At 67.5% G+C, this 54,782-nt stretch carries 57 protein-coding genes (2 of these 57 cut by a window edge); 26 read left to right on the top strand and 31 right to left on the bottom strand.

The genetic code is table 11. The features are described 5' to 3' along the window. Positions 1-1,297: the 5' portion of an ATP-binding protein gene (locus AC5FRV_RS02775; protein WP_493559592.1), read on the bottom strand. Its footprint begins 731 nt before the window's first position; only the first 1,297 of its 2,028 coding nucleotides appear in the window; it begins with the start codon at positions 1,295-1,297; the stop codon falls past the left edge of the window. 183 nt (positions 1,298-1,480) lie between these two features. Here AC5FRV_RS02775 and AC5FRV_RS02780 point away from each other — a divergent pair, with 183 nt between their 5' ends. Beyond that, positions 1,481-2,098 (top strand): class I SAM-dependent methyltransferase, encoded by a 618-nt coding sequence (locus tag AC5FRV_RS02780; RefSeq protein ID WP_493559593.1) that lies wholly within the window; start codon positions 1,481-1,483, stop codon positions 2,096-2,098. 40 nt (positions 2,099-2,138) lie between these two features. Here AC5FRV_RS02780 and AC5FRV_RS02785 read toward each other — a convergent pair whose 3' ends face one another. Further along, on the bottom strand, positions 2,139-3,482 hold the full coding sequence (locus tag AC5FRV_RS02785) for an RNase J family beta-CASP ribonuclease (RefSeq protein ID WP_493559594.1): 1,344 nt from the start codon (positions 3,480-3,482) through the stop codon (positions 2,139-2,141). A gap of 288 nt (positions 3,483-3,770) precedes the next feature. On the opposite strand from AC5FRV_RS02785, the gene AC5FRV_RS02790 reads away from it, so the two are divergent. The 3 genes from AC5FRV_RS02790 to AC5FRV_RS02800 all read left to right on the top strand — a co-directional run bounded on the left by AC5FRV_RS02790 (position 3,771) and on the right by AC5FRV_RS02800 (position 9,510). Continuing rightward, the gene (locus AC5FRV_RS02790) at positions 3,771-4,541 is read left to right on the top strand and encodes an SDR family NAD(P)-dependent oxidoreductase (protein WP_493559595.1); all 771 of its coding nucleotides are present in this window, start codon (positions 3,771-3,773) and stop codon (positions 4,539-4,541) included. 204 nt (positions 4,542-4,745) lie between these two features. Further along, the gene (locus AC5FRV_RS02795) at positions 4,746-6,668 is read left to right on the top strand and encodes a beta-CASP ribonuclease aCPSF1 (protein WP_493559596.1); all 1,923 of its coding nucleotides are present in this window, start codon (positions 4,746-4,748) and stop codon (positions 6,666-6,668) included. Between the two features lie 124 nt (positions 6,669-6,792). Next, positions 6,793-9,510 carry an oligosaccharyl transferase, archaeosortase A system-associated gene (locus tag AC5FRV_RS02800; protein WP_493559597.1) on the top strand — a complete coding sequence of 906 codons (2,718 nt, stop codon included), beginning with the start codon at positions 6,793-6,795 and terminating at the stop codon, positions 9,508-9,510. Between the two features lie 30 nt (positions 9,511-9,540). Here the strand turns inward: AC5FRV_RS02800 and AC5FRV_RS02805 are convergent, their stop codons facing one another. Both AC5FRV_RS02805 and AC5FRV_RS02810 read right to left on the bottom strand, forming a co-directional pair. Beyond that, positions 9,541-10,050 carry a DUF7122 family protein gene (locus AC5FRV_RS02805; protein WP_493559598.1) on the bottom strand — a complete coding sequence of 170 codons (510 nt, stop codon included), beginning with the start codon at positions 10,048-10,050 and terminating at the stop codon, positions 9,541-9,543. Next, entirely contained in the window at positions 10,047-11,015 is a 969-nt protein-coding gene (locus AC5FRV_RS02810) for an RsmB/NOP family class I SAM-dependent RNA methyltransferase (RefSeq protein ID WP_493559599.1), read from the bottom strand. Before AC5FRV_RS02810 ends, AC5FRV_RS02805 begins: the two co-directional genes overlap by 4 nt. A gap of 129 nt (positions 11,016-11,144) precedes the next feature. Here AC5FRV_RS02810 and AC5FRV_RS02815 point away from each other — a divergent pair, with 129 nt between their 5' ends. From AC5FRV_RS02815 to AC5FRV_RS02845, 7 genes are all read left to right on the top strand, one after another. Further along, positions 11,145-11,882, top strand: a complete 738-nt coding sequence (locus AC5FRV_RS02815; protein WP_493559600.1) for a proteasome assembly chaperone family protein — start codon at positions 11,145-11,147, stop codon at positions 11,880-11,882. 310 nt (positions 11,883-12,192) lie between these two features. Beyond that, complete coding sequence (locus tag AC5FRV_RS02820) at positions 12,193-12,789, top strand: hypothetical protein (protein ID WP_493559601.1); 597 nt, start codon at positions 12,193-12,195, stop codon at positions 12,787-12,789. A gap of 2 nt (positions 12,790-12,791) precedes the next feature. Then, a complete protein-coding gene (locus AC5FRV_RS02825; protein WP_493559602.1) occupies positions 12,792-13,319 on the top strand; it encodes a hypothetical protein in 528 nt (175 codons plus the stop codon). Between the two features lie 98 nt (positions 13,320-13,417). Continuing rightward, entirely contained in the window at positions 13,418-13,570 is a 153-nt protein-coding gene (locus AC5FRV_RS02830) for a hypothetical protein (RefSeq protein ID WP_493559603.1), read from the top strand. Positions 13,571-13,923: 353 nt separating this feature from the next. Continuing rightward, the gene (sppA, locus tag AC5FRV_RS02835; protein ID WP_493559604.1) at positions 13,924-14,922 is read left to right on the top strand and encodes a signal peptide peptidase SppA; all 999 of its coding nucleotides are present in this window, start codon (positions 13,924-13,926) and stop codon (positions 14,920-14,922) included. 113 nt (positions 14,923-15,035) lie between these two features. Continuing rightward, a complete protein-coding gene (locus AC5FRV_RS02840; RefSeq protein WP_493559605.1) occupies positions 15,036-16,166 on the top strand; it encodes a DUF373 family protein in 1,131 nt (376 codons plus the stop codon). Positions 16,167-16,269: 103 nt separating this feature from the next. Then, entirely contained in the window at positions 16,270-16,986 is a 717-nt protein-coding gene (locus AC5FRV_RS02845) for a diphthine--ammonia ligase (RefSeq protein WP_493559606.1), read from the top strand. 98 nt (positions 16,987-17,084) lie between these two features. On the opposite strand, the gene AC5FRV_RS02850 is transcribed toward AC5FRV_RS02845, so the two are convergent. The 5 genes from AC5FRV_RS02850 to AC5FRV_RS02870 form a co-directional block, all read right to left on the bottom strand. Beyond that, entirely contained in the window at positions 17,085-18,053 is a 969-nt protein-coding gene (locus tag AC5FRV_RS02850) for a nucleotidyltransferase family protein (RefSeq protein ID WP_493559607.1), read from the bottom strand. 102 nt (positions 18,054-18,155) lie between these two features. Beyond that, entirely contained in the window at positions 18,156-18,866 is a 711-nt protein-coding gene (locus tag AC5FRV_RS02855) for an SDR family NAD(P)-dependent oxidoreductase (RefSeq protein WP_493559608.1), read from the bottom strand. A gap of 87 nt (positions 18,867-18,953) precedes the next feature. After that, positions 18,954-19,343: a methylmalonyl-CoA epimerase gene (gene mce / locus AC5FRV_RS02860; protein WP_493559609.1), complete on the bottom strand. Its 390-nt coding sequence runs from the start codon at positions 19,341-19,343 to the stop codon at positions 18,954-18,956. Beyond that, complete coding sequence (locus AC5FRV_RS02865) at positions 19,340-21,022, bottom strand: acyl-CoA mutase large subunit family protein (RefSeq protein WP_493559610.1); 1,683 nt, start codon at positions 21,020-21,022, stop codon at positions 19,340-19,342. Before AC5FRV_RS02865 ends, mce begins: the two co-directional genes overlap by 4 nt. A 162-nt stretch (positions 21,023-21,184) precedes the next feature. Next, positions 21,185-21,916: an HFX_2341 family transcriptional regulator domain-containing protein gene (locus AC5FRV_RS02870; protein WP_493559611.1), complete on the bottom strand. Its 732-nt coding sequence runs from the start codon at positions 21,914-21,916 to the stop codon at positions 21,185-21,187. A gap of 130 nt (positions 21,917-22,046) precedes the next feature. Here AC5FRV_RS02870 and AC5FRV_RS02875 point away from each other — a divergent pair, with 130 nt between their 5' ends. Next, positions 22,047-22,670: an NUDIX hydrolase gene (locus AC5FRV_RS02875; RefSeq protein WP_493559612.1), complete on the top strand. Its 624-nt coding sequence runs from the start codon at positions 22,047-22,049 to the stop codon at positions 22,668-22,670. An 87-nt stretch (positions 22,671-22,757) separates the two neighbouring features. Next, the gene (locus tag AC5FRV_RS02880; protein WP_493559613.1) at positions 22,758-23,270 is read left to right on the top strand and encodes a GNAT family N-acetyltransferase; all 513 of its coding nucleotides are present in this window, start codon (positions 22,758-22,760) and stop codon (positions 23,268-23,270) included. A 13-nt stretch (positions 23,271-23,283) separates the two neighbouring features. Here the strand turns inward: AC5FRV_RS02880 and AC5FRV_RS02885 are convergent, their stop codons facing one another. After that, positions 23,284-24,336, bottom strand: coding sequence for a S66 family peptidase (locus AC5FRV_RS02885; RefSeq protein ID WP_493559614.1), 1,053 nt, complete (start codon positions 24,334-24,336; stop codon positions 23,284-23,286). Positions 24,337-24,471: 135 nt separating this feature from the next. Then, positions 24,472-25,059, bottom strand: a complete 588-nt coding sequence (locus AC5FRV_RS02890) for a GNAT family N-acetyltransferase (RefSeq protein WP_493559615.1) — start codon at positions 25,057-25,059, stop codon at positions 24,472-24,474. A 152-nt stretch (positions 25,060-25,211) separates the two neighbouring features. On the opposite strand from AC5FRV_RS02890, the gene AC5FRV_RS02895 reads away from it, so the two are divergent. Then, the gene (locus tag AC5FRV_RS02895; protein WP_493559616.1) at positions 25,212-27,263 is read left to right on the top strand and encodes an AMP-binding protein; all 2,052 of its coding nucleotides are present in this window, start codon (positions 25,212-25,214) and stop codon (positions 27,261-27,263) included. A gap of 8 nt (positions 27,264-27,271) precedes the next feature. On the opposite strand, the gene AC5FRV_RS02900 is transcribed toward AC5FRV_RS02895, so the two are convergent. Then, positions 27,272-27,679 carry a universal stress protein gene (locus tag AC5FRV_RS02900; RefSeq protein ID WP_493559617.1) on the bottom strand — a complete coding sequence of 136 codons (408 nt, stop codon included), beginning with the start codon at positions 27,677-27,679 and terminating at the stop codon, positions 27,272-27,274. A 108-nt stretch (positions 27,680-27,787) separates the two neighbouring features. Beyond that, positions 27,788-28,966, bottom strand: a complete 1,179-nt coding sequence (locus AC5FRV_RS02905) for a redox-regulated ATPase YchF (protein WP_493559618.1) — start codon at positions 28,964-28,966, stop codon at positions 27,788-27,790. 111 nt (positions 28,967-29,077) lie between these two features. On the opposite strand from AC5FRV_RS02905, the gene AC5FRV_RS02910 reads away from it, so the two are divergent. Both AC5FRV_RS02910 and AC5FRV_RS02915 read left to right on the top strand, forming a co-directional pair. Next, positions 29,078-30,673, top strand: coding sequence for a DUF7847 domain-containing protein (locus tag AC5FRV_RS02910; protein ID WP_493559619.1), 1,596 nt, complete (start codon positions 29,078-29,080; stop codon positions 30,671-30,673). 160 nt (positions 30,674-30,833) lie between these two features. Continuing rightward, positions 30,834-32,081 (top strand): hypothetical protein, encoded by a 1,248-nt coding sequence (locus AC5FRV_RS02915; RefSeq protein ID WP_493559620.1) that lies wholly within the window; start codon positions 30,834-30,836, stop codon positions 32,079-32,081. A gap of 3 nt (positions 32,082-32,084) precedes the next feature. Here AC5FRV_RS02915 and AC5FRV_RS02920 read toward each other — a convergent pair whose 3' ends face one another. After that, positions 32,085-33,104 (bottom strand): polymer-forming cytoskeletal protein, encoded by a 1,020-nt coding sequence (locus AC5FRV_RS02920; RefSeq protein ID WP_493559621.1) that lies wholly within the window; start codon positions 33,102-33,104, stop codon positions 32,085-32,087. A gap of 135 nt (positions 33,105-33,239) precedes the next feature. Between AC5FRV_RS02920 and AC5FRV_RS02925 the strand changes: the two genes are divergently transcribed. The 4 genes from AC5FRV_RS02925 to AC5FRV_RS02940 all read left to right on the top strand — a co-directional run bounded on the left by AC5FRV_RS02925 (position 33,240) and on the right by AC5FRV_RS02940 (position 35,584). Continuing rightward, positions 33,240-33,509 carry a hypothetical protein gene (locus AC5FRV_RS02925; RefSeq protein WP_493559622.1) on the top strand — a complete coding sequence of 90 codons (270 nt, stop codon included), beginning with the start codon at positions 33,240-33,242 and terminating at the stop codon, positions 33,507-33,509. Between the two features lie 52 nt (positions 33,510-33,561). Then, positions 33,562-33,759, top strand: coding sequence for a DUF5800 family protein (locus AC5FRV_RS02930; protein ID WP_493559623.1), 198 nt, complete (start codon positions 33,562-33,564; stop codon positions 33,757-33,759). Positions 33,760-33,921: 162 nt separating this feature from the next. Next, positions 33,922-35,088: a thiolase domain-containing protein gene (locus tag AC5FRV_RS02935; protein ID WP_493559624.1), complete on the top strand. Its 1,167-nt coding sequence runs from the start codon at positions 33,922-33,924 to the stop codon at positions 35,086-35,088. Between the two features lie 115 nt (positions 35,089-35,203). Further along, the gene (locus AC5FRV_RS02940) at positions 35,204-35,584 is read left to right on the top strand and encodes a Zn-ribbon domain-containing OB-fold protein (protein ID WP_493559625.1); all 381 of its coding nucleotides are present in this window, start codon (positions 35,204-35,206) and stop codon (positions 35,582-35,584) included. A 42-nt stretch (positions 35,585-35,626) separates the two neighbouring features. Here the strand turns inward: AC5FRV_RS02940 and AC5FRV_RS02945 are convergent, their stop codons facing one another. Next, entirely contained in the window at positions 35,627-36,163 is a 537-nt protein-coding gene (locus AC5FRV_RS02945; RefSeq protein ID WP_493559626.1) for a hypothetical protein, read from the bottom strand. Between the two features lie 32 nt (positions 36,164-36,195). On the opposite strand from AC5FRV_RS02945, the gene AC5FRV_RS02950 reads away from it, so the two are divergent. Beyond that, entirely contained in the window at positions 36,196-36,336 is a 141-nt protein-coding gene (locus tag AC5FRV_RS02950; RefSeq protein WP_493559627.1) for a hypothetical protein, read from the top strand. Between the two features lie 83 nt (positions 36,337-36,419). Here AC5FRV_RS02950 and AC5FRV_RS02955 read toward each other — a convergent pair whose 3' ends face one another. The 8 genes from AC5FRV_RS02955 to AC5FRV_RS02990 all read right to left on the bottom strand — a co-directional run bounded on the left by AC5FRV_RS02955 (position 36,420) and on the right by AC5FRV_RS02990 (position 43,763). Beyond that, positions 36,420-37,010: a halocyanin domain-containing protein gene (locus AC5FRV_RS02955; protein WP_493559628.1), complete on the bottom strand. Its 591-nt coding sequence runs from the start codon at positions 37,008-37,010 to the stop codon at positions 36,420-36,422. A gap of 103 nt (positions 37,011-37,113) precedes the next feature. Next, positions 37,114-37,929, bottom strand: coding sequence for an ABC transporter permease (locus tag AC5FRV_RS02960; protein WP_493559629.1), 816 nt, complete (start codon positions 37,927-37,929; stop codon positions 37,114-37,116). Then, positions 37,926-38,669: an ABC transporter ATP-binding protein gene (locus AC5FRV_RS02965; RefSeq protein WP_493559630.1), complete on the bottom strand. Its 744-nt coding sequence runs from the start codon at positions 38,667-38,669 to the stop codon at positions 37,926-37,928. Before AC5FRV_RS02965 ends, AC5FRV_RS02960 begins: the two co-directional genes overlap by 4 nt. After that, complete coding sequence (locus AC5FRV_RS02970) at positions 38,666-40,555, bottom strand: NosD domain-containing protein (protein ID WP_493559631.1); 1,890 nt, start codon at positions 40,553-40,555, stop codon at positions 38,666-38,668. The genes AC5FRV_RS02965 and AC5FRV_RS02970 overlap by 4 nt, the downstream gene beginning before the upstream one ends. 1 nt (position 40,556) lies before the next feature. Further along, on the bottom strand, positions 40,557-41,087 hold the full coding sequence (locus AC5FRV_RS02975; RefSeq protein ID WP_493559632.1) for a nitrous oxide reductase accessory protein NosL: 531 nt from the start codon (positions 41,085-41,087) through the stop codon (positions 40,557-40,559). Positions 41,088-41,284: 197 nt separating this feature from the next. Continuing rightward, complete coding sequence (locus AC5FRV_RS02980; RefSeq protein WP_493559633.1) at positions 41,285-42,232, bottom strand: alpha/beta fold hydrolase; 948 nt, start codon at positions 42,230-42,232, stop codon at positions 41,285-41,287. Positions 42,233-42,312: 80 nt separating this feature from the next. After that, the gene (gene meaB, locus AC5FRV_RS02985; protein ID WP_493559634.1) at positions 42,313-43,308 is read right to left on the bottom strand and encodes a methylmalonyl Co-A mutase-associated GTPase MeaB; all 996 of its coding nucleotides are present in this window, start codon (positions 43,306-43,308) and stop codon (positions 42,313-42,315) included. Between the two features lie 29 nt (positions 43,309-43,337). Then, positions 43,338-43,763 carry a cobalamin B12-binding domain-containing protein gene (locus tag AC5FRV_RS02990; protein ID WP_493559635.1) on the bottom strand — a complete coding sequence of 142 codons (426 nt, stop codon included), beginning with the start codon at positions 43,761-43,763 and terminating at the stop codon, positions 43,338-43,340. A 135-nt stretch (positions 43,764-43,898) separates the two neighbouring features. Between AC5FRV_RS02990 and AC5FRV_RS02995 the strand changes: the two genes are divergently transcribed. Beyond that, positions 43,899-44,531 carry a DUF420 domain-containing protein gene (locus AC5FRV_RS02995; RefSeq protein WP_493559636.1) on the top strand — a complete coding sequence of 211 codons (633 nt, stop codon included), beginning with the start codon at positions 43,899-43,901 and terminating at the stop codon, positions 44,529-44,531. A gap of 31 nt (positions 44,532-44,562) precedes the next feature. On the opposite strand, the gene AC5FRV_RS03000 is transcribed toward AC5FRV_RS02995, so the two are convergent. Continuing rightward, the gene (locus tag AC5FRV_RS03000) at positions 44,563-45,195 is read right to left on the bottom strand and encodes a rubrerythrin family protein (RefSeq protein ID WP_493559637.1); all 633 of its coding nucleotides are present in this window, start codon (positions 45,193-45,195) and stop codon (positions 44,563-44,565) included. Between the two features lie 86 nt (positions 45,196-45,281). Here AC5FRV_RS03000 and AC5FRV_RS03005 point away from each other — a divergent pair, with 86 nt between their 5' ends. Further along, entirely contained in the window at positions 45,282-46,454 is a 1,173-nt protein-coding gene (locus tag AC5FRV_RS03005; protein ID WP_493559638.1) for an MBL fold metallo-hydrolase, read from the top strand. Positions 46,455-46,501: 47 nt separating this feature from the next. Here the strand turns inward: AC5FRV_RS03005 and AC5FRV_RS03010 are convergent, their stop codons facing one another. From AC5FRV_RS03010 to AC5FRV_RS03020, 3 genes are all read right to left on the bottom strand, one after another. Continuing rightward, complete coding sequence (locus AC5FRV_RS03010) at positions 46,502-47,260, bottom strand: ABC transporter permease (protein WP_493559639.1); 759 nt, start codon at positions 47,258-47,260, stop codon at positions 46,502-46,504. Next, positions 47,257-48,201, bottom strand: a complete 945-nt coding sequence (locus tag AC5FRV_RS03015; RefSeq protein WP_493559640.1) for an ABC transporter ATP-binding protein — start codon at positions 48,199-48,201, stop codon at positions 47,257-47,259. The genes AC5FRV_RS03010 and AC5FRV_RS03015 overlap by 4 nt, the downstream gene beginning before the upstream one ends. Positions 48,202-48,301: 100 nt before the next feature. Next, complete coding sequence (locus AC5FRV_RS03020) at positions 48,302-48,532, bottom strand: SelT/SelW/SelH family protein (protein WP_493559641.1); 231 nt, start codon at positions 48,530-48,532, stop codon at positions 48,302-48,304. Positions 48,533-48,608: 76 nt separating this feature from the next. On the opposite strand from AC5FRV_RS03020, the gene AC5FRV_RS03025 reads away from it, so the two are divergent. Next, positions 48,609-49,337 carry a sensor domain-containing protein gene (locus tag AC5FRV_RS03025; protein WP_493559642.1) on the top strand — a complete coding sequence of 243 codons (729 nt, stop codon included), beginning with the start codon at positions 48,609-48,611 and terminating at the stop codon, positions 49,335-49,337. Between the two features lie 33 nt (positions 49,338-49,370). On the opposite strand, the gene AC5FRV_RS03030 is transcribed toward AC5FRV_RS03025, so the two are convergent. Together AC5FRV_RS03030 and AC5FRV_RS03035 are read right to left on the bottom strand one after the other, a co-directional pair. Beyond that, positions 49,371-50,078, bottom strand: coding sequence for a DUF7546 family protein (locus AC5FRV_RS03030; protein WP_493559643.1), 708 nt, complete (start codon positions 50,076-50,078; stop codon positions 49,371-49,373). Continuing rightward, positions 50,075-51,475, bottom strand: coding sequence for a heme o synthase (locus AC5FRV_RS03035; RefSeq protein WP_493559644.1), 1,401 nt, complete (start codon positions 51,473-51,475; stop codon positions 50,075-50,077). The genes AC5FRV_RS03030 and AC5FRV_RS03035 overlap by 4 nt, the downstream gene beginning before the upstream one ends. 221 nt (positions 51,476-51,696) lie before the next feature. Here AC5FRV_RS03035 and coxB point away from each other — a divergent pair, with 221 nt between their 5' ends. After that, the gene (coxB, locus tag AC5FRV_RS03040; RefSeq protein WP_493559645.1) at positions 51,697-52,425 is read left to right on the top strand and encodes a cytochrome c oxidase subunit II; all 729 of its coding nucleotides are present in this window, start codon (positions 51,697-51,699) and stop codon (positions 52,423-52,425) included. Between the two features lie 43 nt (positions 52,426-52,468). Continuing rightward, positions 52,469-52,900: a MaoC family dehydratase gene (locus AC5FRV_RS03045; RefSeq protein ID WP_493559646.1), complete on the top strand. Its 432-nt coding sequence runs from the start codon at positions 52,469-52,471 to the stop codon at positions 52,898-52,900. 175 nt (positions 52,901-53,075) lie between these two features. Here AC5FRV_RS03045 and AC5FRV_RS03050 read toward each other — a convergent pair whose 3' ends face one another. Then, positions 53,076-53,807 carry a spore germination YkwD domain-containing protein gene (locus AC5FRV_RS03050; RefSeq protein ID WP_493559647.1) on the bottom strand — a complete coding sequence of 244 codons (732 nt, stop codon included), beginning with the start codon at positions 53,805-53,807 and terminating at the stop codon, positions 53,076-53,078. Between the two features lie 44 nt (positions 53,808-53,851). Then, positions 53,852-54,782, bottom strand: partial view of an ATP-binding cassette domain-containing protein gene (locus tag AC5FRV_RS03055; RefSeq protein ID WP_493559648.1) — the 3' portion only. It continues 308 nt past the right edge of the window; the window shows 931 of its 1,239 coding nt (coding positions 309-1,239); its start codon lies off the right edge, out of view; the stop codon is at positions 53,852-53,854.

Genomic DNA, 54,782 nt, shown 5'->3' on the forward strand with positions numbered 1-54,782 from the left:
TCGTGTATCCTTTCTCGAGTACCTTCTGGCGTTTCGCTGCGGATATTCCGGGGCCGTCGTCCTCGACGTAGAACCCCCGGTCGAGCGTTCCGACACGGACGGTAACGCCGGGGCCGCCGTGGTCGATGGCGTTCTTGAGCAGGTTCTCGACCAGTGGCCGGAGCGTCTCCGTGCCGGTTACGACTTCGGTCCCCTCGGGGACGTCGACCTCGAGGGTCGCGTCGCCGGTCTCGTTGACGCGCCAGACGCTCTCGACGACGTCGACCAGATCCACCGACTCGACGCCGACCTCGAGGACGTCGAGGACTTCCTCGGAGAGCGTCCCGTCCGAGCGGTCCCCCTTCGACAGCGCGCTGAGGTCGTCGATTATCTCCTTGATCCGTTCGTTGGCGCGTTCGATCCTGTCGAGGGCCTTTTCGTCTCCATCCCTGGCCAGTTCGAGCGCACCGAGGGACACCTGCAACGGCGTCCGGAGGTCGTGGGAGACGTAGCTGGCGAACTCGTCGAATCGACGGCGCTGTTTCTCCAGTTTCCGCTCGGCCTGTATCCGGCCCGTGGTCTCTATCGCGAACCCGACCAGTCCCTGTACGTCCCCATCGCTGTCTCGCCAGGGGATCTTGGTCGACTCCGACCAGTACTCGCCGCCCTGCTGGCTGAAGTTCTCGCGTTTGCCCCTGATGGGCTCGCCCGTCTCCACGACTGCCAGGTCGTCCTCGGTCGCCGCTGCGGCGACCGCCGGGTTGTGGTCGAACACCTCGACGTCCGTCTTCCCGCGGACGTCGTCCGGGTCCGGCGTGTACGGGACGTCCGCCATCCGGACGTATCGCCCCTGGTCGTCCTTGGCGAACATCGAGAGGCCTCCCTCGTCCAGGAGCGTCCTGAACATGGCGCTGTCTGCGGCGGCCTGCCGTCGCTCCTCGTAGGTCTCCATCGCGCCGTCGACGGCGTCCCGGAGGGCGGCGTCGTCAACGGAGCGCGGAAGGAATCGCCGCCCGGTACGAGCCACAGCGGTCGCCACTGCCGGGTCGTCGTCGACGTACGCGAGTACCGGCAGGTGCTCGCTGACGCCGCTGACCGCGTCGTCGAGGTCGAGGAACGCCGCTTCGTCTCCGTCGAGCGCGACGACGCAGCCGACGTCCTCCCGGGCCGTGAGGGTCGTCCTCGCCTCGTCGACGTCCGCTGCGTCGAGGACGGCCGTGGCGGCCCCGCCACGGACCGCTGAACGGATCTGCTCCCGATCAGTGTCCGTCCCGCCGACTGCGAGCACGGCGGTCGGCTTCGCGAGAAGAGAGTTCATTACGAGTGTTACAGACCCCATGCTATACAGGTAAATAAGAACTGGGGATCTGGCCGTTACAGGGAGTTTACAGGTCGGTACGTACGCTTTCGGGGTATCCAGCGAGTCTCCCCGACGACCGATCCCGGCCCACCCGCGTCGAATTCCGCGGAGTATAAACTCCCCAGGTCCCTGTCGGCGTGTATGCAGCCGGACGACGTCCGCGAGGACTGGGCCGAACGGTCGGGAAAGTTCTCACCGGCGTACTACGCCGAAATCGGACCGAACGAGGTGAGCGAGACGCTCGCCGACGTCCTCGGCCACTACGTCGACGACGCCGCCGCCATCCTCGAGGTCGGCTGTGGCTCCGGTCGCCACCTCGCACACCTGCGCGACCACGGGTTCGAGAACCTCTCCGGGGTCGACATCAACGAGGACTCCTTCGACGTGATGGCCGACCACTACCCGGGCCTGGCCGAGACCGGTACGTTCCACACCGGCGCGCTCGAAGACCTCTTGCCCGAGTTCGACGACGACGCCTTCGACGTCGTCTACACGGTCGAGACGCTTCAGCACGTCCACCCCGACGACGCCTGGGTGTTCGACGAGTTCGCCCGCCTCACGACGGACCTGCTGATCACCGCAGAGAACGAGGGGAACAGCCCGAATCGTGGCCGCGACGACGCCGACGTGAGTTACGTGAACGACGAGTTTCCGCTGTTCCACCGGAACTGGAAGGACGTCTTCTCCGGGCGCGGCTTCGCCCAGCTCATTCGCGAGCCGACTTCACGGGACACGATTCGCGTGTTCCGCGTGGTCTGACCGGCAGCGGGCTGCCGGCTGACAGTTTTCACCGCCGAAATCAGACGATCTGGATGGTGTTGCCGTTCTGGGTCACGTGAAGGTCGCGACCGAGTTCGTAGCCCTGGCTGCTGGCCAGGTCGACGTAGCCCGAGAACCCTTTCATGTCCTGGTGGGCCGGGATGACGTGCTGGGGCTGGAGCGCGTCGAGCATCTCGTAGTGGCCCTCCTGGCGCAGGTGGCCCGAAACGTGGACGTCGTCGTAGATGCGGGCGCCCTGCATGCGGAGCAGGGTTTCGGACTGGTAGCGCTGGCCCTCGTTGGTGGGCTCCGGGATGACGCCAGCCGAGAAGACGACCTTGTCGCCCTCGTCGAGTTCGTACGTCGTCTCGCCCCGGCCCATCCGGGTGAGCATCGCGCGCGGTTCGCCCTGGTGGCCCGTGACGACGGGGAGGAAGTTCTCCTTCCCCTCGCTCATGATGCGCTCGAAAGCCCGGTCGACGGACTTCCGGTGGCCGTACATCCCGACGTCGTCGGGCAGGTCGACGGCGCCGATGCGGTCCGCCGTGCCGGAGTACTGCTCCATCGAGCGGCCCAGCAGGACCGGTTCGCGCCCGATCTCGTCGGCGAACTCGACGAGCGAGGAGACCCGCGCGATGTGCGAGGAGAAGGTAGTTGCGACGATACCGCCGTCGTAGTCCTCCAAGCTCCGCATCACGTCGTGGAGTTGCTCCCGGGCGACGGCCTCGGAGGGCGTACGACCCTTCCTGTTCGCGTTCGTACAGTCCTCGATGTAACACAGCACGCCCTCGTCCTCGCGACCGATCTCGCGGAAGCGCTTCATGTCGATGGGGTCGCCGATGACCGGCGTGTGGTCCATCCGCTTGTCCAGGCCGTAGACGATAGCGCCTTCGGGCGTGTGGAGGACCGGGTTGATCGCGTCGATGATCGAGTGCGTGACGTTGACGAACTCCAGCTCGCAGCGTTCGCCGATCGACATCGTCTCGCCCGCTTCCATCTCGACGAGGTCGTTCTGGACCTGGAACTTGTTCTCGTCGTCGATCTCTTCTTCGACGAGTGCGAGCGTGAACGGCGTCGCGACGATGGGCGCGTCGTAACGGTGGGCGAGTTTGGAGATGGCGCCGATGTGGTCGAGGTGGCCGTGGGTCGGTACGATGGCCTTCACCGTCCCGTCGAGTTCGGACATGACACGGTCGTCCGGGATGGCGCCCATGTCGATCAGGTCGAGGGAGTGCATCCCCTCGACGCGGAGGTTGTCGTGAATCAGTACCTTCGAGAGATTGAGCCCCATGTCGAAGACGACGATGTCGTCTCCGGCACGGACTGCCGTCATCTGGCGGCCAACTTCCTCGTAGCCGCCGATAGTTGCGATTTCTATTTCCATAGCTAGGTCCGATCAGGGCGATCCCAGAACTCGATGAGGAATCCGCCGGAAGCCGGAGAGCAGGGACGAAGTGAATCGAGCGGCGTCGGCGTTCGCGACGACGACGTCGCCGATTCACCCCTGCCCGGGGACAGCACGTGTTTCGGTTAGCGAAGAGTCGGGCGCGCTGACGTAAATACCCAGTGGAACGTGCCGTTCGGTCACGCGAGGTTTGGGACGTCCGTCCCGGCCTCGACACATCGCCAGAGGCATTACGACGTGTTCCGAGAATCCGAGCGAACGATTTCCATGACAGACACGAACTCCTGCGAAGTGACGGTCGAGGGGAAGAACGCGGTAGTCATCGGCGGGACGCGCGGCATCGGCCGCGCCATCGCGCTCGCGTTCGCGCGGGACGGCGCCGACGTCGTCTCGACGAGCCGTTCGGAAGACGCCGTCGCCGAAGCCGCCGCGGAACTGCGTGACCTCGGCGCGGAGACGACGGAAGTCACCTGCGACGTCCGGGACCGCGAGTCCATCGAGACCCTCCAGCGGGAGGCCGAGGACGCGCTCGGCGAGATCGATATCCTCGTCAACTCCGCCGGCGTCGTCGCGCAGGCGTCGATCACCGAGATGACCGACGAGCAGTGGGAGACGGACATCGACGTCTGCCTCTCCGGCGTGTTCCGGGCGACCCAGATCTTCGCCCGGGAGATGTCCGACGGGAGTATCATCAACATCTCCTCGATGTCGGCCGACCAGGCCCGAGAGGAGCGCGTCGCCTACTGCGCCGCCAAGAGCGGCGTCAACGGCATCACCCGCGCGACGGCCGCCGACCTGGCCCCCGACATCCGCGTCAACGCCATCGCGCCGGGGTTCATCAAGACGGAGATGGCCGGCCCGAAGCTCGACGACGGCTCGGAGTTCCGCGAGCACGTCGACGAGCGGACGCCGATGGAACGCGTCGCGACGCCCGACGAGGTCAGCGGGCTGGCGGTCTACCTCGCCAGCGACGCCGCTTCGTTCACGACCGGCGAAGTCGTCACCGTCGACGGCGGCTTCAACCCGAGTTCTGTTTGAGTGGTTCCAGCCCACCCAGTGAGCCCGTCCGGCGTCCGACACCGGCGCCGTCCAGTGTCCGCCCGCGACCGGAATCGGCGTCCGCCGCGTTCGAGAGGAAAGGTTCATAACCGCCCTCACGTTGAGTCTATGTAACGTGCCCGAGAGCTATCGGGTTTTTCGACGGTTCTCGCGAGATCGACCGACCATGCCAATACACGACCGATGACGACAGCAGACGAAGCACTCGACGACATCCACGAACAGGTAGAGGCGGAGACGCCGGACGACATCGCCATCTCGCGCGTCCAGTTCGAGGGGGCGGAGCTGGTGATATACACGCCCGACGTCAAGGCCTTCGCGGCACGGGACCGATTGGTCCCCAACCTCGCCCAGACGTTCCAGAAGCGGATCACCGTCCGCCCGACGCCGGACGCGCTGGTCCCCCAGGAGAAGGCGAAACCGGAGATCCGGGAGATAATCCCCGACGACGCCGGCGTCCAGTCCATTGACTTCGACTCCGACACCGGGGAAGTGCTCATCGAGGCCGAGAAGCCGGGACTGGTCATCGGCCGCCGGGGCAACACCCTCGACGAGATCCGGACGGCGGTCGGCTGGACCCCCGAGGTCGTCCGGACGCCGCCCATCGAGTCCTCCACCGTCTCGAACGTCCGTAACTTCCTCAAGCAGGAGCGCCAGGATCGACGGGAGATTCTGGAGCGGGTCGGCCGTCAGATCCACCGCCCCACCACGAGCGACGAGGGCTGGGTCCGGATCACGACGCTGGGCTGTTGCCGTGAGGTCGGTCGCGCCGCGTTCATCCTCTCGACGCCCGAGACGCGCATCCTCATCGACTGCGGCGACAAACCCGGCGCCGAGGGCGAGGTGCCCTACCTCCAGGCGCCCGAGGCGCTCGCCGCCGGCCCGCAGTCCATCGACGCGGTCGTGCTCACTCACGCCCACCTCGACCACTCCGCGCTGCTGCCCATCCTCTTCAAGTACGGCTACGACGGTCCCATCTACACGACCGAACCGACACGGGACCTGATGGGCCTACTTCAGCTCGACTATCTCGACGTCGCCTCGAAGGAGGGCCGGACCCCGCCCTACGAGAGCCAGATGGTCCGGGAGACGCTCAAACACACCATCCCGGTCGAGTACGGCAACGTCACCGACATCGCGCCGGACGTGAAGCTGACGATGCACAACGCCGGCCACATTCTCGGTTCTGCGGTCTGTCACTTCCACGTCGGCGAGGGCCACTACAACGTCGCCTTCTCCGGCGACATCCACTACGAGGACACCCGCCTCCTCGACGGCGCGGTCAACGACTTCCCGCGCGTCGAGACGCTCGTCCTCGAGTCCACCTACGGCGGGCGCAACGACTACCAGACCGACCAGGAGGACTCCGAGCGGAACCTCGAAGCGGTCATCAACGAGGTCCACGAGCAGGACGGCAAGGTCCTTATCCCCGCCTTCGCCGTCGGTCGGTCACAGGAACTCATGCTCGTACTCGAAGAGGCGATGCGCGAGGGTCGCATCCCGACCATGCCCGTCTACCTCGACGGGATGATCCGCGAGGCGACGGCCATCCACGCGGCCTACCCGGAACACCTCCGTGAGCGCCTGCGCGACCGGATCCTCTACGAGGACGACAACCCGTTCCTCGCCGACCAGTTCCAGCAGGTCGACGGCGGCGACGAGATGCGCCGCGACGTCGTCGACGGCGAGCCCGCTATCATCCTGACGACGTCGGGGATGATCACCGGCGGCCCCATCATGTCCTGGCTCCGCCTCCTCGGCGGCGACCCGAACAGCACGCTGACGTTCGTCGGCTACCAGGCCGAGGGGACGCTCGGTCGCCAGATTCAGCAGGGGCGCGACGAGATCTCGATGAACGACACGGCCGGCAACGGTGCCGAGCGCGTCGCCCTGAACATGGGCGTCGAGACGGTCGACGGCTTCTCCGGCCACGCCGACCGCGCGGGCCTGGAGAACTTCGTGGAGACGATGAACCCCCGTCCCGAGCGGATCCTCTGTGTCCACGGCGACGAGTCCTCGACCGACCAGCTCTCCTCCGCGCTCTACCAGAAGTTCAACATGCGCACCGTCGCCCCCAAGAACCTCGAGACGTTCCGGCTGGCCTGACCGTCGCAGAACCGACGGCGACCGCGCAGGGTCCCGACGCTCGATCGGACGGTTCCGGACCGGTACCGGCCGGCCGACAGGGAGTTCGGTATCTTTATCCACCTGACAGTCAGACGGCAAGACGATGGTCGACCGCGACGTAGACGCCCTCCTCCACCGGTACGGTCCGCAGATCGCCCTCCTGTTCGTCGTGGGGTTCATGTTCTGGGTGCGGATGATTCCCGCAGACCGGGTCATCACCGACTCCGCGGTGTTCTTCTCGGGCAACGACGCCTGGTATCACGCGCGGATGACCCACTACGCCGTCCAGTACTTCCCGAACACCACGCCCTTCGACCCGTGGTCGAACTTCCCCTACGGGACCGGACGCCACTCCGGGTTCGGGGGACTGTACGACCAGATCGTCGCATTGGCCGCGCTGGTCGTCGGACTCGGCGACCCGAGCGACCACCAGATCGACGTCGTCCTCGCCGTCGCCCCGCCGGTGTTCGGCGCGCTCACCGCCGTGCCGACGTACCTCGTCGCGAGGCGCCTGACCGACCGCTGGGGCGGCGTCGTCGCGACGGTGGTACTGGCGCTCTCGAGCGGCGGCATCCTCTTTCGGACGTACGCCGGCGCCTCGGACCACCAGTCGGCGGAACCGCTGTTCGGCACGCTCGCCGTGGTCGGGCTCGTCGTCGCGCTCGCGGCGGCCTTCGGCGAGAGCCCGATGTTCGAAGACGTGACGGACCGAAACTGGACGTTCCTGCGGACGCCGGTCCTGGCCGGGGCGGTCGGCGGTCTCGGCGTCGCCGCGTACCTCGCGACGTGGCCGCCCGGGGTGATGCTGCTGTTCACCTTCGGCGTCTTCGTCGTCCTCCAGATATCGCGTGACCACTACGCCGGACGCGCCACCGACCACGTCGCGTTCGCCGCGGTCGTGCCGATGACCGTCGCCGGCCTCCTGACGCTGCTGTACGCCCGGTCGTTCGCCCTCGAAGCGACGGCGTTCTCGCTGCTGCAACCGCTCGTGGCCTTCGGCGTCGCGGGGGGCACGCTGATACTGTTCGGGCTCTCCCGATACGCCGAGCGGGAGGGCTACGACCGCTCACGGTATCCGCCCGCGGTCGCCGCCCTGATCGCACTCTCCTTCGTCCTCATGTGGCTCGTCTATCCGCGCGGGATCGAGATGTTCGGTCGCCTTGTCGAGCGGGTGTACTCGTTCGGGCTGCTCACGTCGACGTCCGCGGGGACGGTCGCCGAGATACAGCCGGCGACCGTCGGCGACGCCATCTCCGCCTTCGGCCCGATGCTCGCGCTCGCAGTGGCAGGGTTCCTCGTCCTGGCACTGCGCGTGTACCGGGAGAACCGGCCGGTCGAACTCCTCGTGGTCCTCTGGAGCCTCTCGATGGTCGCGGCCTACTTCACGATGTCCCGCTACGGCTACTACTTCGCGGTGAACGTGGCCATCCTGGCAGCCTACGGCGTCTGGTGGCTCACGACCCGAGTGCTCTCGCTCGACGCCGACCTCAGTGCGCCGGGGGACGTCGACGCCTACCAGGTAGTCGGCGTGGCGATGATCCTCCTGCTCGTCTTCCCGGGGAACGTCGTCGCGACGGGGGACAGACAGCCGGTGTGGGACCAGGCCGAACACCTCGGCGGCACCGACCAGTCGTGGTACGAGGCCGCGACCTGGCTGGGGGACAACAGCCCGGAACCGCCGCTCGGCTACTACGAGCGGTACGAGCGACCGGCCGACGGCGACTTCGACTACCCGCAGGGCGCCTACGGCGTGATGTCCTGGTGGGACTACGGCCACTGGATCACCGTCATGGGCCAACGCATCCCGTACGCGAACCCGTTCCAGGAGGGGCCCGTCCCCGCGTCGGCGTTCTTCCAGGCGACCGACGAGACGCGGGCGAACCTCATCCTCGACGCGCTCCCGGCGCTCTCCGAGGACCCGAACCGCGTCGCCGAGCTATCGACGGCCGAACTCCGCGACGTCGTCGGTAACCAGTCCGCGGCGACGGGCGAGGACGGCAAGTACGTCGTCGTCGACGACGAGATGGCCGGCGAGAAGTTCCCGCCTATCACGCGGTGGACGGGGCCAGGCGCGAGCGCCTACTTCCAGCGCCAACAGTTCCGGATCCAGGGCCAGAACGCGACCCTGCCGACGACGAACGCTCGCTACGACGACACCATGCTCGCGGAGCTGTACTACGACGACGCCCGCGGCCTCTCCCACTACCGCCTCGTCCACGAGGTCGACCGGTACGCCGTCGTGGGCGGCTCCATCCGGGGCAACAGCGTCAGCAGCGCCCTGACGCACGTACCCCTCACCGGTGACTGGGACCGGGTCGCCTCGCTGGAGGCTGCGCTCCGACAGGCCGACTCGCGTTCGCAGGCTGTCTCGGTCTCCCGCGGCTGGTACGTGTACGACGCCGCCGTGGAGTCCCGCGTGAAGGTGTACGAACGCGTCGAGGGCGCGAGGCTCACCGGAACGGTTCCGGACGCCGAGAACGGGACGGCAGTGGCCGCCGCGGTCCAGTTGCGGACCGAGGCCGGCCGGAACTTCACCTACGTCCAGCGGACCACCACGGGGCCTGACGGGTCGTTCGAGATGACGGTGCCCTACGCCACGACCGACGGCGTCCCGCCGACCGAGGGCGGCACGAATTCCAGCGTCGAGGCCGCCGGGCAGTACACCGTCCGCGTCGGCACCGAGTCCGGAGCGACGGTCCGGGACGTGGCTGTCCCCGAGACGGCCATCTACGACGGCGATACCGTCCAGGTCGACATACCCGCCGCGTCGGACGGGGAGAACTCGGCAACGAACGAGTCGGCCGAGGCGGTGACGGACTGAGTCGCTCCTCGCCGCCGTCTCAGCGGGTGCCTATAGCTCCCGCTGGCGCCCCTTCGGAACCTGTGATCTGAGTTCGCCGTAGAGGTAGAGACCGACGCCCATCGGTTCGGACTCGCCGACCAGGTCGTGGGTGACGACGAGGTACCCCCAGTCGCCGTCCCAGTCTGTTATCTCCTGGTCCTCACCGGCGACGAACGTCGCCGCCTGTTCGTCGTCGAGGTGGATGACGCGCTGGTCGGCGTGCCCGCCGAACCGCTGGACTGCGTCCGTCGTCGGCTTCCAGTGTTCCTGGCGCGTCCGGAGGAACGTCATCCCCAGCCCCTCGATATCGACGGGCGACGGCGCGTCCCCGCGGAAGATCCAGATCTTGCCGGCCCCGCGCTCCCAGAACGTGTGGTCGGCGAAGACGGACCGGGGAACGCCGTAGCGGTCCTCCCAGAAGACCAGAATCTCTTCGCGGGTGACCTGTTCGGAGTCGTCGTCGGGCCGTTCTGCGTCCGTCGCGGGCACTCGATCGAATCGGGTACTTTCGCGGCTCATCCCTCCACCTCCAGTTTCGCACAGAAGAACCCGCCCGTATCGTTGAGGTGGGGGTAGATGCGCTTTGCCTTCTCGACGCTGGGGTCGAACTCGCGGGGGCCGTCGTCGGACTCGTCTGACCCAGCGCCGTCAGCACCGCCGGCGCCGTCCTCGCCGCCGGGCCACTCGGTGATTCCCGGCACGGAATCGAGCGGTAGCTCGAAGTCGACGAGGCGGCAGTCCTCCGCGTCGAGCACGTAGTCCAGCACGGCCTCGTTCTCCTCCGGTGCGAAGGTACACGTCGAGTAGACGACGGTGCCGCCCGCGCGGGTGGCCTGCACGGCCCGCCGGAGGACGCCCTTCTGCACACCAGAGATCCCCTTGACGTGATCGTATTCCCAGTCGTCCAGCGCGTCGGGGTTCTTGCGGATGGTCCCCTCGCAAGAACAGGGGACGTCGACGAGCGCGCGGTCGTACTCCGCTCCGTCGAACGGCTTGAGCGAGTGGTTGCGCGCGTCCTCGTGGGTGACGGCGACGTTCGTGACGCCGAGGCGCTCGGCGTTCGACCGGAGCGCCGAGAGCCGGCCGAGGTTCGAGTCCGTCGCGACGACGACGCCCTCGTCGTCCATCAGTGCGGCGAGTTGCGAGGTCTTGCTCCCCGGCGCGGCGCAGGCGTCCCAGACGCGCTCGCCCGGTTCGGGTGCCAGGACCTCCGCCGGGACGGCGGAGACCTCCTCCTGGCCGTAGATCCAGCCGTGGAAGTACGGCCAGTTGGTCCCCGGCTGGTCGTCGGGGAGTTTCAGCAGTCCGGGGTACCAGTCGACGGGGTCGTACGCGACGTCCTCGGCGTCGAGCGCGGCGCGGGCCCGTTCGACCGTCGTCTTGATCGTGTTGACGCGGACGGCGGAGGGGAGCGGGCGCTCACACGCCGCGGTGAACGCCTCGAAGTCGTCGACGATGGACTCGTAGCGGTCCAGGACTTCCATTGGCGTTCACTCTCACCGGGACTCGCTTGTGGGTTTCGAACTTCCCGCTGGCTGGTTCCCGCGACGTGCGTGCGCGTGCGACCGAATGGTCCCCGAAGATTAACCCCGCCAGACGCCAAAACCACCGCCATGGCACACGTAACGGTCCACCGAGACGACGTCGCGCTCGACGAGCCGATGCTGGTCGAGGGGCTACCGGGGATCGGCCTCGTCGGCAAGATCGCCGCGGACCACCTGGTATCGGCCTTCGAGATGACGCACTACGCGTCGATCCACTGCGATGGACTCCCGCGCGTCGCCGTCTATCAGAAAGGTGAGACTGGCGTTCGGTCACCGGTCCGGATCTACGCCGACGAGGAGCGGGACCTGCTCGTCCTCAGCAGCGACGTCCCCGTCTCCCCGAAGAGCGCCGAACACTTCGTCGACTGCGTCACGGACTGGTTCCAGGACCACGACGTGACGCCCATCTACCTGACCGGCCTGCCCGCCGAGAAGGGCGACGTCCCCGAACTCGACGGAATCGCGACGGGCGGTGCGGCGGACCTGCTGGCCGAGGCGGGCATCGAGGCGCCCAGCCAGGATGGCGCGGTGACGGGACCGACCGGCGCGCTCATCTACGAGGCGGAGCGACGCGACCTCGACGCGGTGGGCCTGATCGTCGAGTCGAACAGGCAGTTCCCCGACCCCGAGGCGGCGCGGATCGTCCTCCTGAACGGAATCGAACCGCTCACCGGCGTCGAGGTCGAGACCGACAGCCTGGTCGAACAGGCCGAGGAGATCAGCGAGGCCAAGTCACAGCTCGCCCAGCAGATGCAACAGGCCAGCGAGGAGAGCACGAGCGCCGAGCCACTCGGGATGTATCAGTAACTGGCGTCTCCGCGCCGGGTATCGCAGAGAGCGGTCTCGGATTGCCGGTGGCGGGAATCCTGGCTGGTCCCGAACGAACGGTGTCTGGGGCGCGCTCGGATCCGCGAGTTGTCGCGCTTCCCACCGGCATGACTCCCTGTACCGGATTCTCACACTGATTGGACTGCGCTCCGAGATTTTACACCGGTAGCAGACGTGAGATGTGTTCTACATTCGTACTCGCAGCACCGTCGACTGGTTTCAGACAATTATCACCATATAATGTCTTTGAATTGATGAATATTAAGGTGCTATTGGATAATTACGCAGTATGGATCAGGAAACCGATCCACGGCCACGAGGCAAAGACACGTCGAACCGACCGACGGACGACGGATCCACCCCGACCCGCCGTCGGGTGCTCCAGGGCGTCGGTACGAGCGGTCTGGTCGGGCTGGGGCTGGTCGGCGGGTCCGGCGTCGCCACTGCCAGCGAGTCGGCCGACGAGTCGCAGGTTGAATTCACCGCTGAACCGTTGTCACCGCGCGAGAAGGGCCAACTGAGGGGTGAAGTGCTGTCCTCCAGTGCGTTCAAAACTATCCGTCGATCGACTCGTGAGCGGGGTTTCAGGCCGGACCTGGGTGATGTCACTGGGATGCGAGTGACGAACGAGGGAACGGGATCTGAGTGGCTCGCACTCAAAGTGCCCTGCGACTACGAGGGGGAAGCGGACGACGACCGGATCCGCGGCGCGGTCCTGTTCGGTCATCGGACCGACGACGAGATCCTGGCACGGTGTATCTCACAGTGTGAAGGCGACCCGATATTCGTCGACGAATGCACCACTGCAGTCGGTGACAACTCCGCCGCCAGGGCGGACGATGGCGTGTTCGTCTACAGAATTCCCACGACGGGGGGAGGTGACTGACGATGCCGGAACTCGACGCACCCGGGTACGAGTACCTGATGACCATCGACGTCAACGACCTCTGTAACGACGTTTACGGTGACGACAACCAGGTCACCGAGTGGCTCGAGGATCACGGTGCTCCGACGGGAGGGCCTGGCGTGTTGTGCGCCGGCGTCGCCATTGTCGGAGGTGCGGCCAGTTGGATTGGCGGACCGGTCACCGTCGTCGGCGGTGCGAGCATAGCCGGTACGATCTGTCTCGCCGGGACCGCGACCTGTACGATCGAGGGGATATTCTCGGAGATGACTACCTGCAACGCCGTCGAACTCGAAGTGTACGGACGAGAGGAGTACACCACGAACTCCGACCTGAACGTCCTGATCGTCCCCACGTGCGAGGGGTACCTCGACGTCGACTTCGACGACGCGGTCGACGCGCTTCAGGACGCTGGCGGGAGCGCGGTCGATACTGCGGACGACATCGCCGACGACCTCGCCGACGCCGGCGGTGACGTCATCGACGAGGGGACCGACCTGATCGGCTTCTAGGCGCACCGTTCGTCGATATGCCCCTTCTCCTCGTCCTTTTGAGCCACAGACTCACGACCAAAACGTTTGTCTATCGTCATGTCGAGCAATCGGACACGATGGTCGTCACCAAATTCGAATTCGTACTGATCTCGGTCTTCCTGTTCACGGCGATTATGGGGTTCGTCGACGCACCGTACCTGTCTCCGGCGGACGGCGTCCTGATACTCGTTCTGGGCATCGTGTTGCTCGTCGCGAACCGCCTGGTTTGAGAGTAGCCATCGCTTATCCAGCGACTCTCGCTGGTTCGCAGCGCCGATGACACGGTGAGCGGCGCTTCCCATACAGCGCCGGTGACGGAGACCGACGCGAGTCGGTGCGAGTCCGTCGCCACACCAGTTAAGCCCTCCGCGCCGCGTACTGGGCACGTGACCCGTGTACGAATCCCCGGACAGAGACGAACGGAAACGGAATCGCCGTCGCTCCGGTTCGCGTACGTAGCGTGTGACCTCACCGACGGGGCCGACGGAACGCCCGTGCGTGGACGTGCGAGCGCGCCCGCGTCACCACGTCGCTGGTCTCATCGGACCGTCTGCGAGAGTGCCATCGCGCCGAGGGCGACCCAATGAGCGACACGCAACGGCGAGTGGCACAGCTCGTGATCGTCGCGCTGGCCGCCCTGCTCGCCGCCATCGTCGGCTGGATCGTGTTCGTCGTCGTCCCCCAGAACCTGGCGCAACTGCTCGGCGTCCTCCTCCTGATCGGGCTCGTCGTGGTCGCGGTCCGCGTGGGCGGCAATATCGCGAACTCCATCTTCCCCTCGCACAACGCGGCCGAGGTCGCCGTCGAGGGACCGATCACCCGCGACGGCGGTGGGAGTCTGACCAGCCCGCCGGTCGGGGCCGTCGCCGACGAAATCGTCGACCAGATCGAACGCGCCGAGGATGACGACGGCGTCCAGGCGCTCCTCCTGAAGCTCAACACGCCCGGCGGCGAGATCGTTCCGAGCGAGGACATCCGGATCGCCGCCGAGCGCTTCGACGGTCCGACTATCGCCTACGCCACGGACGTCTGCGCCAGCGGCGGCTACGACATCGCCGCGGGCTGTGACGAACTCTGGGCCCGCGAGGGGAGCATCGTCGGTTCCATCGGCGTCATCGGCTCGCGGGTCAACGCAGCCGACCTGGCCGACCGCCTCGGCCTCTCCTACGAGCGCCTGGCCGCCGGGGAGTACAAGGACGCCGGGACGCCGCTGAAGGAGTTCGAACCCGACGAACGGGCCTACCTCCAGGGGCTCATCGACGACTACTACGACCAGTTCGTCGAGACCGTCGCCGAGGGTCGTGAACTCGACGAGGAGACGATTCGCGACACCGAGGCGCGCGTCTACCTCGGCGACCAGGCTGCCGAACTGGGGCTCGTGGACGAGCTCGGGACGCGCGAGGACGTCGAGGCCCACGTCGAGGAACTGATCGACGAGCCAGTGGCCGTCGAAGAGTTCGAACCCAGCCGGGGCGTCATGCGGCGGCTCCGCGGCGGCGCCCAGTCGGTCGCGTTCGCGCTGGGCGCTGGCGTCGCGAGCGTCTTCAGCGGCGACGTCGACGGGCTGTCGTTCCGCCAGTAGTCGCTGTCGTTCGCCGGTAGTCGCCGTCGGTCACCCCGCAGTGCCCGTCCAGTGAGTGCGAACCCGGACCACGGTAGTGGGGATTTTTATTCTCTGATACACTCTCACTCACCGTGACAACGCTGGTGGTCTGTATCGACCGGGGCGGGGAGTTTCCCGCCGACGCCTCCCTGCCAATCGACGGTCAGGGTGCCGTCGAATCCCTCGTCACCGAGGTCGGCGTCGACGACCCGGAAGACAGTCGCGTCAACACGATGCTCGAGGGACTTCGCGTGGCCCGCGACCTCGAAGCCGACGGCGACGACCCGGTGGTCGCGGTGCTCGGCGACCGCGGCGACGGCGTCAGTGCCGACCGGAGCGTCGCTCGCCAGGCCGACGAACTCATCGAGCAGTACGAGCCGGATTCGGCCGTCGTCGTCGTCGACAGTGCCGAGGACGAGCGACTCGTCCCCATCATCGAGAGCCGCCTCCGCGTCGACGCGGTCGACCGCGTCGTCGTCCGCCAGGCCCGGGACCTCGAATCGACGTACTACCTGCTCAAGCAGTTCCTCGCCGACGAGGAGCTCCGGAAGACGGTGCTGGTCCCCCTCGGCGTCGCCCTCATCGCGTTCCCCCTCCTGCTGCTCATCGGTGACAACCCCGCCTTCGCCATCGGCGCCATCACGGCCGCCGTCGGTGGGTTCCTCATCTACAAGGGGCTCGGTATCGACGAGTACCTCTCGCGACTTCCCGGGGAGATACAGGAGGCCCTGTACTCCGGCCAGGTGTCGCTGGTCACCTACGTCGTCGCGGTGGGCCTCACCCTCGTCGGCGCATTCGTCGGCTTCCTCGCAATCTCGGACGTCGACCACGCGAACACGTTCCTCCTCGTCAACCACTTCGTGTTCAGCGCCGTCCCGTGGCTCACCGCGGCAGCCCTCGCCGCTTCGACGGGCCGTCTGCTCGACGAACTCATCCAGCGCGAGGGGGTCCGCTCGGCCTTCGTCAACCTGCCGTTCGCGGCCGTCGCCGTCGGCCTCCTCGCACGCGGTTTCTCGGCCTACTTCCTCGAACGAGGCCGCGTCTTCGATTCGTTCCGCGTCGGCCGCATCGACTACGCGATGGTGAACATCGAACCCTTCGCGCTCGAACCGGGGACCCGCCTCGCGCTGTTCATCCTGGCGAGCATCCTCATCAGCCTCGTCGGTGTCCGCTTCTCGACGTACTTCAACCAGACGAGCATCGAAGAGGAACTGGTCGACTGAACGCCGGGAGACTCCCGCTGGTCGTCTCCCGAACCCTGCGCTCACCAATTCCGGGTGGACCCGAATCCACATCGATTTATCCATCGAAGCGGAAGCACTGCTCATGACCGGCGCGTGGGTGAGCCTGTTCTCCGGCGGCAAGGACTCCTCGTGGGCGCTGTACCGCGCCCTCGAACGTGACCTCCCCGTCGAGCGACTCGTCACCGTCCATCCAGAGGGCGATTCGTACATGTACCACGTCCCGGCGACGGATCTCGCGTCGCTGGCGGCCGAGAGCATCGGAATCCCGCTTCTCGACGTGAAGCCGGCCGACTTCGGGGCGGACGACGTCCCCGACTCCAGCGCGCAGGGCGACAGCGAACTCGAACCCCTGGAGGCGGCGCTCGAAGATCTGGACGACGAACTGGACGGCGGCGTCGCCGGCCTCACCGCCGGCGCCGTCGAGAGCGAGTACCAGACCTCCCGCATCGAGGGGATGGCCGAGCGCCTCGACGCCGAACTGTTCGCCCCGCTCTGGCAGCGCGACCCCAGAGCACTCGCCGACGAGATGCTCGACGCCGGCTTCGAAATAAAGATAATTCAGGTCGCCGCCCACGGACTCGACGAGTCGTGGCTGGGGCGCACGCTCGACGCCGACGCGCTTGACGTACTCGAAGCCCTCAACGACGAGTACGGGGTTCACATCCTCGGCGAGGGCGGGGAGTTCGAGACGCTGGTGACCGACGGGCCCCACATGGACCGGCCGATCCGGCTGGAGTACGAGACGGAGTGGGAGGGAACTCGTGGCTCTGTGAAGATTACGGACGCCTGGCTGGACTAACTATCGCTCATAGCCGCGCTTGCTCGGTACGTCGCTAACGCTAGCGAGCTTTTGTTGGAACTGTTCGAAACTGACTGATCAACGGGGAGAACTACTCCCTACGCCCCGTTCGTTATCTGCGTGTGTGCCCCGATGAGTGCACCCGAGAGGTCCAGACTCTCGACGCGCGTCTCGCGGTCGATGATGGACTCCCGGATGTCGCAGTCGCGAATGGTCGTCTCGGGGAAGATGACCGCGCGGTCCAGGTTCGAGTTGACGACTTCGGCGCCGTCCAGGACGTGGACGTTGTCGCCGAGCGTGGTGTCCTCGATGGACGCCGAGTCGGCGACGAAGTTGTCGCCCTGGAGCTGCCAGGAGACGGCCTCGAGGTAGCTGTCGGGCGTGCCGATGTCGAACCAGGCCTCGTCGAAGGTGAAGGCGTTGACCTCGCCGTCGTCGACGAGCCACTGGATGAACCAGCCGGGTTCGTCCGGGTTGTTGCCGCCCTGGAGGTACTCGTCGAACCGGACTTCCTCGGCGGGGAAGGCGTAGCAGGCGATGGAGACCAGCGTGCTGTTGGGCTCGTCGGGCTTCTCCTGGAAGTCGACGACCTCGTCGCCGTCGAGTTCGACCAGCCCGTATGACTTGGCTTTCTCGCGGGAGCCGACGTCGTAGGCGGCCAGCGTGGTCGCCCCTTTCTCCTCGAAGAAGTCGAGGAAGTCGGCGACGTCGAAGCTGATCAGGTTGTCGCCGGCGATGACGAGGAGGTCCTCGTCCTCGATGCCCTCGCGCTCGACGAGCTGGGCGAGCGCGCCGACGACGCCGAACTTCTCGTCTTCTTCTGTCGTGTCCTCGACGCTGATGGTCGGTTTCTCGAACGCCGACTCGGCGAGGTGGGCCTCGAAGTCCTCGGCGAACCGCTCGTTCGTGCTCAGGTACACCTCGTCGATACGTTCGTCCGCTTCCAGCTCCCCGAGGATCCGGTCGATGACGGTCGATTCGCCGACCGGGAGCAACATCTTCGGTCGGTTCTTCGTGACGGGCCACAGCCGCGTCGCGTACCCCCCGGCGAGGACCACAGCTTCCATACCTACACGGACTAACGTCGGATGTAAGTCCTTTTCCGTTGCAGGTGCGGGTTTCCGGTGCTCGCGGGCGGTCAGCCCAGATTGCGAGCGACCGTTCAGTGGCTAAAACTCCTCGACGTGTGGCCGCAGGTCCAGTTCCAGCGTCCACGCCGAGCGGTCCTGCTCGACGAGGTGCCAGTACTCGTTCGCGATTTCGTCCGGGTCGAGGAAGGCCTCCTCGGGCCGGTCGTCCGCCCGCTCCGCGGCGTCTGGTGTTAGGATCTGGCCGTCGACGATGACGTGCGCGACGTGAATCCCGTCGGGGCCCAGTTCACGAGCCATGGACTCGGCCATGCCCCGGACGGCGAACTTCGCCGCCGAAAAGCCGATGGCGCCGTCCTTTCCGCGGACCGACGAGGTAGCCCCGGTGAAGACGACTGTCCCGCCGTCGCCGGCGAGCATGTCCTCGACGGCCGCCTGGGAGCAGTGCAGCGCGCCTCGCGGGCCGACGTCGAGCGCCGTCTCGAACTCGGCGTCGCCGACCGCCCGGAGTCCTTTCCAGGGCGCGGCGCTGGCGTTGTAGACGAGCACGTCGACGGAACCGAACGCCTCCCTGACGCGGTCGAAGCCGGCCGCTATCTGGTTCGGGTCTGCGAGATCGTTCGGTACCGCGATGCCGTCGCCTGCGGTCTCGCCGAGTTCGTCCGCGAGCTCCTCGATGTACTCCGATGAACGGGCGAACAGCCCGACCTCGCACCCTTCCGCCGCGAACGTTCGCGCGACAGACTCGCCGAGTCCCGGACCGGCGCCGGCGACGACAGCAGTTCGTGACATAGCGCCATCTCAGAACTCCGTCCCGAAAAACCTGCGCAGTCGGTCGTGTCGTTCGGGGCCGTCACGGCAGCGGCGGCACAGACGGCGTCAGTGCTCGACGTACTCGACGAGGACGCCGCCGGTCGCCGAGGGATGGAGGAAGGCGACGTCGTGGCCCCACGCGCCCTGGCGCGGTTCCTCGTCGATGAGGGCGACGTCCGCCTCGCGAGCGACGTCGAGCGCCGCTTCGATATCGTCTGTCTCCAGGGCGACGTGGTGGATACCGGGCCCGTTCCGTTCGAGGTACGACGAAATCGGGCCGTCGGCGTCCGCGACCGGTTCCAGCAATTCGAAGTAGCCGTTCCCGAGGTCGAGGAAGGTCACCGATAGCTCGCCGAACGTCTCCTCGTGGGCGACCGGCGCGTCGAACAGGCCGCCGTAGAGGTCGACGAGGGCCGCCGCGTCGTCCGTCGCGATGCCCGCGTGGTCGAATCTCATAGGGCTGACCCCGGCTGATACTCGCCGAACACGTCGCGCAACACGTCGCAGCATTCGCCCGTCGTCGCGTAGGCCTTGACCGCGTCGACGAGGTAGGGCATGAGGTTCTCGTCGCCCTCGGCCGCGTCGCGGAGGGCAGCGAGTTTTGTATCGACTTCATCGTCGTCCCGTTCGTCCCTGATGGAGGCCAGCCGCTCGCGCTGGCGTTCCTCCTGGCTCTGGTCGACCTCGTCGATGTCGACGGCCTCCTCCTCGTCGACGGTGTACTCGTTGACGCCGACGATGATGCGCTCGCCCTCCTCCTGTTCGCGCTGGCGCTCGAAGGCGACGTCCTGTATCTGGCGCTGGACCCACTGGTCCTGGATTGCCTGGGTCATCCCGCCGCGTTCGTCGACCTCGGCCATGATTTCTCTGGCCTCCGCCTCCACGTCGTCGGTCAGGGACTCGACGTAGTAGCTCCCGCCGAGGGGGTCGACGGTGTCGGCGACCCCTGATTCGTGGGCGAGGATCTGCTGGGTCCGGAGCGCGGTCCGGACGCTCTGCTCCGTCGGGAGGCCGACGGCCTCGTCTTTCCCGTTGGTGTGGAGGCTCTGGGTCCCCCCGAGGACTGCCGCCAGCGCCTGGTAGGCGACGCGGACGACGTTGTTCTCGACCTGCTGGGCGGTCAGCGTCGACCCGGCGGTCTGGGTGTGGAACTTGAGCTGCTTGCTCTTTGGGTCCTCGGCGTCGAAGCGCTCGTCCATCAGGTCGGCCCACAGGCGGCGGGCGGCCCGGAACTTCGCTACCTCCTCCAGGACGTTGTTGTACGACGCGAAGAAGAAGGAGAGCTGCGGTGCGAACTCGTCGACGTCGAGCCCCGCGTCGATGGCTGCCTCGACGTACTCGATGCCGTCGGCGAGCGTGAACGCAATCTCCTGGGCCGCGGTCGAGCCGGCCTCGCGGATGTGGTAGCCGGAAATGGAGATGGTGTTGAAGTTCGGCACCTCCGCGGCGCAGAACTCGAAGATGTCCGTGATGATTCGCATCGACGGCTCCGGCGGGTAGATGTACGTGTTGCGGGCGATGTACTCCTTGAGCACGTCGTTCTGGATGGTGCCCCGGAGTTCCTCGCGCGGAACACCCTGCTGGTCGCCGATGGCGACGTACATCGCCAGCAGGACGCTCGCCGGCGCGTTGATGGTCATCGACGTCGAGACGTCGTCGAGCGGGATGCCCTCGAAGACGGTCTCCATGTCCCGCAGCGAGTCGATGGCGACGCCCGTCTTCCCGACCTCGCCGGCGGCCATCGGGTCGTCGGAGTCGTGGCCCATCTGCGTCGGCAGGTCGAACGCCATCGACAGCCCGGTCTGGCCCTCGTCGAGCAGGTAGTTGAACCGCTCGTTGGTCTCCCCGGCGGTCCCCATCCCGGCGTACTGGCGCATCGTCCAGAGCCGTCCGCGATACCCCGTCGGGTAGACGCCGCGCGTGTACGGTTCCTCGCCGGGGAAGCCCAGGTCGTCCTCGTACTCTACGTTTGCAATGTCTTCGGGCGTATACAGACGGTCGACCTCACGGCCGCGCGTGTCTGTCTCGAACGTTTCCCGGCGCTCCCCGAACCGGTCTACCGTCGGCTGGACCTGCTCGGCCTCCCACTCCTCCCTGGCAGAGCGAATCTCGTCCAGCTCCTCCGGGTCGAACATACCCGCAGGTGCGCACGCAGTCCTTTAACCGTTACCGAATCTTGACGATTATTCACTAGTGTTCTGCTCGTCGGTCGCCGGCTGATAGTGGTGGTTGTAAGCCCTTCCCGGCGTTCGACGGCACCAGCCACGTCGAACGCCGCGACAAAGTTACAACCACCACTATGGTTCGTCCAGCAGGTACCGGAACGCCCGCAGCGTATTCTCGCCGGCGTCGGTCAGCTCGACGAGCTTCGATCGGCCGCGCTCGCGGACGGTGACGTACTCGTTCTCCCGGAGCGGGTCGAGGACGTGGCTGTCGAGCAGGCGGTACTCGCTCTTCCGGTTCGCCGCGTCGTGGTCGGTGACGAACGGAAGCCCCGCGTCCTTGCCGAAGGTTATCAGGTCTCGCTTGCGCGCGCCGTCCTCCCGGGCCACGTAGTCCATCACGGCGACGTGCTGCGGGTCGGGGCTCTCCATCGGGTACGTGGGAAGCTCCGTCACTTCCCGGATGCCCTCCGCCGTGTCACTCTCACTCTCGGCGGCGTAGCGTTCGGCGCGCACGTAGTACGGCGTCGCACCGGTGGCCATGCAGGCGATCATCCCGCCGATGGCGGTTACCTTGCTGCCCGAGGCGAGGTTGACGTAGACGTCGTGGTCAGCGAAGCGCGTGGCCAGTTTCGCGACGGTGCCGATGGAGTCGTAGAAGTCGAAGACGTCGCAGGACACCGACTCGTGGTCGATGCCCCGGTCGTCGAGGCGCTCGCGAACCACGTCGCCGTAGGAGGGGTGGTCCGTCTCGTCGTCGTACTCCAGCAAGACGACGCGGTCGGCCCGGAACCGCTCGGCGGCGAGGACGATGCGGTCGTTCTCGTAGCCCACCGGCATCAGGTGTACGCGCTCGGTGACGTCCATGACGGGAGGCTCCGGGGCCGGCCCCAAAGCTGTTATGTCGACACAGTCGACACAGCTCCGGCGCCCGGTCGCCGGCCCATGACGACGGACCGACAGCTTCTTCGAACGGACACGACACCGTGTGGATCCAATGCCCGAGGACGTCAACCGGGAGACGGTCGAGCGCAGGCGGGACAGGCTCCTCGACGAGTACGGGGAGGTCCGCCTTCACGAGGAGGGGGAAGTCGTCGACGCCGAACGGTTCCCGGAACTCCGGAAACTGGCCCGTGACGGCTACACCGGTGGGGCCTACGCCTGGGTCGTTCGCCGGCCCGAACAGGCCGCCGACCTGACCGAATCGATGCCCGACGAGGTGGACGAGGGGCCTGCAGTGCTGATGATACTCGGCCGCGGCGGCAAGCGATGGGGGCTCGCGGGTGGGGGTCGCGAGGCTGGCGAGACGTACGAGGAGGCGGCGGTCCGTGAGATCCGCGAAGAGACCGGCGTCGACTGTGAGCTGACGGACCTGTTCCTGATCCGCCACTGTGTCGCCACTTCGGACGGTGACCACGACGAGCGCCTGCACACGCTCTCGGTGTTCTTCGACGCAGCCTACGCCGGCGGGCACGTGGCGATACAACCCGGCGAACTCGCCGGCGCGGCGTGGTTCGACCGCCCGCCGGCGCGACTGTATCCGGAGAACGCCTATCGCGCGGCGACGTTCTGGGACGACTTCGAGACGAACGGGGATCCGCTTGCCGAGTACGGGGAGTGATCGGTCTGTAATGCCAGTGTCGACTGTGTCGCCTGTGTCGTTTCTGTCGTGAGAGTAGTTTTACGGCCCGCAGACGCCGTTGCTCCTATGCCGACTGGCCTGACCGTCCGCCGGTTCCGCGACGACGGTCCGCGCGTGCGGGAACTCAACGAGGCGGCCCTCCGGGGCGCGGGTGACTACGCCGAGGACGTCCCCGAACCGGACCTCGACGACGTCCCGGGCCACTACCTCGACCGCGACGGGGAGTTCCTGGTCGGTCGCCACGGCGGCGAAATCGTCGCGACCGGTGCCTACCACCACGTCGACGAGTGGCCACTCGCCGGGCGGTTCGACTTCGACCGCCGGACTGCGGAACTCACGAGGGTGCGCGTCGACCCCGACTACCAGCGCCGGGGATTCGGACGGGCGCTCTACCAGGAACTGGAGTACCGCGCTCGCGGCGACGGCTACCACCAGATCGTCCTGGACACGGGCGCCGGGAACGACGTCGCACAGTCGTTCTACGACTCGCTGGGATTCCGATTCATCGGCGAAGAGCGACTGGAGGGATTCGGTGAGACGTTCGAACTCGCCGTCTACTGGAAGTCACTGATCGGGTAAACAGCCCTACTGCTCACGGAAATCGGATCGTCTCCGTTGCCGGGTCCATCTCCACCTGGCCGCCGATGGGGACCGGCACTGTCGGGTTCGTGTGCCCGAAGTCGAGGTCGAAGACTGCCGTCGCGTCAGGGTTGTACCGGTCGAGCATCGAGCGGACCGCGTCGCGCTGGTCACGCCGGTACTCCGTTCGTTCGTCGACACTTCGGTCGTCGAACCGATGGCGGGACTGTGGACGGCCGACGAGGACGCCGTCGAACCGTTCGAGGAGGCCGCGCTCGCCCATCGCCTGGAGCGTCCAGCGAACGCGGTCGGCGCTGGGGAGTTGCTCCGACGTTTCCAGGGCGAGAATCTCGCCGTCGAGGGCAGCGGCGTCGGGGAGGTACCTGTTCGCCGCGAGTTGCCAGCGGAGGATGGCGAGACAGCCACCCCAGAGCCGCCCTTCGACGGGTCGGTCTCCGTGCCAGCGCCAGCCGTCGTTGGCCTCGTACTCGGGCTCCTGATCGGCATAGTCCTCGGCGCCCCAGTCGACGACGTCGTCCGTCCACTGCTCGGCGGGTTCTATCTCGCCGATGGACTCCTCGAACAGCGCTCTGCGAAGGTAGCGCTCCGTGTACTTGGGCAGGAATCCGGGCGTCGCGATCTGGTTGAGGATCTGACCGCCGTAGAACGAGACGATACCCTGGTTCCAGAGGGAGAGCGCGAGGTTGGTGTTGTCGCTCATCCCGAAGAAGCGCGTCGGGTTCGCCCGGAGGACGTCGGGGTCGAGGTGTTTCAGGACCCGGAGCTGGTCGTCGCCCCCGATGGTGGCGAAGACCGCCGAAATATCGGGGTCCCGGAACGCCGCGTGGACGTCGGCAGCCCTGGCCTCGGGGTGGCCCCGGAGGTAACGGTCAGACTGCCGGGCCGTCGGGTAGACCACTGGTTCGAGGTCGAAGACGTCACGCAGCCTGTCCAGCCCGAGCGTGAGGACGTCTCGGTGGTGAGCGGCGGCGCCGCTCGACGGTGCGACGACGGCGACGCGGTCGCCGGGTGACGCAGCCGGTGGGATCGTGAATTCGTCGGCCATACGACGGAATCCGAACGAACCCGGGAAAAGCGTGTCCCCGGCGTGAGATTCACTGGCAACTGTTCCTGCGATCTCGACCACTCCCTGTGACGGTCCGAAACCGGATCGGGGCGGCTGGAGCCGGCCTATCGCGGTCTACCGCCCGGTGTCGTACTTGTAGGTCGCTTCCTCGGGGTCGATGCCGAAGTCCTCGGGGCCCTCGACGGGTTCGCCCTCGCCCGCTTCCTCCGCAGTCGCGCCCTTGAACCGCTCCCGGAACTCGTCGGGCATCCGGAAGTCGTCAGTGTCGATTCGGGTCGGGACGGCGTCGGGTTCGAGGGTCTCCCGTTTCGATTCGAGGCGTTCCCGTAGTTTCTCGGGCAGCTGTGACTCGTCGATGCGCTCGAAGCCGAACTGCTGGAGGTAGTCGGGATGGCCGGTCAGCGAGTACACCGTCTCGAACCCCTCGTCGCTGGCGTACTCGACGAGGCGTTCGACGACGTGGGCGCCGATTCCCTGGCCGCGCCACGCGTCGAGGACGCCGATGCTCGTCAGTTCACACAGTTCCGTCTCGTCCTCGGGCTTGTGGATGCGGATGCGGCCGAAACCGGCCTTCTCGTGGCTCTCCTCGTCGATGGCCACCACGTAGTCCCGCGACCGGAACGCCGTCTCGTCGAGCCCCATCTCCTCGATGCGGTCGAGCAGCCAGACCTCCTCGCGGTTTTTCGCGTCCCGGACGTACATATCCGAACCTTGGTAAGCTGTGTGCAAAAGGGTTTTCGACCCACCAGAATCTGTAACGAACCGCTGGGCACGTCGTCGTACGGACCGAATTCGGCCGCCGCCCGCCCCGGACGCGCGCAATTACTTTGGCACTCGTCACCGAATGTCGTGGTATGGGATCCGATTCGCTGGACGGGCTCGACCGGTTCGCCTACGAGCCCTCCCGGGAGTTCGTCGAGTCGACCAACGTCTGGCAGTTCATGCAAGAGTACGGGATGGCGGACTACGACGAACTGATCGAGCGTACCACGGGCGACGTCGACGGGGAGCCAGCGTCCGGCGTCGACTGGTTCTGGGACCTGCTCCCCGAGTACCTGGGTATCGAGTTCTACGAGGAGTACGACGAGGTCAGAGACGACAGTGGGGCGCGACGCGCCCCAGAAAGTGCGAGCGGCGAAGCCGCGCGCAAAGATGGACCGCAGTTCAGCGACTGGTACCCGGGCGGCGAGATAAACCTGGCCCACAACGTCCTCGACCGGCACGCCGCCGTCGACAGCGAGACCCGCAACAAGAGCGCTATCGTCTGGGAGGGCGAACCAGGCGACACGCGCGACGTCACCTTCCACGAACTTCACCGGCAGGCCAACCAGGTCGCCAACGCGCTCGAACAGCGGAACGTCGGAACGGGGGACACCGTCGGCCTCTACATGCCGATGGTCCCGGAAGTCGCGGCTATTCTCTACGGCTGTTTCGAGGTCGGCGCCATCGCCGTTCCCATCTTCTCCGGGTTCGGCGTCGACGCCACGGCGACCCGCATCGAGGATTCGGAGTGCTCGGTGCTGTTCACCGCCGACGGGTTCTACCGCCGCGGGAACGAGGTCACGCTCAAGGACACCGCCGACGCGGCCATCGCGGAGGCCGGCCACGTCGACCACACCATCGTCTACGGGCGACTGGGCTCCGACGAGACGGCCCTCGACTGGGACGACGACCGCGACCAGTGGTGGAACGAGGCGGTCTCGATCCAGTCCGACGAGTACGAGACGAAGCATCTCCCCGCCGATCAGGAGTCGATGCTGCTGTACTCCTCGGGGACGACGGGGAAGCCGAAGGGAATCGTCCACACGCACGCCGGCGTCCAGCTGCAGTGTGCCAAGGAGATCTACTTCGGTTTCGACCACAAGGCACACGATCGGTTCTACTGGGTCTCCGACATCGGCTGGATGATGGGCCCGTGGACGCTTATCGGGAACCACACGTTCGGCGGGACGATATTCGTCTACGAGGGTGCGCCCGACCACCCACAACCGGACCGATTCTGGGAGATGATCGACCGCCACAAACTGACGGTGTTCGGCGTCTCCCCGACGGCCATCAGAGCGCTCCGGAAGCAAGGGGATCGGTGGCTGGACGGCCACGACCTCTCGTCGCTTCGCCTGCTCGGGTCCACCGGCGAGCCCTGGGACCCCGAGTCCTGGCAGTGGTTCCTCGACGAGGTAGGCGGTGGCGAGGCCCCCATAATCAACATCTCCGGCGGGACCGAGATCTGCGGTTGTTTCCTCATGCCGATGCCGATCCAGTCGCTCAAGCCCTGTACGCTCGGCGGCCCGGGGCTCGGGATGGCCGTCGACGTCGTGGACGAGGACGGCAACTCCGTCGCCGACCGACACGAACGGGGCTACCTCGTCGCCTCCGACTCCTGTCCGAGCACGACCAAGTCGCTCTGGAGCGGCGACGAGCGCTACATCGAGGAGTACTGGTCGACCTGGGACGACCTCTGGGACCACGGCGACTGGGCACAGGTCGACGAGGACGGGCTGTGGTTCCTCCACGGCCGCGCGGACGACGCGCTCAACGTCGCCGGACGGAAAGTGGGCCCCGCCGAGGTCGAGGGGGCGGCCATCGAGCACCCCGCCGTGACTCAGGCGTCGGCGGTGGGCGTCCCGGACGAAACCACCGGGACCGCGGTCGTCCTCTACGCGGTCCTCGCGGACGACACGGCCGAGTCCGACGACCTCCGCGAGGAGATTCGGAGTCTCGTCGGTGAGGAACTGGGCAAGCCGTTCCGCCCTCGCGAGGTGCTGTTCGTCGACGAATTTCCCAAGACCCAGAGCGGCAAGATCGTTCGCAGAGCCATCGCTGCTACCTACGAAGGCGAGGACCCGGGCGACCTGAGCAGCATCGAGAACCCGGAGTCACTCGAAGACGTCGAGGCGGCGCGGTAGCGGGCCGTTCACTCGGAGGGCGCCTGGCCACGTCCGCTGACCAGCACCGCCTTCTCCGTCCCCAGGATGACGCTCTGGGTGACGCTGCCGAACAGCACCTTGCCTGCCGGGGTGCGCTTCCGTCCCGCCAGACAGACGAGGTCCACGTCGGCCTCGTCGGCGTAGTCGAGAATCTCCGTGGCCGGGTCGCCGCTCTGTTCTGCCAGATCCACCTCGATGCCAGCCTCCTCCATGCGTTCCTGTGCCTCGCGGACGGAGCCGACCTGATTGACTGAGGCGCCCTCCGCGTTGTTCGTGAACACGTGGAGCAGGGTAACGTGGACCTCTTCGGCCGAATGCGGTAGTTCACTCACGGCCTCAGCCTGTGAGAGCGCGCGCGGTTCGTCACGATCCACCGGAACGAGGATCTCGTACATACAGACCCCTTTCGTGGCCTGTAACAAAAGCGTGTGCCTCGTTGTCGTCGCTGAAAGTCGGTCGGGAGTAACGGTGGAATACGGGAAACACCGAGCAACGAGGAGCGGTCAGTTCGTGCTGACGATCTTGATCACGTCGCCCTCTTCCAGTTCCGTCTCGTCCGAGATGCGTCGCTTCTCGCGGGCGTCGACGGCGTGGAGGTACCCCTCGCCGATGTCGGAGTGGACTGCGTAGGCCAGGTCTCTCGGTGTCGACCCCTCGGGCAGCAGGAAGGCGTCGGGGAGGACGGTGCCGGTGCCGTCGGTCCACTTGCTCTCGTTCTGGACGGGGAACGCGGTGAAGTGGTCGAGCAGCCCGTAGACGGCCTCGTCGAGGGCCTGCTGGACGCCCGTGCCGCCCCACTCCTCCATGACGTCGCGGATGCGTTCGAGGCCCTCGCGCTGGTCGCCACTGACGTCACCCGTAATCTCGAAGTCTGAGTCGCCTGGGTCGTAGTCGACGATGCCCGCGTCGGCCGCGCGCCGGAGGCCCAGTTCGCCATCGGCGGTGGCGGGAATCGCGTACTCGGCGGCCTCCTTCAGTCGTTCGACGTTCCCCTCCGGTGCGATGTCGGCCTTGTTGGCCACGACGACGATGGGTTTGGTCCGCTGGCGAATCTCGCGGGCCAGCGCCTCGCGGTGCTCGTCCTCCCAGGCGATGGGGTCGTCGGGGTAGTCGATGTCGCGCAAGGTACGCGCCACGTCGGCCTCCGTCGCCCCGACGCCGGTGAGCATCTCGGTCAGTTCCTCGTCGAGGTCGAAGTCAGGCGAGCGGGAGGCGCGCTCGACGCCCTCCCAGTTGCGCTCGACGATGCTCGCGAGCCAGAGGTCCATCTCCTCCTCGACGAAGTCGACGTCCTCGACGGGGTCGTGGCTCCCGATCTCGACGGGTTCGCCCTCCTCGTTCGTCCCGCCGGAGGCGTCGACGACGTTGAGGATGACGTCGGCGTTGGTGAGTTCGTCGAGGAACTGGTTTCCAAGGCCTCGCCCCTCGTGGGCGCCCGGGACCAGACCGGCGACGTCGAGCAGTTCGACCGGGACGTAGCGCTTGCCGTCGCGGCAGTTGTCCCCGCCGCAGCGCTCCTCACGGTCCAGGCAGGGGCAGTCGGTGCGGACGTAGCTCACGCCGCGGTTCGGGTCGATGGTCGTGAACGGGTAGTTGCCGACGTCGACGTCCGACTCCGTCGCCGCCTTGTAGAAGGTAGACTTGCCGGCGTTGGGCTTCCCCGCCAGCGCGATAGAGAGCATGCTACGTGGTACCGGGGTCGGGGAAAAGGGGGTTTCGGTTCACTCACCCCGTGAGCCGTCGGCGGATCCGACGTCAGAGTCTTTATTATCGAATGCCTGCCATCTGGATCCATGTCCCTCCGTCAGAGCGTCGCGCCCTCCATCCGCGCGGTCCATCCCTCGCTGTTCCTGGTCGGGTTCGCCGTCGTCGCTCTCCAGACCGCGCTCTCGTTCGCACTCGCCGCAGTCGAGGCGACCCTGTCGCCGGTGTACGGGCCCGTATTGACCCTCGCCGGACCGGTCGCTGTCCTGTTACTGACCGCGCCGCTGGCCGTCGGCCTCTACGAACCGGTCAGGGAGCGAACTGGCGACGCGAGGGAGACGATTTCGTCAGCGATCGGAGCGGTCCGGCGGTACTACCTGCGCGTGCTGACCGCGACGCTCTCTGCCTTCGCGGCGGCCGTCGCCCTCGCGCTCGCTGGCACGTCGCTGGCGTTCGTCCTCGCGACTGTCCTGCGCTACGTCCAGTACGTGACCGGCGATCCCGGGCAACCTATCGCCGTCCTCGCCGTCTGGGGGTTTCCGTTCCTGTTCGCGGTCTTCCTCGCCGCCGGCCTGCTCGTGACGCGCTTCGCCGACGTCTGCGTCGCGTACGACGGTGAGCGTCCCCGCGCCGCCTGGCAGTCGAGCGCGGGATTCGCCCGACGACGCCCCCTCTCGTTCCTCGGCTACGCGACCGTGACGACCGTGCTGCTGGGAACGGCTGAGCTGCTCCAGTTCGCCTTCGGCCAGGTCGACGACGCCACCTCCGTCGCGGCCGCCATCGGGGTCGTCGTGATCGTCGGCACTGTCGGCGTCACGCTCGCGTCGGCACTCCACGTCACCTACTTCGAGCGGACCGTCCGGCCGGCCCTCCAGGCCGTGCCGCCGGTCACCGTTCGTTGGACGCGGGTTGCTACGGTCGCCGTCGTCCTCGTCGCCGCCGTCGCTGGGACGGGCTACGTCCGCGCGGTCGACGCCGGTGCGGGCCAGGCCGAGATGCAGGAACTCCCGGACGACCCCGAAGCGGCATACGTCGTCGCGGCGAACAACACCCACGAGGCGAACCACCGTCGGACGGTCCTGGCCCGGAACGCCACCGAACCGGACAGCGAGTGGCGGAAGACGTCGGAGTCGGCTATCGACTACGACGACCGACGGGTGTCGATATTCTTCTACGGAGAGGACCCGGACGTCCGCGTCGGGAGCTACCACGGCGAGGGGACCATCGCGTTGCCAAGCGGCGGCGGGTCGTGGCGGGGAACCTTCGGCCCGGTCACGCGGGAGCGGAACGGCTGGACCGTGATTGCCATGCCCGGCTATGTCGTATCGGACCCGACAGACGTCGCGCCCGTACCGAAGCGGGGCGGTACCTGGTCGGTGGCGCACAGCAATGCGTCGGTGCTCGTGTACCAGTCGACGACCGCGGACGACATTCGGACGGCCTTCTCGACGTCGTACGCCGGAATGAACGGTGATCTTGCAAACGATAGCTATCTCAGGGTCGTCGTCGACCGCGAGCGAAGGGTCGTCGACACGGTCCGGATCCGGGCCCGCTCACTGGATACGGGGAACGCCTACGAGTACGAGATGCGCTACGCCGCAGACGAAACAGTCGACGTCGAGCGCCCGGAAGAAATCGGCCAGCGCTCACCGATGGAGTGGTTCTGGGACGTGCTGTACTACTGAACGGCGAGAAGAGCGGCCGTCAGGTTACTCCGGCGGTTGCGGCCCGACTATTCACCAGCGGCGTCACGGATCGGATGCGCTGCCGCACTCCTGAGTTCACTTGATTTCGGCCGGCTCAGCTATCGATCGATTATTATTCCTCCAATCGGTGCATCGAACAATGGCTGGTCCCCTCTCGCGGCGACAGTTACTTCGACGGCTCGGCGTCGTTGCGACGGGCGGTATCGCGGGGTGCAACGAGCTAAACCCATCAGCCGACCGGCCGACCACGGAGCCGTGGCAGTCGCCCACGGCGACGGCAACAAAGACAGCCCGGGGGACCGACACCGAAACGACCACGCCAACTGAGACGGCAACGGAGACGGAGACGCCGACAGAGACGGCAGCACCAGACGGCCAGCCACCGACTGATCTCGTTCGGACGGAGGAACTCTCTGACCGCGAGGGAGGGCAATTGGCCGGGGTTTTCACCGACCTCGTCGTGAATGGTGGCGAGATTCTGTGCGCTGGCTCCTTAGACGGGACTATCTGGCTCGTCGCGTTCGATACGAACCTGGACGTCGAATGGTCTCGAATCTACTCGGGCTGGAAGCCCGGTCGAGATGGAGTCACTGTGAACGTGGCGTCGGATGGAGGGTATCTCGTTGGTGCGATTCCACAGACTGACGCCGATGATGCCGGCGTCGTCAAAACGGACTCTCGGGGGGAACTCGAATGGGAACGTCGGTTCGAAGAGCGATTTGGTACCGCCCAAAAGGTATGGTTTCTAGAGCTTGCCGGTGAAACCTACATGTGCGCGTGGACTATCTACAGCGCCGAGGGCGGCGACGCGTACTTCAGAGGATTCGAGGGCCCCGACGAACCGCTACGCTGGGAGACGGATTACAACTCTCGCTGGATCAAATCCATTCGACGGAAGGAAGACGGGGGCTGGTTCGTCCATGGGGCCAAAACCGGCTATAAAACGTGGCTGGAGAAGTTCGGACCCGATGGAACGGCGCAGTGGGAGCTGACTCCCGATTCATTTCGCTCCGCCCGTCCCACGCCGACCGGGTACGTACTGTGGGCGGGGGGTGAAAACGAGATCCGCATACGAAGTCTCGAACAGGATCGAACGGAACTGTGGACCAAAACGTACGACGAACCAGGTTCTGGGCTCCGTGTGTTAGAGCCAACTGCTGCCGGTGGGTATCTTCTTGCGGGCCAGGGTGACGAAGGATTCTGGGTAACTGCTATCGGACCCGATGGTGGGGTGCAGTCGAGCACCAAGTACGGTATCGCTCCTGACCGCGAAATCGAACCGGTTGGCCTCGCGAGCGAGGACGGCCACTACGTCGCAATCGGTGGGTACGACGACCGCGACTACAGCGACGACGGGTGGGTGATGTCGGTAGTCAACGCGATCTGAGAGTCAATCGGACGTCTCGATGGCGTTGTCGTCGGCGTCCGGCCGCTCGGCTGCGTCGGCGTCGGGTTCTTCTGCGTCGGCGTCGGTTTCATCTTCGTCGACCGCGTCATCGTCGCTCTCCTCGTCTGCTTCCAGTTCCTCGGCGGCTTCGGCCATCGCTTCGGCCGTCTCGTCGGGGCGTTCGATGACCTCGTCGGTGTGCATCACCATCTCGCCGCGGGCGCGGATGGTCCCGTCGACGGTGGCGTTCTCGTGGAGTTCGACGTCTTCGGCGACGACGTCGCCCCAGATTTTCACGCCGGGGCCGATGCTGACGGTCCCGTTGCGGGTGGTCACGTCGCCCTTGACGTCGCTGCCGCGGCCGATGGCGATGTCGTCCTTGGCACGGAGGCTGCCGAAGAGGGTGTCGTCGCGGCCCATCTCGATGTCCTCGGCGCGGACGTTGCCGTGGAGGCGGCAGTCGTCGCCGATGGTGGCCGGCGCGGAGACGCGCCAGACGTCGTCGCTGACGTGCGAGCCGCGGGGGATCAGGACGGGGTCGCTGTCGACGTCGTCACCGGTGACGGAGGAGAGCACGTCCTCGGCGGCCTCCTCCTCGCCGATGCGGAGGAGGTGCGAGAGGTAGACGAAGAGGAAGACGATGGTCGGCATGGGGTTGCGGATGACGATCCAGCCGTTGGCCTCGAAGCCGTCCTCGATGTCGACGTCGTCGCCGATGTCGAGGTCGCCGGCGACCTTCAGTTCGCCGTCGATGTGGACCCGCTCGCCCAGGTAGGCGTCCTCGCCGACGAGGACGTTGTCGCCGACGTCACACCACATGTCGAGGCGGCAGTCGCCCTCGGCCTCGATGTGACCGTCGAAGCGCACCCGCTCGTCGGCGATGATCGAGTGGCCGCGCACGCCGAACTCGACCGTCGTCTGGCCGCCGACGATGACGTTGCCCTCCGTCACGAGGTCGTGCTCCTCGACTGTGGTCCCGTCAGGAATCGCGAGACGGTCGAGGGGATCTGAACCGATAGGCACACCGTCGTTACTCGTTTCCGTCGCCTTAAACCCCAACGCCGGCGATGACGCCCGTCTGACGCGCGTCAGACGCCCGGACGTCGTCGCCCGTTCAGGCCAGTGGATTCAACTATCCGCAGGTGATACGACGTGCCGATGAAGGGGCCGGGTCTGTTCTCGATGTTACAGATCGTCGCGGGGATGTCGATGGCCGGGCCCATGTTCGTTCTTGGCATGAACATGGTGACGAGCGGCGACGCGCCGGCCGGACTCGCCTTTTTGGCGCTCGGCCTGATCGCCCTGTTCGCTCCGACCTACCTCGTCAGCAAGATCGGCGGGCCGCGGACGTGGATCAGACGGCGACTCGGGCGCGCAGAATCGGGCTCGGACGGCGACGAGCGCTTCGACCCGCTGAAGGACCGGTGACTGCCGGGCGCCGATCTTCAGATATTTACCCGTTCTCGCCCAATCTCCGTACATGACAGTTCTTTCCTTCGACGAGCAGGGCGTCGACGTCATCTACGAGGGGACGGAGTTCCGTCTCGAGAAGGCGCTCATCGAGGACGCGACCGAGAAGTCCTATCCCGACGTCACCGACCACGAGGTGTTGCGGCTGGTCGAACCGGACCCGGCGCTCTCCGGTGAGCCCCAGCGGATCGCGGAGATCGTCGACTGACCGCCCGCCAATAGATTCCTTCGTGTGTGATTGGGGGCAAGCGGGCGCGTATCTCTGTTTGGGCCGGAGACGGACGCAGTGATGCGGTATTCCGGCGACGACGGGGCCAGAAATCCGCCAGCGGCGGCAAGCATTTAAGTACTGAGTGCCCAGTGTGAGGTAATGTCAGATCCACGCGTCGCCGGTGCCGGAGTGACGGACTTCGGTGAGCATCCGGAGCGGACCGGCCGCGACCTGTTCGCCGAGGCCGGCCTGGCTGCGCTCGACGACGCCGGCGTCCCCGCCGACGACGTCGACGCGCTGTACTTCGGGAACTTCATGGGTGAACTCGCCGAGCACCAGGGCCACCAGGGGCCGCTGATGGCCGAGGCCGTCGGCGTCGAGGCGCCCGCGACACGCTTCGAGGCGGCCTGTGCCTCTGCCGGTGCGGGCGTCAGACAGGCAGTGAAGAACCTCCGTAGCGGCGAGGACGACGTCATCCTCATCGGCGGTGCCGAACGGATGACCAACATCGGGACTGCCGCCGCGACGGACGCGCTCGCCATCGCCGCCGACGACCTCTACGAGGTCCGCGCGGGGATGACGTTTCCCGGCGCGTACGGCCTGATGGCCCGCTCGTACTTCGCCGAATACGGAGGTGACAGGGAGGACCTCGCCCACGTCGCCGTCAAGAACCACGAGCACGCGCTGGTCAACGAGCACGCCCAGCTGCGCAAGGAGATCACCGTCGAGGACGCGCTGGAGGCGCCGATGGTCGCAGAACCCCTCGGGCTGTACGACGCCTGTCCGATCACCGACGGCGCGGCCGCCGCCGTCCTCGTGAGCGAGGAGTACGCCGAAGTGCACGGCCTCGACGCGCCGGTCAGTGTCACTGGCACCGGCCAGGGCGGGGACAACCTCGCGCTCCAGGACCGGCCGCACTTCGACCAGACCCCGGCGGCTGACGCGGCGACCGAAGAGGCCTACGCCGACGCCGGGGTCGGCCCGGACGACGTCGACGTCGCGGAGGTCCACGACTGCTTCACCATCGCCGAGGTGCTCGCCGTCGAATCGCTGGGCCTGTTCGAGCGCGGTGAGGGAATCGCCGCCGCCCGCGACGGCGTCACGACGCGCCACGGGGAGATGCCAGTCAACCTCTCCGGCGGCCTGAAGGCCAAGGGCCACCCGGTCGGCGCGACGGGCGTCGCCCAGATAGCCACGCTCACCTGGCTCCTCGACGGGTCCCATCCCCGCGCTGACGACGTCCCCGACGCCGACGTCGCCGTTGCACACAACGCCGGCGGCACCGCCGCGAGTGCGACCGTCCACGTTCTGGAGGTGGTCTCATGAACGAGCGAAGCGACGTGAATGAGGCCTCAGAAGAGCTCTGCTCTTCTGGTGGTCGCGTGAGCGAACAACGAGAGCGAACGCGAGAGCTCCCGAGCGGAGCGAGGGAGGGAGGACGATGAGTGCGCGAGACGGCGGCTACGACGACTGGCTCGACGCCGTCGCCGAGGGCGAGGGATACTACCTCGAATGCGCGAACGGCCACGGCTGGCTTCCCCCGCGGCGAGTCTGTCCCGACTGTGGATCCAGGGACCTCGACGAGGAACCGCTGCCAGACGCGGGCGAGATAGCGACTCACACCACCGTCTACGTCGCGACGCCCGCCTTCGAGGAGGACGCTCCGTACGTCACCGCCGTCGCCCACTTCGGTCCGGTCTCCATCACCGGGATGGTCCGGGACGTCGACCCAGCGGCGGTCGAGATGGGCGACGTCGTCGGTATCGACGTCGGCGAACGGGAGACGACTGGCGACCGGGCCGTCGTCTTCCGGCCGCGATAGCCCGCTCGCCGGTCGAGAAACGGCTGTCCCTCGCGTCGATATTCACGACGCCCCGTCGTCACAGTTCAGTTCGCCGCTCTCGTGCACAGCCACCGACCGCGTAGCGTTCGCCACCGTCGCGTCGCCGTGGTCGACGCGCACTGTCAGGTTCGCGCTCGTCCCGGCCGCGAGCAGTCCGTCGTTCTGCCCGACGTCGAACAGACGGAACTGGACGTCGTCGCCGGGTCGGAGCGTGACGTTGTGCCGCTCCACCGTCGTCCCGTCGGCGAGGGCGACCACCGCCTGAAACGCCGCCTTCTCGGGGCCCTCGCTCTCGAACGGCCGTTCCACGACGAGGGTGCCAGTGACGCCGTAGTTCCCCGGCGGCGGCCCAACTGACGTACACGTCTGGACGCCCTCGCCCTCTGTCTCGTTCGCCCAGTCGCCCTCGTTGACGGCGACGCGTGGTTCGAATTCGGTCACCGTCGCGTTCGCGGGGCCGGGGTCGCCGCCGAGTCCAGACGCGACGAGTCCAGCCGCGAGAATCCCGCCGAACAGGACGAGTGAGGCGAGCACGCCCAGAGCCAGCAACCGACGCATAGCTCGACGTGTTTCCCTCACCGCCAAATACTTTGTCTGTAGCGCCGTACGAAGCGGGTCAGTCGGTACGGGCTCCGTTACTCGTCCGCAGTCCCGCCGGCCTGCCGTTCGACGTCGCCGTTGCGGCCCACGTCGCCGAACGTCTCGGGATGGACGACCTGGCGAGCGACTGAATCCGGTCGATACCCGACCGGGCGCGCGGCCCCCGTCAGTTCTCGACCCCGGCTGTGAGTGGTCGACGCCGGTCGTCGGCCCCTCACTGGACGACGACAGCGCCTTTCATCCCGAGCGCGAGGTGCGGTTCGCAGTGGTACAGCGCGAGGCCCGCTTCGTCGAACGTGTACGTGTACTCGGTGCCGGCCTCGGCGACCGGGTCCCCGGAACTGAACTCGTAGTCCGACTCGCCGATCTGGTCCTCGGGTTCCGCCTTGACGTTGTGGGTCTCGCCCTCGCCGGTCCACACCCAGCGGACCTCAGTTCCGGCGGACACGGCTATCGCCGGCGGACCGAACGCGTAGTAGCCGTCGTTCCCTTCTGCCCCCACGTCGACGGTGGGTTCGCTCTCCTCGCGCCAGTCGACGATAGATCCGTCGTACGTGTCGTCGGCGCCGCCGACCTCTGTCTCGGTGAGCCACTCGTCGACCGCCGGGTAGTCGCTACCGGCGATAGTCGCGGCTCCGTCGGTGCCGCCGTCCTGTCCGTCGCCGTCCTGTCCGTCGCCGTCCTCTCCATCGCCGCCGCCTTCGGCACAGCCAGCCAGTGCGCCCGTGAAACCCACGCCGACGGCGCCGGCGGCTGCCAGTACCGTCCGCCGGTCGACAGATCTCGCTCGCGCATGTCGTGTCATTGCACCTATAATTTGGTGGCGGGCTTACTTAACTGTACACTCGCGATCCCCTCGGCGTCGTGCGATTCCGGACTGTCGACGACTGGCCGGGCCCGCCCAGAGATCAGGCCCGCCACACCGTCACCGTCGCGAGCGCGAGCGTCCCGATGAGCCAGCCGAACAGTCCGACGGCGCCGGGGAGCGCAGCGGGGGCCGGGGCCGAGGCGCCCGCGACGGGCGTCGCCGCGAACGCCAGGACGAGTCCCCTGAACGCACTCGCCGGGCTCAGGGCCAGGGTTGCACCCAGGCCGTCCGGACCGACCACGCCGGTGGTCAGCCCGCCGACGACGGCCAGGTCGAGGCCGACCACCACGACCAGGAGCGTGCTGACGGCCAGTGCGAGTCCTTCCCGCCTGGTGCGGGCGACCGTGGACACGGCGACCGCGATGCCGAGCGCGACGACCGCGTACACACCGGTGATCGCCACGAACCGGACGTAGTATATCGGGTCGTCGACGGTGGCTGCAGAGGCGAGGAACGAGGGCGCGGGCTGGCTGGCGAGGGGGACGAACGTCGCCGCCAGCGCGAGCGGGACCAGTACCGCCGCGAGTACCGCCGTCGCGCGACCGAGGAACACGCCCAGGACGTAGGTGGCACGGCGGACGGGATACGTGCGTATCACGTCGAGTTCGCCGCGTTCCGCGTCGGCCCGAATCGCCTGGTACCCGAAGGCGAACGCGAGGACGGGGACCAGCACCTCGACCGGCGTCATCAGATTCAGGACGAGCGGGAGGTAGCCGCCCGCGCCGCCGAGGGCCGGCACGGACGCGACGGCGAGGCCGAACAGCGTGACCAGGACGAGGTACGTCCGCGTCCTGACAACGGCGTCGAGTTCCCGCTGGGCGAGCGCGCGGACCTGCCGCAGGCGGCCATCGCTCATTCGGCTCCACCCCGCTGGCCCACGCTGACGGACGCGGTCTCGTCGCGTTCGATGACGTCTGCCAGCGCGCCGGTGAGCGTGTCGGCACCGGTCCGTTCTCGAAGCGCCGTCGGACTCTCTGCGGCGACGATGGTGCCGTCGTCGAGCACCAGCACCGTGTCGGCCATCTGCTCGACGGCGTCGATGTTGTGCGTGGCCAGCAGCACGGTCGTCCCCTCACCCGCGAGGTCGTCCACGACGGCGGAGACGTGTTCGACCATCACCGGGTCGAGGCCGCTCGAGGGCTCGTCGAGGACGAGCAGCGGCGGGTCGCCGACCGTCGCCTGCGCGATGCCGAGCAGGCGCGTCATGCCGCCCGAGAGCGCGTCGACGCGCCTGTCGGGGACGTTCTGGAGACCGACGCGGCGCAGTCGGTCGTCCACGTCGACGTCGACTCCAGCCAGGTCACCGTAGAACGAGAGCGTCTCCGCGAGCGAGAACTGGGGCCGGAAGGCGGGCGTCTGCGGGAGGTAGCCGACGGGGCGGTCCGCCGACGCCGCGACCGTCACCTCCCCTCCCGTCTGTTCGATCAGGCCGGCGACGATGCGGAGCAGCGTCGACTTCCCCGACCCGTTCGGGCCGACGAGGCTCACGACGGACCCACGGTCTGCGCTGAAGGAGACGTCTTCCAGGACGGTCAGGTCGCCGAACGCGTGGCGGACGTCGTCGACAGTCAGTACGGGCTCCTCGGTGTCCGTCACGTCGCGTTCACCTCCGCCAGGACGTCGGGGCGCGAGGGCTCGACGAGGGGACCGGTGTCGATGACGTCGCTCCGGCGGAGCCCCGGCGCGACGGCCTGCGCTTCGCGCAGGAGACCCAGCGCGGGTGACCGTGCGACGGTCGGGCCGGCGGGTGACTCGGCGAGCGCCCGGTCGACCTCGTCCGCCGGTCTGTACGGTCGGTCGAGCACCCCGTCGCCGTCCCGGTCGAGGCCGGGCGCGCCGGCCCAGTAGTTGCCCCGCCCGCCGCTGGTCCAGACGGCGACCGGGCCGCTACTGGCCGTCGCCGGCGCGTCGTTGCCCGCGACGTCGTTCTCGACCACTCTGTTCGAGGGGAGGATAGTGTCCGACCGGAGGCCGATGTCGTTGTCGACGACAGTGTTGTTCGCGTACATCGAGCGGGTGCCCGCGATAGTCATCCCCGTCCCGCCGCCGACGAGGACGTTGCCGGTGACGTACGACGCGTCGCCTGCCAGCGACACCCCGACGTCGCTGTCGCGGACGTCGTTGTCGAGGATCACGTTCTCGCGCGGCCGGCTCATCACGATCACGCCCGCGTCGGCGTCGCTGAACGTGTTGTTTCTCACGAGGGCGCCGGAGGTGTACATCTCGTGGACGCCGTAGCGCATCCCGCGCATCTCGTTGTTCCGGACGACGAGGTCGTCCGACCGGTGAGTGTAGACGCCGTCGCGGCCCCCCTCGAACGTCGACTCCTGGACCACCGCGCGCGAGTACATCGTCAAGACGCCCATCGATCCGTCCTGCCACTGGTCGGTGCCGTTCACCACGAGGCCGTCGACCACGGTCCCGTCGCTGTAGCGTGCGATCACGCCGTTCGCGCCCGTGTCGACCGTGACGTTGCTGACCAGCGACCGGTTCGCTCCCGACAGGAGGATTCCCGCGTCGCCCCGGCCGTAGACGAGCTGGATCTTGGCGTCCCATCCGCTGACGTTGCCCTCGCCTGTCCCGAGGTCGCGAGGCCCGACGCCCCGGATGGTGAGGTCAGCGAGCGCCACGCCGGAGGCGTTCGCCCGGATCACCGTGCCGTTGCCGCCGCCGTCGACGACGGTCCGCTCGCCCGCGCCGCGGAGCGTGAGGGGTTTCGTGATCGTGACGTTCTCCTCGTAGGTTCCCGGCGGGACGTAGACGGTGGTGTTCGGTGGCGCCCGTTCGACTGCGGCCTGAACCGTCGGGGCGTCGCGACCGACGACTACCGAGCGGGGTCGGTCGAGGAGCGACGCGCTCGCGGCGACGCGACGGTCCGCCCACGCGGTCCGGTTCTCGACCAGACTTGCCTGGCGCTCCCGGGCGACCGCCGGTCGCTCGCCGTATCGCTCGCGGACGGCGTCCCAGTCGACCACGCGCCCGCCGTACTCGTCCGTGAATCGCTCCGCGTCGGCGCGTCGCTCGAACGGGACCACTGTTGGCCCGGCCGTCGTTCGCGCGTCGCTGTCCACCGCGTACACCGCGTGGTCGGCGCGCACCCAGTCGACGCCGGGGTCGTTGTCCAGGTCCAGGTAGCCGTCCTCGGTCAGGGACGGCTGTGCGCCGCTGAACTCGGTGACGAAGAGAGCGACCGGCTCCCCGAACTGCCGGACCGCGTGGCCACTCTCCAGTTGTTCGACCATCGCCTCGACGCCGTAGTAGCCGATGACGTACTGGTACTGGGCGTAGAACGCCTGGCCGCGTGGAATCTCGTAGCCCGCCGCCTCCGCGTCCCGCACGTCGACGCCGGTCATCCCCATCGAGAGCGTCTCGTCGAACGACACTGGACTCACGGCCGCGCCGCCGGCGGGCTGGACGGTGAAGGCGAGGCCGCAGAGGCCGAACGCGACGACGACGGCTCCCAGTACGTATCGGACGTCCATCTCAGGCCTGTCGGAGGCTCTCGATCGTCTCGGGCGTCACCTCGTCGAGCGTCGACAGCGACCCGCCGTGTTCGTCGCTGAACGCCGTCGCGTCCGACTCCTCCGAGAACGCGACGAGGTCCGCCCCCATCGCGCCCTTCACCTCGGAGCCCACGACGAAGGTGACCGACTCGGCGTCGACGAACGCGTCGGCTTCCGGATGGGTCGAGATGAGCACGTCGCCGCCGTCGTCCGTCAGTTCGTAGTCCACCGTGGAGTAGTCCGTGACGTACATCGCCTGCCGGGTCCAGCCCCGGTCCTGTCGCTCGAAGTCGTACTGGAACGCCTCCCAGCTGCTGTCGAACCGGGCAGGGTTGTCGTGGCCCGAGGGGCGCTGGTCCGCGTAGAATATCTCCGTCGTCGGCCCCGGGTGGTTGGGGATGACCATCCCGCAGACGTCACAGCTGTCGGACTGGGTCATCGTCACCGGCTCGGGGACGTCCGCCTCCTGTGACGCACAACCGGCGAGCGGTGCGAGGACGGCTCCGCCCACCGCACCGAGCAGGGCTCGCTTCGACAGCCGGTGCGGTGAGGACGTTTCGCTGGGACACCGGGTGTGCCGGTGGCGAGAACGACTGACTGGGGACCGGTCGGGGCTCGAGTGTTCTTGTTTCATGGGGTGACAAACTCCGTTGGACTCGGGTCTAGACGTTCACTCGCCACCGGTTTGAATCGACGGATCGTTCCCGACTACTGGGATTCTTCGGCTGCGGGCGTCTCGAGTGCCCCACGGACCACGTCGACGAACTGGTCCGGGTGTTCGACGTGCGGGAGCAACAGCGACTCGTCGAAGACGACGAGGCGTGCGTCGGCCTCGTCCGCGAGTTCCCGTCCGTTCTCCAGTGGCGAGACGTCGGCGTCGCGCCCCCAGACGAGCGTTATCGGTACGTCGAGTTCGCCCAGTACGACGCCCAGGTCCTCCTCGGGGTCGAGAAAGCCGGTGAAGAACGACGCGGGGGCGAAGCGAGCGCCCGGCTGGTGGCCAGTCGTCCACTCGTAGTCGAGCACCGCGGGCGTGAGGTTGTCCAGATCGTAGTAGCCGTGGTCGCCGTGGGCGTGTTTCAGCGAGTACTTGCTGACGATGGCGTTGTAGATGCCCTGGCCGAGCAGCGGCGTCCGCAACAGTGTGCGCCGCCACCCCCGGCGACTCCCCATCGTGCTGTCCGTCGGGGCGACGAGGACGAGTCGTTCGACCGGGACGTCCCGCGCGGCGAGGGCGGCGTAGGAACCGGTCACCGACGACGCCACGACGGTCGGATTCTCGCTCTCGTCGGCGAGGAAGTCCCGGACGAAGTTCGTGAGCAGCGACGCCGAGTACAGCAGCGGCGGCCGGTCCGAGTGGCCGAAGCCGGGCAGGTCCGGCGCGACGACGTGGTAGTCCTCTGCGAGTCGACTGAACACCGCGTGGAACTCGTGGTTCGACGTGGCGGCGTTGATTCCGTGGAGGAGGACCAGGTCCGGGTTCTCGGGGTCGCCGGCCTCGACGTAACTGACGTCGAAGCCTCGCCAGCGATACGAGCGCTCGTCACCGGCGAGGAACGGTTCGAAGGAGTCGCCCTGACGCCGCAACAGGCGGTTGGCCAGCGCGGTCAACCCGACCGTTCCGGCGGCGACGCCGAGGATGTTCCGGAGCTTCATACCTTTCTGTCGGGCCCTGAAGGACTTATACGTGTGGGACCGCGGTCTCCGGGTCGGGTCGGATGCGCCGCGTCCGCCCGTTACCCCTGCCGTCGCTCTCCCAGGCAGGATTCGAGCGGCTCGATCAGGTCCGCCACGACGGTGTAGGGGTCCGTCTCGTGTTCGAGAATGCGGTCGACGGCCGGGTCGACGCCGCCCCTTGCTTCGAGTTCCTCGGCCAGTAGCGCGTTGGCGTCCTCGCGGAGCAGGGTCCGGACCTCGGCGGCGTACCGCGACCGCACCTTCTCCTCGCGGCGACCCGACTCGTCGAGGTAGTCCAGATGGTCCTGGACGGCGCCCACGAAATCGTCGACGCCCTCGCCGGCGTTGGCCACCGTCTCGACGATGGGCGGCGTCCAGCCGTCGTCGTCAGTGCCGTGGCCCTCGGGCCCGCTCGCGTCCGTCCGGTGGTGTATCATCTCCTTTAGCTGGCCGACCGTCCGGTCGGCCCCGTCGAGGTCTGCCTTGTTCACGACGAAGAGGTCGGCGATTTCGAGGATGCCCGCTTTGAGCATCTGGACGTCGTCACCCGAGTCCGGCGGGACGAGCACGGCCACGGTGTCGGCCGTCCGGACGACGTCGATCTCGTTCTGGCCGGCGCCGACCGTCTCGACGATGATCTTGTCCTTGCCGAAGGCGTCCAGCGCGGTGACGGCGTCGGTGGTCGCCGTCGAGAGACCGCCCAGCGACCCCCGCGTCGACATCGACCGGAAGAACACGTCCATGTCGCCGGCGTTCGAGGCCATGCGAATGCGGTCGCCCAGCACCGCGCCGCCAGTGAAGGGCGAGGACGGGTCGATGGCGATGACGCCGACGGTCTCCCCCCGGTCCCGGTAGGTCGACGCAACCTTGTCGACCAGCGTGGACTTGCCCGCGCCCGGTGAGCCCGTGACGCCGACGACGTCGGCGGTGCCGCTGTGGCGGTGCAACTCGGAGACGATCTCTCTGTATCCTGGCGACCGGTCCTCGATCATCGAGATGACGCGGGCCAGCGCGCGGTGCTCGCCGGCCAGCAGGTCAGCGACGAGTTCACTCACGGCTCGCCCTCGCGTTCGTCCGGGTCACGTCAGTTCCGCTCCGGCGCGTGCTCGTGGACGTAGTCGATCATCTCGTCCATCGACGCGCCGGGGCCGAATATCTCCGCGACGCCCAGCGAGCGCAACTCCTCCTTGTCGCCGTCGGGAACGATGCCGCCGACGAGGACGAGAGTGTCCTCGAAGGCGCCGTACTCTTTCAGTCCCTCCAGTATCTTCGGGACGAGGGTGTTGTGCGCGCCCGAGAGGATCGAGATTCCCAGCACGTCGACGTCCTCCTGGACCGCTGCCTGGACGACTTCCTCCGGCGCCCGGTGGAGGCCGGAGTAGACGACTTCGAACCCGGCGTCACGGAACGCCCGGGCGATGACGTGTGCCCCGCGGTCGTGGCCGTCGAGGCCCACCTTCGCCACGAGACACCGGATCGTTCGCTCGGCCTGCTCCTGGTCCGCGCTCATGTACCGGTGTACCACGCCCCACCGTTTGACTCTAACGGAGTTGATGAATAATGATTAACGACTATCGGGCCACGACGCGACGCGCGAAACGGATCCGAAAGGGGAAACACGCGGGCCGACGAACTCCGGACAATAATGGCCGCCGTAGACCGGATACACTCGCGCGCCAAGGCGAAGCCCCTTCTCGTCACGACAGTCCTCTCGCTGATCGGCTACGCGCTCGTCGTCGGGACGTTCGCCCGGATCTTTCCCTTCTTCCCGGAGCTGTCCAACGAGACGGTCATCGTCCTGAGCGACGCCATCGCGGTGGTCAACGCGACGGCGCTGGTCACCATCCTCGCCGGCGTCCGGTACATCCGCCGCGACGAAGTCCGGAAACACCGCGCCGCGATGCTCACCGCGTTCGGACTCATCCTCCTCTTCCTCGTCATGTACCTGCTCAAGGTCGGCGGCGGGTTCGAGAAGGCCATCCTCGTCGAGGGGCCAGTTCGGTGGGCCTACCTCGTCATGCTGGCTATCCACATCCTGCTCTCGGCCGTCTCTGTCCCCGTCGTCATCCACGCCGTCGTCCTCGGACTCACTCACTCGCCATCGGAACTCAGGGACACTTCGCACGCCCGTGTCGGCCGCATCGCCGTCGCCGCCTGGACGCTCAGCCTGTTCCTCGGTCTCGTGACCTACGTCATGCTCAACCAAGTGTACGGGTGGGAGCCCCGGACCGCTGCCCTCCTGTTGCTCGCCGCTACCCGGACTCCACTCGACTGGTGACGGCTGGGTAAACGCCGCCGACGGGCACGCGTCAACAGACCGGTTTCGGGTCGATGCCCATCCCTTCGAGCGAGCCTGCGTACTCGTCGTAGGCCAGGTCGACGACCGCGCTCGCAGCGGCCACCGCCCGCTCTCGGTCGTCGTCGCGCTCGCAGACGGTCTCGACGACCTCGCCGCCGCGTTCGACCTGCTCGTCGGTCTCGGCGCGCAGTTCGCGGAACAGGGCCGCCGCGCGCTCGTCGCCCTCGTTGACGAAGAAGTTGATCACCTGGAGGAGACTCCGCGAGGCGACCAGCGGGCGGGCGACGAGGCCCGCGGCGACCCTCTCGACGGTCTCGTCGAGGCCGCGGAGGTGCTCGTGCAGCGGGTCTGGGTCCGCTTCGGTGGGCGAGCCGTCAGCGAGTTCGAGCACGCGGTCGCGGTGCTCGCGTTCGCGCGCCCGTTCCGCCTCGAACGCGCTCCTGGCGTCGTCGTCCGTCTCGTCCCCGGCCCACTGATCGAACGTCTCCGCCGCTCTGGTCTCCGCCGCGACGGAAGTTTCGAGGACCGTCTCCCGGTCGAGGTCGCCCGCCGTCTTCGCGACGAGCGCTTTCTCCGACCCGAGGCGGGCCAGGCGCCCTTCGTTGGCCGATCGTACCTCCTCGACGAACTCCGAACCGTCCATGCCACGGCTTCGCACGCCGGCCACATATACTGTTGGTATCCTGACTCGACGGGGCCGTTTTACCGCTTCCGGGCCTACAGGAGGATATGACCGAAGACGCCCCGGCGGGCGACGGAACCACGGTGCGCGAGATCGACCCCGAGGAACTCGCCAGCCGGATCGAGAACGGTGAACGGATCGCGCTCCTGGACGTCCGCAACCGCGACGAGGTCGACGCCTGGCAGATCGACGGGCCAGGGGTCGAGTTGACCCACGTCCCGTACATGCGGTTCGTCAGCGCGAGGGCGACCGGTGAGCCGGCGGATCTGGTCGACCCCGACGAGTCCTACGTCGCCGTCTGTCCGCGCGGGGCCGAGAGCGCGGAGGTCGCGGCGTCGCTCGCCGAGGACGGCGTCGAGGCAGTGAACCTCGCGGGCGGGATGGAAGGCTGGGCGCGCGTCTATCGGCGGACGCAGATCGCTCGCGACGCCACGGACGCGACCGTCTACCAGTACCGTCGCCCCGCCACTGGCTGTCTCGCGTACGTCGTCGTCTCCGCCGGGGAGGCCCTCGCCGTCGACCCGCTGCTGGCGTTCGTCGAGCGCTACAGCGACGACGTCGCCGACGTGAACGCCGCCATCGAGACGGTCGTCGACACGCACGTCCACGCGGACCACTTCAGCGGCCTCCGCGAAGTGGCCGGGGCCACCGGTGCCACGCCGGTGCTGTCGACCGCTGCCGCGGACCGCGGCGTCACCGGCGACGTGCGGACGGTCGACGACGGGGACGTCGTCCGCGTCGGCGAGCACGAACTCGACGTCCTCGCGACCCCTGGCCACACGACGGGGTCGATTTCGCTCGTCCTCGACGACGTCGTGTTCACCGGTGACTCCCTCTTCCTCGACGGCGCTCCACGACCGGATCTCGAACGCGGAGCGGACGGCGCCCTGGAACTCGCCGAGACGCTCCACGAGACGCTCACCGACCGGTTCGCACCGCTGCCCGACGACGTTATCGTCGCGCCCGGCCACTACGTTCCGGGCCGCGCGCCCGCCACCGACGGCTCGTACGCGGCGACGCTGGGCGACCTCCGCGACCGACTGGCGGCGTTCTCGGAGGATCGGACGGCCTTCGTCGAACGCGTCATGGATTCGATGGGCGCCCGACCCGCGAACTTCGAGCGCGTCGTCGCGGTGAATCTCGGTCGCGAATCGGTCTCGGACGAGGAGGCCTTCGAACTGGAACTCGGCCCGAACAACTGCGCCGTCGCGACGGAGTGAACTGGTTGCGTCGGTCCCGCCGCGCTTCGGGACGACGGCATCCGGGCTCAATCAGTTCTCGGGAGCGCCACCGCACCGGCGACGAACGCCACCAGCCCGGCGACGGTGAGAATCGCGAGGGGAGTGACTGCGTCACCCGTCTGTCCGGACGTCGTGACCGCCCGGACGCCCCGCGAGAAGAAGGTCAGCGGTGACAGCCAGGTGGGGAGCCACGCCGGCAGGAGCGCCGGCGGGACGAACGTCTCCGAGAGGAAGAGCAGCGGGAGCGCGATGGAGTTCGACGCCGCGATGACGCCGTCCTGTGAGTCGGCGAAACTGCCGATCAGTGCGCCGACGCCGCAGAACAGCGCGACGCCGACGACGACGAAGGCGACCAGCGCGGCGACCGACACCGCCGTCAGGACCACCTCCGCGCCGGTGAGGGCGACGACGAGTCCGAGCAGCAAGAGCCCGGCGAGGCCGATGACGACGATATTGACGAGCGTCTGGGCAGCGAGCCACTCCAGCCTGGTCAGCGGCGTCGTCGCCAGTTTCTCGAACCGGTTGCCCTCCCGGTGGCGAGCGACTTCGCTCCCGACCCGGGACAGCGGCGTGAACAGCACGACGACGGCCAGGTAGCCCGCGACGTAGTACCGGGGCGGCTCGGTGAACAGCCCACCGCCACCGGGTCGCGTCTGGACGAGCGCGCCGAAGATGACGACGATGATGAGCGGGAAGAAGAACGTGAAGAACACGGCAGTGCGACGGCGGAGGAACGCCTTCCGGGCGCCCGTGAACTCGGCGTGCACGCGGCGAATCGCGCTCATCGCTCGCCTCCGGCCGGGGCGGCGGTCGGTTCCCGGTCGGTCCCCCGGTCTCCTCGTCCGACGCGGTTCCCCGTAAGTTCCATGTACACCGCCTCCAGGTCCGGTTCGGCCCAGCTGAGGCCGTCGTAGTCAGCGCCGGCGTCCTCGAGTTCCCGAACGACCCCGCCGATGTCCTCCGGGGCGACCCCGGACACGGTCATCCCGTCTCCGTCGAACGCCGTGGGATACCGCAGCGTCGTCGCGACGGACTCGTCGACGTCGCCGGAGACGGTGAGTCGGCTCTCGCCGCCGTAGGCCTCGATCAGCGCGTCGGGGGCGTCTATCGCGACGAGCTCGCCGTCGGCCAGCAGTCCGACCCGGTCGGCGAGTCGGTGCGCCTCCTCCATGTCGTGGGTGGTCACGAGGATCGTGACGCCTGCGTCGGCCAGCCCTTCGAGCAGTTCCCACAGGTCGTGACGGCCGGCGGGGTCGATACCGGTCGTGGGCTCGTCGAGAAACAGGAGGTCGGGGTCGTTGACGAGCGTCGCGCCGACGCAGGTCCGGCGCTGCTGGCCGCCCGAGAGGTTCTCGTACCACGTCCCAGCGTCGTCGGCGAGGCCCACGTCGGCGAGGACGCGCTCGACGTCGCGCGACTCGTCGTAGAGGCCGGCGTAGTACGCCAGCAGTTCGCGAGCGGTGAGCCGGTCGTGGGGCGAGAAGTCCTGCGGCAGGAGTCCGATCCGGTCCCGGTCGACGTCGCGGGGCGACGTCCCGAACAGTTCGACGCGGCCCTCGGCGTCGGTCGTGCCCGTGAGCGCGCGGACGAGCGTGGTTTTGCCGGCCCCGTTCGGCCCGACGAGTGCCACGACCTCTCCCTCTCCGAGCGTCAGCGAGACGTCGGCGAGGGCGACGGTGTCGCCGTACGCACGGCGAACGTTCTCGGCGACGAGTACCTCCTCCATGGCTGTGGGTCGGTCGGCCCGACCGAAAATCGCTCCGATCGGTCGCCGGGGTCGCCGCGGGTCGTCACACCGCCGCTCTCCGGCGATGGCCGCGACCCGCTCAGAGTGCCGCCCGAACGTTGCGGGCGATCTCGTCGGGGTCGTAGGCGTCCTCCTCCTTGTCGTAGACGGTCTGGCCGTTCACGCTGACGGTGAACACGCCGTGGTCACCCATCACGAGTTCGAGCGAATCGAGCTCGGCCTCGAGGCCACTGAGTACGACCTCCTGGACTTCGAGGGCTCGTTCACGAAAGCCGCAGGGAACGCAGTATTCGATCGTTACGTCGGACATACGTGGACGGTCAGCGGCCACGAACAAAAAGGCGCGTCCCGATACGTTTTTGACGGTGCTGTTAGCGTATAAACACATGAGCGTTCGCGCACATCCGGCCGCTCGGGTCCCCGGACCGGTTCGGTGGTTCGTCGGCGTCCTCTCGCGACGGCAGACGTACCGGAACCTGGTCTACCTGGCGTTGACCTTTCCGCTCGGACTCGGCTACTTCGTCCTGCTGACGACGGGGCTGTCCGTGGGCTTTAGCCTCCTGGTCTTCCTCGTCGGCCTCCCGATACTCGTCGGCGTGCTCCTCCTCTCGGACCGCATCCTCGTCTTCGAGCGGTGGCTCGCGGCCCGACTCCTCGGCGTCGACGTTCCGCTGGACCGGGAGACCGAACACGACGAGGTGTGGGACTACCTGCGGTCGCCCCTGGCCGACCTGGGGACGTGGGTGGGCCTGGTCTATCTGGCGTCGAAGTTCGTCGTCGGCCTGTTCACCTTCATCCTGATGACGCTCCTCGGTACGCTCGCCGGGTCGTTCGTCCTCGCGCCGCTGTACTACCGCCAGGCGACGATTCAGGTCTCCATCCCGGAGCCCATCCACCTCACCCTCTCCTACGCCGTCCAGCAGTGGGGCGGCGTCGAGGTGGTCTCCTACCCCCTCACGATAACGTCATGGCAGGTGACGTCGCTCTCCGAGGCGGTCGGCGTCGCGGTCGTCGGCGTGTTACTGTTCGTCGTCTCGCTCCACCTCCTGAACCTGCTCGCGAGAATCCAGGGCTGGTACACGCGAGTGCTGATCACGCCGCGGCCGCTGACGTAGCGACGACGAGTTTCGACGAGCTGCCAGGAATAATTAGCGCCAGCCGGGACGCCAGTACAGCAGTGCGACTGTCGCGACGAAGACGACGGTCGAGAGGAGGTACGACTGGTCGTAGACGGCCCCGGCGACGGCCGCTGTCCCCCCGAACACGCTCGTCGCTATCGTCGCGATGACCGGCCAGGTACACGAGACGCAGGACAGCAGGCCGACGATGCCGGAGATGGCCGACCCCGCGGCGTCGACGACGGCGGCGTAGACCAGGTACGCCAGCGCGACGTAACCGACGACTTGCCAGGGGATCAGGTTGATCCGGACGCCCTGGAACGGGATCTGGAGCGAGCCGAGCGCGAGGCCGGTCGCGGGCAGGTTGACGAACAGCCGGGGCGCCCAGCCCGGTGGCGCCGACGCCACCGTGAGATCGACGCCGGCCGGGAGCATGTCGGCACCGGGTCCCCAGACGCCACCGAAGTAGCCCAGGATGCCGAAGTACGCCGCCGCGACCGCCACGCCGACGGTCCGCTGGCGCTGTGACGCGGTCGGTCGCTCCGTTCTGACCAGCGCCCAGGCGCCGACGGTTATCCACACGAGCGGGACGGCGACGGGCGTCACCCCGGTGATGTCGTTGGGGCTGAGGAGGTGGTACGCCAGGAACAGGAGGAGCTGGGTGTTGACGAGCAGCGCGCTCAGCAGGAGCGTGTCGCGGCGCAGTTCGAACCGGTCGATCTTGTAGGTCGTGCTCATAGCGCGATGGAGTCGACGACGATGGCGACCAGGAGCGCCCCGAGGTAAGCGTTCGAGGCGTGGAACGCCCGGAAGGCTGCCTGTTCGGTCCGTTCGCGGTGGAGTAGGACCACGGCCCAGAGGAACACCGCGCCCAGAACCGCGGTCGTCCCGGCGTACAGGGGACCGAGGGGTGTCAGCGCGGCCATCCCGCCCGCAGCGACGAGTGTCGCGCCGAGGTAGAAGACGATGTGTTTGCGGGTCACCGTCTCGCCGTGGACGACGGGCATCATCGGGAAGCCGCCGCGGGCGTAGTCCTCCTTGTACGCCAGCGCGAGGTTGTAGAAGTGCGCGGGCGTCCACAGGAAGATGACGCCGGCGAGGGCCAGTCCCGGCAGGCCGATCTCGCCGGTGACGGCGGCCCAGCCGATGAGCGCGGGCAGCGACCCGGCGAACCCGCCGATAACTGTGTTCTGGACCGTGTTCGGCTTCAGCACGACGGTGTAGACGACGCTGTAGAACAGGATGGCCGCGAAGCCAAGCGCCGCGGCGAGGGCGTTGACCTGCCAGAACAGCCACACCGACGTGACCGAGAGGAGCCCGCCGAACGCGAGCGCGTTTCGGACGGGGATCTGGTGGGTCGCCACCGGACGGTCCGAGGTCCGCTCCATCCGCTGGTCGACGTCGCGCTCGATGACGTGGTTGAACGTCCCCGAAGCGCCGATGGCGAGCACGCCGCCGGTCAGGGTGAAGAGGACCGTCGGCGTCGTGAGGTCCGGACCGGCGGCCAGCGCCATCCCGGCCGCCGCGACGAGACAGAGCAGCCACATCAGGCGCGGCTTCGTGAGCCGGAAGTAGGCGCCAGCGGTCGCGGTGATTCGCTCTCGCGTCGACAGCGAAGCGGAGCCCGGTGACGGTCCGCCGGTCGCCGTATCGCCGGCGTCCAGGTCGACAGGATCGACGACGGGCGCGTCGTCCGGCGTCCGCGTCTCGGACTCGAGTTGCCAGGCGAGAGCGAGGACGAGCGTCGTGAAGATGGCCATGCCCGTGGCGAGGTGAGCGCCCGGGAACGGAGCCGTCGCGCCCGAGGTCGCGACCAGCGCGCCGAGTCCGATCTGGACGGGGTAGAGGAGCAGTGCCGTGACCGCCAGCGCAGTGACGCGGCGCCTGGCGGCGGACCGGGCGCCGGCGACCGCCGTCGCGAGGACGAGCAGTCCGACGACGGCGGCGGCGAGACGGTGGCTCCACGCGACGAGGAGACCCGTGTCTTCGAGTACTGGCCCCTGACAGACCGGCCAGGTGGAACAGGAGTTGACGGCGTGAGCAACGTCGGCCGTCGCACCGAGGACGACCAGCAGGTACACACCGACAGCGCTCGCGGCGAGCAGCGTCGTGAACCGTGGGCGACGTGAGTTCATCCCGGGAGGCCTCTTTCCTAGACCCTTCGTTCCATCGCACTTAGACCCCGCGCTTCGGACGCCTCGGCACCTCGTGGTTCGGACGGCACGGCGCCCGGCACGATTCGTTCACCTCCTGAATCTGTCGCCGAACATGGTCGGGTGGGCGTCCCACGCCGTCGCGCGCCCCTGAGGGCAAGACAGCAGCTATTTATTCCCGACTTCCGAACTCCCGAACACGCATGAATGGGAAACGCGTCGGGCTCCTCACGGTCTTCACTGGAGCTCTTCTCGCGCTCGCCGTCGAGCCGGCAGCAGCCCAGGTGTCGACGTCGGAGACGGCGGAACTGATCTGGGACCTCAACATGAACCTGCTGTACATCGCCGTCCCCATCACGGTGCTCGTGGAGGGCATCCTCATCTACACCGTCTGGAAGTTCCGTAACAACGAGGATCCCCTGCCGACGATGGAGAACCGGCGTCTCGAGATAACCTGGACCATCGCGACGGCGATCATCCTCCTCGTCGTCGGTATCGCCTCTTACCAGGTGATGGCCGAACCGTACGTCACGGCCACCGCGGACCAGCAGATCGAGTCCGACCAGGAGCCTGCCGAGGTCGAAGTCGTCGGTCAGCGCTACAGCTGGACGTTCAACTACAACGACACCGGGCAGGGAGACGACCGCGTCAGTTCCAGTAACACGCTCGTGCTCCCGGCCGACAGGCCCGTCGTGTTACACATCACCTCCACGGACTGGATCCACGCGTTCCACGCGCCCGGTCTCGGGTTGAAGAGCGACGCAATTCCGGGGAACCACAACGTCATCAAGACCGAGATAACCGAGACGGGAACCTACCAGCTCTACTGTGCGGAGTACTGTGGCACTGGCCACTCCGACATGCTCGGCCAGATAGAGGTCGTCTCCGATGACGAGTACCAGAGCTGGCTCGACGAACAGCAGTCCGCCTGAGGCGGTCACGTTCTTTTTGCGCTCGCCCGTCGCAGGTAGCGACATGTCCGACTACTTCGAGGAGATCGAGATCGGCGAGACCGACGCCTTCGGCACGTACGAGGTCACCGAGGAGGACGTGGTCTCCTTCGGTGAACAGTTCGACCCCCAGCCGTTCCACGTCGACGAAGACGCCGCGCGGGAGTCGATGTTCGGTGGTCTCGTCGCCAGCGGCTGGCACACCGCGTCGATGACCATGCGACTGCTCGTGGACAACTTCCTCGCAGACTCCCGTGCGCTCGGCGCAGTCGGCATCGACGACCTGCGATTCCCCAGCCCGGTCAGGCCCGGCGACGCGTTGCGCGTCGAGACGGAGGTCGTCGACAAGGAGGTGTGGGACGAGGACCGCGGGCTCGTCCACTGCGCCATCGAGACGTCGAACGCTGACGGCGTCGTGTTGACCATGGTGGGCCTGGTCCTCTGGGAGCGCGAGTAACTCCCTCCGAAGGCGGGCGCGACTGCCCTTCGGTTCCCGAGTGTGGCATCGTCCCCGGAAGGATACCCCGACTCCGGGCCGGTGATCGACGGCGGTTCGCCGGCAGAGCGCTTCGACAACCGGAACGGATGTGCGGAGAACGGGACAGGAGGAAAGCGGCCGCGAGAACTATCGCTCAGGCGCAGACGTCGACCGTCGCGTACGCCTTCCCGGTGCTGGTCACTTCGACGCCGACGCCCATCCGGGTCGGCCCGCCGACGAGGAGTCGCTCGCTGTAGGTCGAGCTCTCGTTCCAGTTATCGACGATGGCGCGGGCGACCGCTCGTTCGTCGCCGTTGAACCGTTCCTGCCCGTCGGCCTGGTAGTGCGTTCCGGCGTAGGTCGTGCCAACGAGTTCGAACTTCTCGTCGGGCGTGTCGATGTAGCTCCCCTCGTGGGATTTGAACTTGCAGCGCTCGTAGAGGTCGTGATTCCGGTACCGATTGGTGGTCGAGACACCGTCCACCTTGTGGGCGGCGCTGCCGTGGTTCGCCATCGCCACGCTGTGGTTGCTCGCCATGCGAGAGACGCGGGTCGCCGTGGCGTCGCCGGTGCCCAGCTGCGTCCGATTCTGCGCCTCGCGCTCCTGGTTGACGAACTTGGCGATGTGATTCGCTATCTCGGCTTCGTCGAACTGCCGGGCTGGAATCGTCGTCTGGCGCTCACTCGTCGACTCCGAAGGGGTCGCTGCCCCGTCGTCGCCGCTCGTCTGGTCGCTGGTCGTCGTCGCCGTCCCGCCGTCGGCTGCCGGACTCGTCGTGACCGGCGCGCTCGTTCCACCACCCAGTTGCATTCCGATCAGGACGCCGACGCCGAGGGACGCCATGACGACGACCCCCAGTATCCCGACCGCAGTCTTGTTTACCATCTTGATCCCACGGTTGCGATCGAATCAGTTGAACCTTCCGCATGTCAATCGTCCGCCAGTACCCTCTCGGGACCCGGTTTTTCGTCGAGAACGGCTGGGACTCGGTCGGCGTCGACGACAGTCGCTCGCCGCCGCAGCGACTCGTACCGCTCGCGCCCTCGATCACCCCCGTAGTTGCGCTCGGCGAGGGGTCGCGATTCGACGACGACCAGCCGTTCGGCGTCGTCGGCGAGTCGGCAGACGGTCGCAGCCGGGTCGATGACCGGATCCGCGAGCACCGTCACGTCGGCGGCCGCGATTTGCTCGCTGACCGCCTCGACCGTGGCTCGATCGATAGCCGCGAACGGCGGCGTCGTCTCGACCGGGACGTCGAGCGTCCGCGCGACGGACCGGGCGGCGTCGTCGTGGGAGAAGGGGCCCGCACTCACCTGGTGGCCCGCCGCCCAGCACGACCCGACGACGCTGGCACCGGTCTCGCCGCCGCCGAGGACGTGGACCCGACGCCCCCCACCAGTCGTCGACGGGAGCGTCGTCACCGCCGGCGAGTCCGTCACCGGATTCGTCGTCACCACGCCGCGCGCGTCGAAGGCTGTCTCCAGGGCCTCGGTGGTCAACACGTCCGCAGGCTCCCCCTGGTCGACGATTCGCCCGTCGTGGACGAGTGCGAGTCGGTCACAGAAGCGAGCGGCCGATTCGAGGTCGTGGATCGCCGCCAGCACCGCCCGGCTCTCGTCGGCGAGTTCGCGGACGAGCGCGAGCGTCTGCGTCGCGTGGTTCACGTCGAGGCTCGCCGTCGGTTCGTCGAGCACGAGCGTGGGGGCGTCCTGAGCGAGCGCGCGGGCGACGAACACGCGCTGGCGCTCGCCGCCGCTCAGCGTGTCGACCCGCCTGTCGCGCAGGTGCGTGGTCTCCGTCCGTTCGAGCGCCGCGTCGACGCGGGCCCCCCGGTCTGGGTCACTCGAAAACCGTGAGCGG

This window comes from Halomicrobium sp. HArcel3 (assembly GCF_058933135.1).

Coding starts and splice junctions, on each gene's coding strand:
- AC5FRV_RS03050 (WP_493559647.1), bottom strand. CDS start 53,807: ATGGTAAACAAGACTGCGGTCGGGATACTGGGGGTCGTCGTCATGGCG.
- AC5FRV_RS03005 (WP_493559638.1), top strand. CDS start 45,282: ATGACCGAAGACGCCCCGGCGGGCGACGGAACCACGGTGCGCGAGATC.
- AC5FRV_RS02855 (WP_493559608.1), bottom strand. CDS start 18,866: ATGTCACGAACTGCTGTCGTCGCCGGCGCCGGTCCGGGACTCGGCGAG.
- AC5FRV_RS02795 (WP_493559596.1), top strand. CDS start 4,746: ATGACGACAGCAGACGAAGCACTCGACGACATCCACGAACAGGTAGAG.
- AC5FRV_RS02825 (WP_493559602.1), top strand. CDS start 12,792: ATGCCGGAACTCGACGCACCCGGGTACGAGTACCTGATGACCATCGAC.
- AC5FRV_RS02810 (WP_493559599.1), bottom strand. CDS start 11,015: ATGGAAGTCCTGGACCGCTACGAGTCCATCGTCGACGACTTCGAGGCG.
- AC5FRV_RS02875 (WP_493559612.1), top strand. CDS start 22,047: ATGCCCGAGGACGTCAACCGGGAGACGGTCGAGCGCAGGCGGGACAGG.
- AC5FRV_RS02980 (WP_493559633.1), bottom strand. CDS start 42,232: ATGAAGCTCCGGAACATCCTCGGCGTCGCCGCCGGAACGGTCGGGTTG.
- AC5FRV_RS02780 (WP_493559593.1), top strand. CDS start 1,481: ATGCAGCCGGACGACGTCCGCGAGGACTGGGCCGAACGGTCGGGAAAG.
- AC5FRV_RS02850 (WP_493559607.1), bottom strand. CDS start 18,053: ATGGAAGCTGTGGTCCTCGCCGGGGGGTACGCGACGCGGCTGTGGCCC.
- AC5FRV_RS02930 (WP_493559623.1), top strand. CDS start 33,562: ATGACAGTTCTTTCCTTCGACGAGCAGGGCGTCGACGTCATCTACGAG.
- AC5FRV_RS02900 (WP_493559617.1), bottom strand. CDS start 27,679: ATGTACGAGATCCTCGTTCCGGTGGATCGTGACGAACCGCGCGCGCTC.
- AC5FRV_RS02915 (WP_493559620.1), top strand. CDS start 30,834: ATGGCTGGTCCCCTCTCGCGGCGACAGTTACTTCGACGGCTCGGCGTC.
- AC5FRV_RS03000 (WP_493559637.1), bottom strand. CDS start 45,195: ATGGACGGTTCGGAGTTCGTCGAGGAGGTACGATCGGCCAACGAAGGG.
- AC5FRV_RS03045 (WP_493559646.1), top strand. CDS start 52,469: ATGTCCGACTACTTCGAGGAGATCGAGATCGGCGAGACCGACGCCTTC.
- AC5FRV_RS02960 (WP_493559629.1), bottom strand. CDS start 37,929: ATGAGCGATGGCCGCCTGCGGCAGGTCCGCGCGCTCGCCCAGCGGGAA.
- AC5FRV_RS02925 (WP_493559622.1), top strand. CDS start 33,240: ATGAAGGGGCCGGGTCTGTTCTCGATGTTACAGATCGTCGCGGGGATG.
- AC5FRV_RS02910 (WP_493559619.1), top strand. CDS start 29,078: ATGTCCCTCCGTCAGAGCGTCGCGCCCTCCATCCGCGCGGTCCATCCC.
- AC5FRV_RS02955 (WP_493559628.1), bottom strand. CDS start 37,010: ATGACACGACATGCGCGAGCGAGATCTGTCGACCGGCGGACGGTACTG.
- AC5FRV_RS03020 (WP_493559641.1), bottom strand. CDS start 48,532: ATGTCCGACGTAACGATCGAATACTGCGTTCCCTGCGGCTTTCGTGAA.
- AC5FRV_RS02940 (WP_493559625.1), top strand. CDS start 35,204: ATGAGTGCGCGAGACGGCGGCTACGACGACTGGCTCGACGCCGTCGCC.
- AC5FRV_RS02885 (WP_493559614.1), bottom strand. CDS start 24,336: ATGGCCGACGAATTCACGATCCCACCGGCTGCGTCACCCGGCGACCGC.
- AC5FRV_RS02895 (WP_493559616.1), top strand. CDS start 25,212: ATGGGATCCGATTCGCTGGACGGGCTCGACCGGTTCGCCTACGAGCCC.
- sppA (WP_493559604.1), top strand. CDS start 13,924: ATGAGCGACACGCAACGGCGAGTGGCACAGCTCGTGATCGTCGCGCTG.
- AC5FRV_RS02870 (WP_493559611.1), bottom strand. CDS start 21,916: ATGGACGTCACCGAGCGCGTACACCTGATGCCGGTGGGCTACGAGAAC.
- AC5FRV_RS03035 (WP_493559644.1), bottom strand. CDS start 51,475: ATGAACTCACGTCGCCCACGGTTCACGACGCTGCTCGCCGCGAGCGCT.
- AC5FRV_RS02990 (WP_493559635.1), bottom strand. CDS start 43,763: ATGAGCGCGGACCAGGAGCAGGCCGAGCGAACGATCCGGTGTCTCGTG.
- AC5FRV_RS02935 (WP_493559624.1), top strand. CDS start 33,922: ATGTCAGATCCACGCGTCGCCGGTGCCGGAGTGACGGACTTCGGTGAG.
- AC5FRV_RS03015 (WP_493559640.1), bottom strand. CDS start 48,201: ATGGAGGAGGTACTCGTCGCCGAGAACGTTCGCCGTGCGTACGGCGAC.
- AC5FRV_RS02800 (WP_493559597.1), top strand. CDS start 6,793: ATGGTCGACCGCGACGTAGACGCCCTCCTCCACCGGTACGGTCCGCAG.
- AC5FRV_RS02890 (WP_493559615.1), bottom strand. CDS start 25,059: ATGTACGTCCGGGACGCGAAAAACCGCGAGGAGGTCTGGCTGCTCGAC.
- AC5FRV_RS02820 (WP_493559601.1), top strand. CDS start 12,193: ATGGATCAGGAAACCGATCCACGGCCACGAGGCAAAGACACGTCGAAC.
- AC5FRV_RS02945 (WP_493559626.1), bottom strand. CDS start 36,163: ATGCGTCGGTTGCTGGCTCTGGGCGTGCTCGCCTCACTCGTCCTGTTC.
- AC5FRV_RS03025 (WP_493559642.1), top strand. CDS start 48,609: ATGAGCGTTCGCGCACATCCGGCCGCTCGGGTCCCCGGACCGGTTCGG.
- AC5FRV_RS02845 (WP_493559606.1), top strand. CDS start 16,270: ATGACCGGCGCGTGGGTGAGCCTGTTCTCCGGCGGCAAGGACTCCTCG.
- mce (WP_493559609.1), bottom strand. CDS start 19,343: ATGAGATTCGACCACGCGGGCATCGCGACGGACGACGCGGCGGCCCTC.
- AC5FRV_RS03010 (WP_493559639.1), bottom strand. CDS start 47,260: ATGAGCGCGATTCGCCGCGTGCACGCCGAGTTCACGGGCGCCCGGAAG.
- AC5FRV_RS02815 (WP_493559600.1), top strand. CDS start 11,145: ATGGCACACGTAACGGTCCACCGAGACGACGTCGCGCTCGACGAGCCG.
- AC5FRV_RS02865 (WP_493559610.1), bottom strand. CDS start 21,022: ATGTTCGACCCGGAGGAGCTGGACGAGATTCGCTCTGCCAGGGAGGAG.
- AC5FRV_RS02785 (WP_493559594.1), bottom strand. CDS start 3,482: ATGGAAATAGAAATCGCAACTATCGGCGGCTACGAGGAAGTTGGCCGC.
- AC5FRV_RS03030 (WP_493559643.1), bottom strand. CDS start 50,078: ATGAGCACGACCTACAAGATCGACCGGTTCGAACTGCGCCGCGACACG.
- AC5FRV_RS02905 (WP_493559618.1), bottom strand. CDS start 28,966: ATGCTCTCTATCGCGCTGGCGGGGAAGCCCAACGCCGGCAAGTCTACC.
- AC5FRV_RS02790 (WP_493559595.1), top strand. CDS start 3,771: ATGACAGACACGAACTCCTGCGAAGTGACGGTCGAGGGGAAGAACGCG.
- coxB (WP_493559645.1), top strand. CDS start 51,697: ATGAATGGGAAACGCGTCGGGCTCCTCACGGTCTTCACTGGAGCTCTT.
- AC5FRV_RS02805 (WP_493559598.1), bottom strand. CDS start 10,050: ATGAGCCGCGAAAGTACCCGATTCGATCGAGTGCCCGCGACGGACGCA.
- AC5FRV_RS02830 (WP_493559603.1), top strand. CDS start 13,418: ATGGTCGTCACCAAATTCGAATTCGTACTGATCTCGGTCTTCCTGTTC.
- AC5FRV_RS02970 (WP_493559631.1), bottom strand. CDS start 40,555: ATGGACGTCCGATACGTACTGGGAGCCGTCGTCGTCGCGTTCGGCCTC.
- AC5FRV_RS02880 (WP_493559613.1), top strand. CDS start 22,758: ATGCCGACTGGCCTGACCGTCCGCCGGTTCCGCGACGACGGTCCGCGC.
- AC5FRV_RS02995 (WP_493559636.1), top strand. CDS start 43,899: ATGGCCGCCGTAGACCGGATACACTCGCGCGCCAAGGCGAAGCCCCTT.